35 protein-coding genes, 8 tRNA genes and 3 rRNA genes are annotated in these 42,497 nt (G+C 43.2%); 36 read left to right on the forward strand and 10 right to left on the reverse strand.

The window, feature by feature from the left end; translation table 11 throughout:
* The 12 genes from BSG1_RS10315 to rocF all read left to right on the forward strand — a co-directional run.
* Positions 1 to 671: ribosomal RNA gene (locus BSG1_RS10315) — 16S ribosomal RNA — on the forward strand; the annotation flags it as partial.
* 295 nt (positions 672 to 966) lie between these two features.
* Positions 967 to 3,902 (forward strand): 23S ribosomal RNA (locus BSG1_RS10325).
* Positions 3,903 to 4,044: 142 nt separating this feature from the next.
* A 5S ribosomal RNA gene (gene rrf, locus BSG1_RS10330) occupies positions 4,045 to 4,161 on the forward strand.
* A gap of 7 nt (positions 4,162 to 4,168) precedes the next feature.
* Positions 4,169 to 4,243 (forward strand) — tRNA-Asn (locus BSG1_RS10335).
* A gap of 2 nt (positions 4,244 to 4,245) precedes the next feature.
* Positions 4,246 to 4,319: transfer RNA gene (locus BSG1_RS10340), tRNA-Thr, on the forward strand.
* A 17-nt stretch (positions 4,320 to 4,336) separates the two neighbouring features.
* Positions 4,337 to 4,411, forward strand: a tRNA-Glu gene (locus tag BSG1_RS10345).
* Between the two features lie 64 nt (positions 4,412 to 4,475).
* Positions 4,476 to 4,551, forward strand: a tRNA-Val gene (locus BSG1_RS10350).
* Positions 4,552 to 4,595: 44 nt separating this feature from the next.
* Positions 4,596 to 4,671 (forward strand) — tRNA-Thr (locus BSG1_RS10355).
* An 8-nt stretch (positions 4,672 to 4,679) separates the two neighbouring features.
* A tRNA-Tyr gene (locus BSG1_RS10360) sits at positions 4,680 to 4,763 on the forward strand.
* Positions 4,764 to 4,827: 64 nt separating this feature from the next.
* A tRNA-Gln gene (locus BSG1_RS10365) sits at positions 4,828 to 4,902 on the forward strand.
* A 4-nt stretch (positions 4,903 to 4,906) separates the two neighbouring features.
* Positions 4,907 to 4,979, forward strand: a tRNA-Lys gene (locus tag BSG1_RS10370).
* A 1,082-nt stretch (positions 4,980 to 6,061) separates the two neighbouring features.
* Positions 6,062 to 6,961 (forward strand): arginase, encoded by a 900-nt coding sequence (gene rocF / locus BSG1_RS10375; RefSeq protein WP_006836969.1) that lies wholly within the window; start codon positions 6,062 to 6,064, stop codon positions 6,959 to 6,961.
* A gap of 33 nt (positions 6,962 to 6,994) precedes the next feature.
* Here the strand turns inward: rocF and BSG1_RS10380 are convergent, their stop codons facing one another.
* Positions 6,995 to 7,153: an aspartyl-phosphate phosphatase Spo0E family protein gene (locus BSG1_RS10380; protein WP_006836970.1), complete on the reverse strand. Its 159-nt coding sequence runs from the start codon at positions 7,151 to 7,153 to the stop codon at positions 6,995 to 6,997.
* Positions 7,154 to 7,318: 165 nt separating this feature from the next.
* On the opposite strand from BSG1_RS10380, the gene sigW reads away from it, so the two are divergent.
* The 6 genes from sigW (at position 7,319) to glmS (ending at position 14,634) form a co-directional block, all read left to right on the forward strand.
* Entirely contained in the window at positions 7,319 to 7,882 is a 564-nt protein-coding gene (gene sigW, locus BSG1_RS10385; protein WP_006836971.1) for an RNA polymerase sigma factor SigW, read from the forward strand.
* Between the two features lie 7 nt (positions 7,883 to 7,889).
* Positions 7,890 to 8,534, forward strand: coding sequence for an anti-sigma factor family protein (locus BSG1_RS10390; protein ID WP_006836972.1), 645 nt, complete (start codon positions 7,890 to 7,892; stop codon positions 8,532 to 8,534).
* Between the two features lie 214 nt (positions 8,535 to 8,748).
* Entirely contained in the window at positions 8,749 to 9,585 is an 837-nt protein-coding gene (cdaA, locus tag BSG1_RS10395) for a diadenylate cyclase CdaA (RefSeq protein ID WP_006836973.1), read from the forward strand.
* Positions 9,578 to 10,813, forward strand: coding sequence for a CdaR family protein (locus tag BSG1_RS10400; protein WP_006836974.1), 1,236 nt, complete (start codon positions 9,578 to 9,580; stop codon positions 10,811 to 10,813). Before cdaA ends, BSG1_RS10400 begins: the two co-directional genes overlap by 8 nt.
* A gap of 39 nt (positions 10,814 to 10,852) precedes the next feature.
* The gene (gene glmM / locus BSG1_RS10405; protein WP_006836975.1) at positions 10,853 to 12,199 is read left to right on the forward strand and encodes a phosphoglucosamine mutase; all 1,347 of its coding nucleotides are present in this window, start codon (positions 10,853 to 10,855) and stop codon (positions 12,197 to 12,199) included.
* Positions 12,200 to 12,831: 632 nt separating this feature from the next.
* A complete protein-coding gene (gene glmS, locus BSG1_RS10410) occupies positions 12,832 to 14,634 on the forward strand; it encodes a glutamine--fructose-6-phosphate transaminase (isomerizing) (protein ID WP_006836976.1) in 1,803 nt (600 codons plus the stop codon).
* A 126-nt stretch (positions 14,635 to 14,760) separates the two neighbouring features.
* On the opposite strand, the gene BSG1_RS19835 is transcribed toward glmS, so the two are convergent.
* Positions 14,761 to 15,204 (reverse strand): GNAT family N-acetyltransferase, encoded by a 444-nt coding sequence (locus BSG1_RS19835; protein ID WP_052302383.1) that lies wholly within the window; start codon positions 15,202 to 15,204, stop codon positions 14,761 to 14,763.
* 204 nt (positions 15,205 to 15,408) lie between these two features.
* On the opposite strand from BSG1_RS19835, the gene BSG1_RS10420 reads away from it, so the two are divergent.
* The 7 genes from BSG1_RS10420 (at position 15,409) to BSG1_RS10450 (ending at position 26,053) form a co-directional block, all read left to right on the forward strand.
* Positions 15,409 to 16,254 (forward strand): alpha/beta fold hydrolase, encoded by an 846-nt coding sequence (locus BSG1_RS10420; RefSeq protein WP_006836978.1) that lies wholly within the window; start codon positions 15,409 to 15,411, stop codon positions 16,252 to 16,254.
* Positions 16,254 to 17,462 (forward strand): SpoIIE family protein phosphatase, encoded by a 1,209-nt coding sequence (locus BSG1_RS10425; RefSeq protein WP_006836979.1) that lies wholly within the window; start codon positions 16,254 to 16,256, stop codon positions 17,460 to 17,462. Before BSG1_RS10420 ends, BSG1_RS10425 begins: the two co-directional genes overlap by 1 nt.
* Before the next feature lie 732 nt (positions 17,463 to 18,194).
* Positions 18,195 to 20,108, forward strand: coding sequence for a PTS mannitol transporter subunit IICBA (locus tag BSG1_RS10430; RefSeq protein ID WP_044022726.1), 1,914 nt, complete (start codon positions 18,195 to 18,197; stop codon positions 20,106 to 20,108).
* 234 nt (positions 20,109 to 20,342) lie between these two features.
* Positions 20,343 to 22,430, forward strand: coding sequence for a BglG family transcription antiterminator (locus BSG1_RS10435; RefSeq protein WP_006836981.1), 2,088 nt, complete (start codon positions 20,343 to 20,345; stop codon positions 22,428 to 22,430).
* Between the two features lie 5 nt (positions 22,431 to 22,435).
* A complete protein-coding gene (locus BSG1_RS10440; RefSeq protein WP_044022727.1) occupies positions 22,436 to 23,575 on the forward strand; it encodes a mannitol-1-phosphate 5-dehydrogenase in 1,140 nt (379 codons plus the stop codon).
* Between the two features lie 437 nt (positions 23,576 to 24,012).
* Complete coding sequence (locus BSG1_RS10445) at positions 24,013 to 25,752, forward strand: aromatic amino acid hydroxylase (RefSeq protein WP_044022728.1); 1,740 nt, start codon at positions 24,013 to 24,015, stop codon at positions 25,750 to 25,752.
* A 10-nt stretch (positions 25,753 to 25,762) separates the two neighbouring features.
* On the forward strand, positions 25,763 to 26,053 hold the full coding sequence (locus tag BSG1_RS10450; protein WP_006836984.1) for a 4a-hydroxytetrahydrobiopterin dehydratase: 291 nt from the start codon (positions 25,763 to 25,765) through the stop codon (positions 26,051 to 26,053).
* 51 nt (positions 26,054 to 26,104) lie between these two features.
* Here BSG1_RS10450 and BSG1_RS10455 read toward each other — a convergent pair whose 3' ends face one another.
* The gene (locus BSG1_RS10455) at positions 26,105 to 27,061 is read right to left on the reverse strand and encodes a D-2-hydroxyacid dehydrogenase (protein WP_006836985.1); all 957 of its coding nucleotides are present in this window, start codon (positions 27,059 to 27,061) and stop codon (positions 26,105 to 26,107) included.
* A gap of 123 nt (positions 27,062 to 27,184) precedes the next feature.
* Between BSG1_RS10455 and BSG1_RS10460 the strand changes: the two genes are divergently transcribed.
* From BSG1_RS10460 to BSG1_RS10475, 3 genes are all read left to right on the forward strand, one after another.
* Positions 27,185 to 27,811, forward strand: a complete 627-nt coding sequence (locus BSG1_RS10460) for a metal-dependent hydrolase (protein ID WP_006836986.1) — start codon at positions 27,185 to 27,187, stop codon at positions 27,809 to 27,811.
* A gap of 117 nt (positions 27,812 to 27,928) precedes the next feature.
* Positions 27,929 to 29,298, forward strand: a protein-coding gene (locus BSG1_RS20325) for an IS3-like element ISBsp2 family transposase (protein WP_156791420.1) whose coding sequence is annotated in 2 segments (ribosomal slippage) — positions 27,929 to 28,340 and positions 28,340 to 29,298 — 1,371 coding nt in all. Because the reading frame shifts where the segments join, the coding sequence is not laid out codon by codon here.
* Positions 29,299 to 29,496: 198 nt separating this feature from the next.
* Positions 29,497 to 30,639: a cation:proton antiporter gene (locus BSG1_RS10475; RefSeq protein WP_006836987.1), complete on the forward strand. Its 1,143-nt coding sequence runs from the start codon at positions 29,497 to 29,499 to the stop codon at positions 30,637 to 30,639.
* A gap of 320 nt (positions 30,640 to 30,959) precedes the next feature.
* Here the strand turns inward: BSG1_RS10475 and guaC are convergent, their stop codons facing one another.
* Positions 30,960 to 31,943, reverse strand: a complete 984-nt coding sequence (guaC, locus tag BSG1_RS10480) for a GMP reductase (RefSeq protein WP_006836988.1) — start codon at positions 31,941 to 31,943, stop codon at positions 30,960 to 30,962.
* A 307-nt stretch (positions 31,944 to 32,250) separates the two neighbouring features.
* Here guaC and BSG1_RS10485 point away from each other — a divergent pair, with 307 nt between their 5' ends.
* Complete coding sequence (locus tag BSG1_RS10485; protein WP_006836989.1) at positions 32,251 to 32,661, forward strand: peroxiredoxin-like family protein; 411 nt, start codon at positions 32,251 to 32,253, stop codon at positions 32,659 to 32,661.
* A 41-nt stretch (positions 32,662 to 32,702) separates the two neighbouring features.
* Here the strand turns inward: BSG1_RS10485 and BSG1_RS10490 are convergent, their stop codons facing one another.
* The 4 genes from BSG1_RS10490 to BSG1_RS10505 form a co-directional block, all read right to left on the reverse strand.
* Positions 32,703 to 32,990 (reverse strand): hypothetical protein, encoded by a 288-nt coding sequence (locus tag BSG1_RS10490; RefSeq protein ID WP_044022729.1) that lies wholly within the window; start codon positions 32,988 to 32,990, stop codon positions 32,703 to 32,705.
* Positions 32,991 to 33,175: 185 nt separating this feature from the next.
* A complete protein-coding gene (locus BSG1_RS10495) occupies positions 33,176 to 33,886 on the reverse strand; it encodes a Na-translocating system protein MpsC family protein (RefSeq protein ID WP_006836991.1) in 711 nt (236 codons plus the stop codon).
* Positions 33,887 to 34,064: 178 nt separating this feature from the next.
* Positions 34,065 to 34,916: an IS3 family transposase gene (locus tag BSG1_RS10500; protein ID WP_006836612.1), complete on the reverse strand. Its 852-nt coding sequence runs from the start codon at positions 34,914 to 34,916 to the stop codon at positions 34,065 to 34,067.
* A 26-nt stretch (positions 34,917 to 34,942) separates the two neighbouring features.
* Positions 34,943 to 35,254 (reverse strand): helix-turn-helix domain-containing protein, encoded by a 312-nt coding sequence (locus BSG1_RS10505; protein ID WP_198008218.1) that lies wholly within the window; start codon positions 35,252 to 35,254, stop codon positions 34,943 to 34,945.
* A gap of 533 nt (positions 35,255 to 35,787) precedes the next feature.
* On the opposite strand from BSG1_RS10505, the gene BSG1_RS10510 reads away from it, so the two are divergent.
* The 7 genes from BSG1_RS10510 to BSG1_RS10540 all read left to right on the forward strand — a co-directional run bounded on the left by BSG1_RS10510 (position 35,788) and on the right by BSG1_RS10540 (position 41,304).
* Entirely contained in the window at positions 35,788 to 36,099 is a 312-nt protein-coding gene (locus tag BSG1_RS10510; protein WP_198008225.1) for a helix-turn-helix domain-containing protein, read from the forward strand.
* 26 nt (positions 36,100 to 36,125) lie between these two features.
* Complete coding sequence (locus BSG1_RS10515; RefSeq protein WP_052302385.1) at positions 36,126 to 36,977, forward strand: IS3 family transposase; 852 nt, start codon at positions 36,126 to 36,128, stop codon at positions 36,975 to 36,977.
* Positions 36,978 to 37,108: 131 nt separating this feature from the next.
* A complete protein-coding gene (locus BSG1_RS10520; protein WP_006836995.1) occupies positions 37,109 to 37,984 on the forward strand; it encodes an alpha/beta hydrolase in 876 nt (291 codons plus the stop codon).
* Between the two features lie 53 nt (positions 37,985 to 38,037).
* The gene (locus BSG1_RS10525; RefSeq protein WP_006836996.1) at positions 38,038 to 38,250 is read left to right on the forward strand and encodes a hypothetical protein; all 213 of its coding nucleotides are present in this window, start codon (positions 38,038 to 38,040) and stop codon (positions 38,248 to 38,250) included.
* A 119-nt stretch (positions 38,251 to 38,369) separates the two neighbouring features.
* Positions 38,370 to 39,569 carry a quaternary amine ABC transporter ATP-binding protein gene (locus tag BSG1_RS10530; RefSeq protein ID WP_044022731.1) on the forward strand — a complete coding sequence of 400 codons (1,200 nt, stop codon included), beginning with the start codon at positions 38,370 to 38,372 and terminating at the stop codon, positions 39,567 to 39,569.
* Positions 39,566 to 40,396, forward strand: a complete 831-nt coding sequence (locus BSG1_RS10535) for an ABC transporter permease (RefSeq protein ID WP_006836998.1) — start codon at positions 39,566 to 39,568, stop codon at positions 40,394 to 40,396. Before BSG1_RS10530 ends, BSG1_RS10535 begins: the two co-directional genes overlap by 4 nt.
* Positions 40,397 to 40,413: 17 nt before the next feature.
* A complete protein-coding gene (locus tag BSG1_RS10540) occupies positions 40,414 to 41,304 on the forward strand; it encodes a glycine betaine ABC transporter substrate-binding protein (protein WP_006836999.1) in 891 nt (296 codons plus the stop codon).
* Between the two features lie 263 nt (positions 41,305 to 41,567).
* Here the strand turns inward: BSG1_RS10540 and BSG1_RS10545 are convergent, their stop codons facing one another.
* Together BSG1_RS10545 and BSG1_RS21355 are read right to left on the reverse strand one after the other, a co-directional pair.
* Positions 41,568 to 42,281: a DUF6130 family protein gene (locus BSG1_RS10545; RefSeq protein WP_044022732.1), complete on the reverse strand. Its 714-nt coding sequence runs from the start codon at positions 42,279 to 42,281 to the stop codon at positions 41,568 to 41,570.
* A gap of 16 nt (positions 42,282 to 42,297) precedes the next feature.
* On the reverse strand, positions 42,298 to 42,497 hold a 200-nt coding region (locus BSG1_RS21355), incomplete at its 5' end, for a c-type cytochrome (protein ID WP_006837001.1).

A 42,497-nucleotide genomic window follows, 5' to 3' on the forward strand; every position in this document is an offset into this window, starting at 1 on the left:
AGCACTCCGCCTGGGGAGTACGGTCGCAAGACTGAAACTCAAAGGAATTGACGGGGGCCCGCACAAGCGGTGGAGCATGTGGTTTAATTCGAAGCAACGCGAAGAACCTTACCAGGTCTTGACATCCTCTGACAACCCTAGAGATAGGGCTTTCCCCTTCGGGGGACAGAGTGACAGGTGGTGCATGGTTGTCGTCAGCTCGTGTCGTGAGATGTTGGGTTAAGTCCCGCAACGAGCGCAACCCTTGATCTTAGTTGCCAGCATTCAGTTGGGCACTCTAAGATGACTGCCGGTGACAAACCGGAGGAAGGTGGGGATGACGTCAAATCATCATGCCCCTTATGACCTGGGCTACACACGTGCTACAATGGACGGTACAAAGGGCAGCAAGACCGCGAGGTTTAGCAAATCCCATAAAACCGTTCTCAGTTCGGATTGCAGGCTGCAACTCGCCTGCATGAAGCTGGAATCGCTAGTAATCGCGGATCAGCATGCCGCGGTGAATACGTTCCCGGGCCTTGTACACACCGCCCGTCACACCACGAGAGTTTGTAACACCCGAAGTCGGTGAGGTAACCTTTTGGAGCCAGCCGCCTAAGGTGGGACAGATGATTGGGGTGAAGTCGTAACAAGGTAGCCGTATCGGAAGGTGCGGCTGGATCACCTCCTTTCTAAGGATATATGAGACGTGACGATTTGATCTTGTTTTGTTCAGTTTTGATGGTTCAACCATCAAAACATTGTTCTTTGAAAACTAGATAAAGATATATGAAGAAAGTCAAGAAAGAACCGAGAATTCGCCATTTTAGGATATCTCTTATGAGATATTTTTTCAAAAAACTAAGGCGGATGAGAAGCGAGGAGTGCAAGGCGCCGAGTTTCTGAGCAGCGGAGTGTACTTTAACGTACATGAGCAGTGGAAGAAACAAAGGCAACGCAGCAATTCGAAGCTTATCATTCGACGACGGTTAAGTTAGAAAGGGCGCACGGTGGATGCCTTGGCACTAGGAGCCGATGAAGGACGGGACTAACACCGATATGCTTCGGGGAGCTGTAAGTAAGCTTTGATCCGGAGATTTCCGAATGGGGGAACCCGCTGCACGTAATGGTGCAGTATCCATACTTGAATACATAGAGTATGGAAGGCAGACCCGGGGAACTGAAACATCTAAGTACCCGGAGGAAGAGAAAGCAAACGCGATTCCCTGAGTAGCGGCGAGCGAAACGGGATTAGCCCAAACCAAGAGGCTTGCCTCTTGGGGTTGTAGGACACTCTATACGGAGTTACAAAGGAACGAAGTAGACGAAGAAGTCTGGAAAGGCTCGTCACAGAAGGTAATAACCCTGTAGTCGAAACTTCGTTCCCTCTTGAGTGGATCCTGAGTACGGCGGGACACGAGAAATCCCGTCGGAAGCTGGGAGGACCATCTCCCAAGGCTAAATACTCCCTAGTGACCGATAGTGAACCAGTACCGTGAGGGAAAGGTGAAAAGCACCCCGGAAGGGGAGTGAAATAGAACCTGAAACCGTGTGCCTACAAGTAGTCAGAGCCCGTTAACGGGTGATGGCGTGCCTTTTGTAGAATGAACCGGCGAGTTACGATCCCATGCAAGGTTAAGTCGGAAAGACGGAGCCGCAGCGAAAGCGAGTCTGAATAGGGCGAATGAGTATGTGGTCGTAGACCCGAAACCAGGTGATCTACCCATGTCCAGGGTGAAGTTCAGGTAACACTGAATGGAGGCCCGAACCCACGCACGTTGAAAAGTGCGGGGATGAGGTGTGGGTAGCGGAGAAATTCCAATCGAACTTGGAGATAGCTGGTTCTCTCCGAAATAGCTTTAGGGCTAGCCTCATGTAGTAAGAGTCTTGGAGGTAGAGCACTGTTTGGACTAGGGGCCCTCATCGGGTTACCGAATTCAGACAAACTCCGAATGCCAAAGACTTATCCATGGGAGTCAGACTGCGAGTGATAAGATCCGTAGTCGAAAGGGAAACAGCCCAGACCACCAGCTAAGGTCCCAAAGTATACGTTAAGTGGAAAAGGATGTGGAGTTGCTTAGACAACCAGGATGTTGGCTTAGAAGCAGCCACCATTTAAAGAGTGCGTAATAGCTCACTGGTCGAGTGACTCTGCGCCGAAAATGTACCGGGGCTAAACGTATCACCGAAGCTGTGGATTGACACCGTTTGGTGTCAGTGGTAGGAGAGCGTTCTAAGGGCTGTGAAGCTGGACCGTAAGGACTGGTGGAGCGCTTAGAAGTGAGAATGCCGGTATGAGTAGCGAAAGACAGGTGAGAATCCTGTCCACCGAATGCCTAAGGTTTCCTGAGGAAGGCTCGTCCGCTCAGGGTTAGTCGGGACCTAAGCCGAGGCCGAAAGGCGTAGGCGATGGATAACAGGTTGATATTCCTGTACCACCTCTTTTCCGTTTGAGTGATGGGGGGACGCAGGAGGATAGGGTAAGCGCGCTGTTGGATATGCGCGTCTAAGCAGTTAGGCTGGTGATGAGGCAAATCCCGTCACCGTGAAGGCTGAGCTGTGATAGCGAGGGAAATATAGTACCGAAGTTCCTGATTCCACACTGCCAAGAAAAGCCTCTAGCGAGGAAAAAGGTGCCCGTACCGCAAACCGACACAGGTAGGCGAGGAGAGAATCCTAAGGTGAGCGAGAGAACTCTCGTTAAGGAACTCGGCAAAATGACCCCGTAACTTCGGGAGAAGGGGTGCTCTGGTAGGGTGCAAGCCCGAGAGAGCCGCAGTGAATAGGCCCAGGCGACTGTTTAGCAAAAACACAGGTCTCTGCGAAGCCGTAAGGCGAAGTATAGGGGCTGACGCCTGCCCGGTGCTGGAAGGTTAAGGGGAGTGCTTAGCGCAAGCGAAGGTGCGAACCGAAGCCCCAGTAAACGGCGGCCGTAACTATAACGGTCCTAAGGTAGCGAAATTCCTTGTCGGGTAAGTTCCGACCCGCACGAAAGGCGCAACGATCTGGGCACTGTCTCAACGAGAGACTCGGTGAAATTATAGTACCTGTGAAGATGCAGGTTACCCGCGACAGGACGGAAAGACCCCGTGGAGCTTTACTGTAGCCTGATATTGAATTTTGGCACAGCTTGTACAGGATAGGTAGGAGCCTAAGAAACCGGAGCGCCAGCTTCGGTGGAGGCGTCGGTGGGATACTACCCTGGCTGTGTTGAACTTCTAACCCGCGCCCCTTATCGGGGTGGGAGACAGTGTCAGGTGGGCAGTTTGACTGGGGCGGTCGCCTCCTAAAGAGTAACGGAGGCGCCCAAAGGTTCCCTCAGAATGGTTGGAAATCATTCGCAGAGTGTAAAGGCACAAGGGAGCTTGACTGCGAGACCTACAAGTCGAGCAGGGACGAAAGTCGGGCTTAGTGATCCGGTGGTTCCGCATGGAAGGGCCATCGCTCAACGGATAAAAGCTACCCCGGGGATAACAGGCTTATCTCCCCCAAGAGTCCACATCGACGGGGAGGTTTGGCACCTCGATGTCGGCTCATCGCATCCTGGGGCTGTAGTCGGTCCCAAGGGTTGGGCTGTTCGCCCATTAAAGCGGTACGCGAGCTGGGTTCAGAACGTCGTGAGACAGTTCGGTCCCTATCCGTCGTGGGCGCAGGAAATTTGAGAGGAGCTGTCCTTAGTACGAGAGGACCGGGATGGACGCACCGCTGGTGTACCAGTTGTCTTGCCAAAGGCATCGCTGGGTAGCTATGTGCGGAAGGGATAAGTGCTGAAAGCATCTAAGCATGAAGCCCCCCTCGAGATGAGATTTCCCATCACTTTATGTGAGTAAGATCCCTGAAAGATGATCAGGTAGATAGGTCTGAGGTGGAAGCGTGGCGACACGTGCAGCTGACAGATACTAATCGATCGAGGACTTAACCACAATTTTTAGCGAAACTCGGAATACTTTCTTTTCTTCATAACTTTATCTAGTTTTGAGAGAACAATTTTTTAAAATAACACTTGATTTTTTATGAAAAGTTGTTATAATAAAATCTGTCCTTTCAAGATAAAAGCAATAATTGTCTGGTGATTAAGGCGAAGAGGTCACACCCGTTCCCATGCCGAACACGGAAGTTAAGCTCTTCAGCGCCGATGGTAGTTGGGGGATCTCCCCCTGTGAGAGTAGGACGTCGCCAGGCTTTACGTTCCGCAGTAGCTCAGTGGTAGAGCTATCGGCTGTTAACCGATCGGTCGCAGGTTCGAATCCTGCCTGCGGAGCCATTGCTTCCATAGCTCAGTCAGGTAGAGCACTTCCATGGTAAGGAAGAGGTCACCGGTTCGAGCCCGGTTGGAAGCTTACTAGTTTATAAGAATGGCCCCTTGGTCAAGCGGTTAAGACACCGCCCTTTCACGGCGGTAACACGGGTTCGAATCCCGTAGGGGTCACCAAGCTTTTTTACGAAGCGAAGCGGAGTAAAAGAAGCATCATTAAAAGTGATATTGAAACACATTTGGAGGATTAGCTCAGCTGGGAGAGCATCTGCCTTACAAGCAGAGGGTCGGCGGTTCGATCCCGTCATCCTCCACCATTTTTTTGTAACAATTTAATAAAATATTCACGTTCCAATAAAATGCCGGTGTAGCTCAACTGGTAGAGCAACTGACTTGTAATCAGTAGGTTGGGGGTTCAAGTCCTCTTGCCGGCACCATTTTACTTGGAGGGGTAGCGAAGTGGCTAAACGCGGCGGACTGTAAATCCGCTCCTTCGGGTTCGGCAGTTCGAATCTGCCCCCCTCCACCATTTTTGAATAATAACAGTAGGAAATGGACATGTTAATGAATGTCCTTTTTATTTTCACTGACTTTGGGCTATAGCCAAGCGGTAAGGCATCGCACTTTGACTGCGACATGCGTTGGTTCGAATCCAGCTAGCCCAGCCATTTAGAGCCATTAGCTCAGTTGGTAGAGCATCTGACTTTTAATCAGAGGGTCGAAGGTTCGAATCCTTCATGGCTCATCAAAGAAGAAAAGCTTCCAGGTTTTTATCTGGGAGCTTTTTTGTGTTTGATTATTGTTGTCTTTGTACCCTTTTACAACATTAAAAGTATACATTGCATAGTAATTAATGAAGAAACAATAGTAGATGACCACTGGATTTATAACATATGTAACCTTACACCAATAATGCGATCCCTCAAGGGGTACGAAAAGTAAGGAAACGTGCCCCTACCTCGACTAAATCAGGTCCCAAGGGATACGAATAGGAAAGAAATGTGCCCCTACTTCAACTAAACCAGGTCTCAAGGTGTACGAATAGGAAAGAAACGTGCCCTTAGCTCGACTAAATCAGGTCTAAAGGGATACGAAAAGCAAGGAAACGTGCTCTCACCTCACCTAGATTAGGTCTCAAGGGGTACGAATAGCAAGGAGACATGCCCTTCCCCCACCTAAACCAGTTTTAAAATTGGTATGTCTAGCCTGGACCATGCCATACCTTATTCAAAACTGCACTCGAATGGCAGCGTGTATAAGTAATTTGGCTCTGCAGCAGAGTCAAAGTCCGTACGGCGCTAAACGCCCGCTTCCGCTTTTGATCCGTCCAGCTCCAGGGCCTAGAGGCTAGCAAAATGCCAGTCCCCTCCTTGCGATAAGTCAACAGGTTCATTTCCTTCCATCGTTAAATGTAGTTCCAAGAAAAAGTCGCTCCTGGACTTTTTCTATTATCAAATATCCTTGAGTCAAGAAGCCTATTCCCTTTTTTCAGGGAAATGAACATCGAATCGCTTTGCTCTTCGTGTTTCCTTTATCTCATGCGAGGCCTGTTCATTTTGTACGCCTCTGAACAGTCCCCTCCGCTTTTGATCCGTCCAGCTTCAGCGGGCAGCGCCTAGCGTATTTGTCCCTGCCTCCTCTGCGATAAGTCAACATCAACTCCCTTCGCTCGTTGTGTTTCCTTTATCTCAATACGGCAGTGCTCAAATTCGTACGGCGCTATACGCCCGCTTCCGCTTTTGAATATATATACACCACTTTGTCCAGTTGAGTCATTTAGGTTTTGTTCGATACAATGGAGGTAGAATGGGTTGAGGAGGAACTAGTATGAAAAAGAATATATCGATAATTGGCGTACCGATGGATTTGGGACAAATGCGCCGTGGGGTAGATATGGGACCGAGTGCTATCCGCTATGCAGGGGTGGCAGAAAGATTAGAAAACCTTGGCCATACGATAAATGACCTGGGTAATATTGAAATAGCCCAGCCTGAAAGAGTTCACACATCTAATTCACATTTGAGAAATTTGAGAGCGGTTGCAGAAGGAAATCATAAGCTGGCTGATAAAGTGGATGAGGTTATTAAAGGTGATGACTTCCCGCTGGTATTGGGCGGTGATCACAGCATTGCAATTGGTACGCTTGCAGGGGTTTCAAAGCATTATGAGAATCTGGGGGTCATCTGGTATGATGCCCATGGTGATTTGAATACAAGTGAAACTTCCCCATCAGGGAACATACATGGCATGCCTTTGGCGGTAAGCTTAGGCATAGGCGATGAGAGCCTGACCAGCATCGGTGGTTATTCTCCTAAGGTGAAGCCTGAGAACATTGTAATCATCGGGGCACGCTCTCTGGATGAGGGTGAAAGAGAATTAATCAAAGAGCGCGGTATCAAAGTATTTACAATGCATGAAGTGGATCGTATGGGTATGACGAAAGTGATGGAAGAAGCCATTAACTATCTGAAGGATAAAACGGATGGAGTTCATCTGTCTCTTGACCTTGATGGCTTGGATCCAGCTGATGCACCAGGCGTTGGTACACCTGTATTAGGCGGGATCAGCTACCGTGAAAGCCACTTGGCGATGGAGATGCTGGCGGAATCCCATCTCATTACATCTGCTGAATTTGTAGAAGTTAACCCGATTTTAGATGATAAAAACAGAACAGCATCCGTTGCAGTTGCTCTTATGGGATCTCTTTTTGGCGAAAAATTACTATAATAATAAAAGCAGCTTCTCAGGGGGAAGCTGCTTTTATTGTTTCTGCGTTCTTTGGTGAAACGTATTGAGCAAGTGATCAAGCTTAGAACTGATTTCAACGACCTTTTCATTCGCAAATGATGACTGAAGTGCCAACTCTACCATTTGGTTTCTGTGCTCTTCTATTTGTTCCAGTAATTCAGTTCTCCCCACACTAATTACCTCGTTTCCGCCATTATTTAGTTCCGTTATACCCCAAATTTAAAAAATATAAACATTTCTTGTTAAAATTTGTTAGGATAGAATAGATGAAAAAAATTGAAACCTTTTTGCTATACGTTCGTATATATGTATAGCCGCATAGAGCGGAGGTATAAAATGGATGCGCTAGTCAATAAAAGAATAAAGCAGGTGCTGAAAGGTGACCAGGATGCATTTGCTGAGGTAATAGAACTTTATAAAGATAAAGTCTTCCAGATTTGTTTTCGTATGTTAGGGAACCGTCATGAAGCGGAGGATGTAGCACAGGAGGCTTTTATAAGGGCCTATGTCAACATACACACGTTTAATCAAAAGAGGAAGTTCTCCACATGGCTCTACCGGATTGCAACGAATCTTTGCATCGACAGAATCAGAAAAAAGAAGCCCGATTATTATCTTGATGCCGAAGTAAAGGGAACAGAAGGTTTAACGATGTATTCTCATGTAGCCGCAGAGGGGCAGCTGCCGGAAGAAGAAGTAGAAGAAATGGAACTTCAAGCAGAAATCCAAAGGCAGATCCTGAAGCTTCCGGATAAATACAGATCAGTCATTGTCCTGAAATATATAGAGGAATTATCGCTTCAGGAAATCAGTGAAATTCTTGATCTACCCCTAGGCACGGTGAAAACGAGAATACATAGAGGGCGGGAAGCTCTCAGAAAACAATTAAGAAACATGTAGGAAGGGTGTGAAGCCTTTGAAATCTTGTTGTTCTAAAGAGTATGAAGAATATATCCACGAATACTTGGATGAGGAAATATCTCAAGATCACGAAAGTAAGCTGAAAGAACATCTTCAAAGGTGTGAAGAATGTCAGCAATTTTTCCATGAAATGAAAAAATCAATTGCACTTGTGCAAAGCACATCACATATACAGGCACCAGAGGATTTCACAAGCAAAGTCATGGCGAACCTGCCGAGGGAAAAGAAGAAAGTGGGAGTTCAGAGATGGCTGCGGCACCATCCTCTCATGACGGCAGCTTCTTTGTTTATCGTCTTGATGATGGGCAGCCTGTTTTCCTCCTGGAATGAAAGTGATGAATTTTCCTTTACCAAACAGCCTGACCTGGTTGTCCAAGGTCATACTGTAATTATTCCTGAAGGGAAAGTGATCGATGGAAATATCACGGTAAAAAACGGTGATGTTAAGGTAGAAGGAACGGTAAATGGAGATATTACGGTCATTAACGGCAATCAGTATCTGGCTTCCGCCGGAAGTGTGACCGGGGAAATCAAGGAAATCGATGCGGCATTTGAATGGCTTTGGTATCAGATTAAAAAGGGATTCAAAGAGACGATAAGCTGGTTTGAAGAACAGCCAGAGGGTATATAATATTGGAAGGTGACTGTTCCAGCTACAGGTTGGAACAGTCCTTCCCTTTAGACACTATTGCTGAACGACTGCAAGAATAGTGTCTTCTTTGATATATTCAGTTCTTCTTATTATTCAGTGTGCCAAGGCTCTTTGTGATATAATAAGGAAGTTACTAATTACATAGCCATTTTCACGGCTATCCCTTTAGATTACTTCTATTGGAGGATACTATATGCCGTTTATTGATGTTTACTCGAACTATTCCGTACTGGATTATGCCTCAGATATTGTTGACATACTCCTGGTATGGTTTGTCATCTACAAATTAATAATGCTAATTAAAGGGACAAAAGCCGTTCAGCTTTTGAAAGGTATTTTTGTCATCATTATCGTCAGAGGGTTGAGCGGGCTGCTCGGTCTCGATACTTTAAGGTCGTTGGTCGACCAGGCGATTGACTGGGGGATTTTGGCGATCATCATCATCTTCCAGCCTGAACTCCGAAGAGCGCTTGAACAGTTGGGAAGAGGAAGGCTGTTTTCAAGAAGCGGCAATCAGGAGGAAGAAGAGCAGGGCAATATGATTGAAGCGATTGGCAAGGCTGTCAGTTATATGGCTAAGAGAAGGATCGGGGCACTACTCTCCATTGAAAGGGAAACGGGCCTGAGCGAATACATAGAAACCGGGATACCGATTCATTCGAAGATTTCTTCAGAGCTGCTGATTAATATTTTCATTCCTAATACGCCGCTTCACGATGGAGCGGTTATTCTACAGAAGCAGCGTATTGCAGCCGCGGCCTGTTATCTGCCGCTGTCGGAAAGTCCTTTCATTTCAAAAGAATTAGGAACAAGGCACAGGGCTGCTTTGGGAATCAGTGAAGTGACTGACAGTATAACGATTATCGTCTCAGAAGAAACCGGAAGTATTTCTGTTACTATGAATGGTGATTTGAAGCGTAATGTTTCGGTGGATGACTTAAAACTGATCCTCGAACATGAGCTGATTGGCGAAAAAGCAAATGCTTCCTCTACAAAATGGAGCTGGAGGGGGAAGAGAGACAATGGATAAATTTATTGAGAACCGCTGGTTTATGCGTATAGTTGGTTTGCTTTTAGCCTTTGTACTCTATGCTTCTGTGAATTTTGACGAGATTGCTGTGCAAAGAAGTGAAAGCAGCAATCCACAGGAAAACATAGAAACTATCCAGAACGTTCCCGTCGAAATTTTTTATGACCGGGAGAATCTATTTGTAAGCGGAGTACCTGAAACCGTAAACATTGAGGTGGAAGGCCCAAAAAATCTTGTGACATCTGCGAAGACTTTAAGGGACTTTCACGTCTATGCGGATCTTAATGATCTCGGTATCGGTGACCACCAGGTACAGTTGAAGATTGATGGGATTTCTGACAAGCTGCAAGTAAAGCTGAATCCTTCCTTTGCGAACGTCTCCATCCAGGAAAAAGTGACCGAAGAATTCGCGGTGGAGCCTGAATTCAATGAAGCTCTGCTTGCGGAAGGATTCCAGACGGAGCTTATCACAGCCGAGCCCAGAAAAGTCGAAATTACAGGAGCAAAGGATGTCATAGGCCAGATCGCTTATGTCGTCGCCACTCCTGATGTCAACAGCGGCATCGACAGGACCGTTACGAGAGAAGCAAGAGTCCAGGTGCTCGACAGGGATTACAATAAGTTGGATGTCGCGATTGATCCGGAGACCGTAGAGGTTACAATCGAGGTAATCAACCCAAGTAAGGAAGTTTCGGTGACTGTAAATCAGACAGGTGAACTTCCTGAAGGATATGAACTGGAATCAATGACCATCAATCCGAAAAAAGTGACGGTCTTTGGCAGAGAGGCCCTTCTTCGGTCAATCAATGAGTTGACAGCGGACTTGGACTTAAGCGATGTTAAGAAAGATATAACTATAGAAGTACCGCTTAACCTTCCGCAAGGCGTCAACAAGACGACACCTGAGTCAGTGGAAGTAAAGATAGATTTAAAGGAAGTAGAGAAGAAAACAGTTATGGGAAATACCATAACCCTTGAAGGTGCTGAAGAGGACATGGAATACGAGTTCATCAATCCGGTATCAGGTGCGGTGGATATAACCGTTTCCGGATTTAGGGAAAAGCTCGATGCCGTAGACTCTGAGTCATTCTCGCTGTTTGCAAATGTAACAGGATTGGCCCCGGGCGAGCATGAAATAGAAATAGAAGCTGAGGGTCCTGAAGACATCGAATGGGAATTGACGAAAAATAAAGTTACAATCCAAATACAAGAGAAAATACCGGCTTAATAATATTTATTCTTTAAGCCCACTTAAGGAGCGATATCAATGGGAAAGTATTTCGGGACAGATGGTGTAAGAGGAATTGCTAATACAGAGTTGACTCCAGAGTTAGCTTTTAAATTGGGAAGGTTCGGCGGATATGTCCTGACAAAGGATGCAGACCGCCCCAAAATTCTTATTGGCCGCGATACTAGAATTTCAGGCCACATGCTGGAAGGTGCCCTTGTGGCAGGCTTGCTGTCAATCGGAGCGGAAGTTATGCGCCTTGGGGTCATTTCCACACCTGGTGTAGCCTATTTGACGAAAGCACTTGATGCCCAGGCAGGGGTCATGATCTCTGCATCGCATAACCCTGTGGGAGATAACGGGATCAAGTTCTTCGGTTCAGATGGATTCAAGCTGTCCGATGACCAGGAAAAAGAAATTGAGGATCTTCTTGATCAAGTAGAGGATACACTTCCTCGTCCTATCGGTGCCGATCTGGGACAAGTCAGCGACTACTTTGAAGGTGGACAGAAGTACCTACAGTACTTGAAGCAGTCGGTTGATGAAGAGTTCGATGGCCTTACGATTGCCCTTGATTGTGCTCATGGAGCTACGTCTTCACTCGCACCGCACCTATTTGCGGACTTGGATGCGGATCTTATCACAATGGGAGCATCCCCTAACGGCTTAAACATCAATGACGGTGTAGGTTCCACTCACCCTGAATCCTTGGCTGAGCTTGTAAAAGAAAAAGGAGCGGATGTCGGCCTTGCATTTGATGGTGATGGAGACCGCTTGATTGCAATTGATGAGAATGGTGAAATTGTAGACGGCGACCAAATTATGTTCATCTGTGCTAAGCATTTGAAATCTGAGGCACGTTTAAAGCAGTCCACTGTTGTTTCAACTGTCATGAGCAACCTTGGATTCCACAAAGGAATGGAATCAAATGATATTAAGAGCATCCAAACCGCAGTAGGAGACCGTTATGTAGTTGAAGAGATGAGAAAGAATAATTACACACTGGGCGGAGAGCAGTCCGGACATATCATCTTCCTTGACTACAATACAACAGGAGATGGTTTGTTAACGGGTATTCAGTTAGTTAATATTATGAAATTGACAGGTAAATCATTGTCAGAACTTGCAGGCGAAATGAAAAAATTCCCGCAGAAATTGGTTAATATTAAAGTGACGGATAAATATCACGTAACAGATAATGCCAAGGTCAAAGAGATAATCGAGAAGGTTGAAGCAGAAATGAACGGCAATGGAAGAATCCTTGTTCGTCCTTCAGGTACGGAACCTCTTGTAAGGGTGATGGCTGAAGCACCTACAGAAGAACTGTGTGAAAAATATGTAGACGATATTGCCCAGGTTGTGCAAGAAGAAATGGGATTAAAATAAGAAAAAAAGAAATGGGTATGCATAAGGGGGACCATCAGGACCTCTTATGCATACTTTTTTAATATGGCCTTTTCATCAGCGAAGAGGGTTTAATCCCCTGTAATTCGGGAAAATTAAGTAAGCACTTAATGTAAAAGTAATGTGTTTTTTGGTCATGTTCGAGCCTTTCAGCTGCTGAGAGGTAATCGTGTGAACGCAAGACGGAAAAACTTTTATAGACCGTTTGCCCTGCATACGGACGAAATAAGCCAAAAATATACATGTTTCATTTCACTGTGCTGAAAGATTTTTATTGACGGATTCATTCGGGGTATTGTATGATTATCCTGTTTTTGAATCTCTTTTGAGTATTCGGAAACCATTCAAAGATACTTAGGAGGATAGAGGTTAATAAAGATTGAAAAGCGCCAGGACTAAACTGCGAGCGAAGTTAGTTTAGTTGACGAGGTGGAGGTTCATCGATTATTCGGCGGATGCCTCCCGGCTTAAAGCAGAGCCGTCAATTTCTTTCTCAAATCACCGAGGCAACTCTGTGGACAAAAGAAAGGAAATGCAAAATCATAATCAGAGATAAGGGGGCAAGAGGCCCCCGTGCTTCCTGCCCCCTTGTATAATAGGGAGGAAAAGAATTTATGTGTGGTATCGTAGGATATATCGGAAATAAAGATGCAAAAGAAATTTTATTAAAAGGACTTGAGAAGCTGGAGTACCGCGGTTATGATTCTGCGGGAATCGCCGTAAAAAATGCTGACGGTGTCCATGTTTTTAAGGAAAAAGGCCGTATTGCGGATCTTCGTGAAAATGTAGATGAAACAGTTTTATCCAATACAGGTATTGGGCATACTCGCTGGGCGACTCATGGTCCTCCAAGCAAAGTCAATGCTCACCCTCACCAATCAACTTCAGAGCGTTTCACACTTGTGCATAACGGAGTAATCGAAAATTACTCTGCTTTAAAGCGTGAATACCTTGAAGGAGTCACTTTGAAAAGTGATACTGACACTGAGATCATCGTAATGCTGATTGAAAAATTGGTGAACGAAGGAAACACAGTGGAAGAAGCGTTCCGTACAACGCTTAAACTTCTTAAAGGATCTTATGCGATTGCGCTTTTAGATAATCAAAATGATGAAACAATCTTTGTTGCGAAGAACAAGAGCCCGCTGCTTGTCGGACTGGGTGATGACTTCAATGTGGTTGCAAGTGATGCTATGGCAATGCTTCAGGTGACTGACCAGTATGTGGAACTGATGGATAAGGAAACGGTTATCGTAACGAAGGAAAAAGTAACGATCCAGGATCTTGAAGGCAAAGAAGTTTCCCGTGAGCCATACACAGCTGAACTGGATGCAAGTGACATCGAAAAAGGCACATATCCGCACTACATGCTTAAAGAGATTGACGAGCAGCCTGCGGTTATGCGTAAAATCATCGGTGCATACCGTAATGATGATCAAGAATTGGTCATCGATAAAGATATCATTTCAGCGATGAATTCATCAGACCGCATCTATATCATTGCAGCAGGTACGAGCTACCATGCCGGATTGGTTGGAAAACAGTTCATTGAGAATATAGCAAAAATTCCTGTAGAAGTTCATGTAGCAAGTGAATTCAGCTATAACATGCCTTTGCTGTCTGAAAAACCATTATTCATCTTCATTTCACAAAGCGGTGAAACAGCCGACAGCCGTGCTGTGCTTGTACAGGTGAAAGAGTTTGGACACAAAGCACTGACGATCACGAATGTACCAGGTTCCACTCTTTCCCGTGAAGCAGACTACACATTGCTTCTTCATGCGGGTCCAGAAATTGCGGTTGCTTCTACAAAAGCATACACAGCTCAAATCGCGGTTCTTTCCATCCTTGCTGATGTTACAGCTAAAGCACGTGGAATCAAGCCAGGATTTGATTTGATCCATGAGCTTGGAATTGTCGGAACAGCTATGGAAGCTCTAATTGACGAAAAAGAAGAATTCGAAACGATTGCCCGTGACTACCTGGCAACTACACGCAATGCGTTCTTCATCGGCCGCCACCTTGATTACTATGTAGGTTTGGAAGGAGCTCTTAAATTGAAAGAGATCTCTTACATCCAGGCTGAAGGATTTGCCGGCGGAGAATTGAAGCACGGAACAATTGCCCTGATTGAAGAAGGTACACCGGTTATCGCTCTTGCAACACAAGAAGCAGTTAACCTTGGTATCCGCGGAAACGTGAAAGAAGTAGCAGCGCGCGGAGCTAACCCTTGCATCATCTCCATGAAGGGTCTTCAAGAGGAAGACGACCGTTTCGTCATCCCTGAAGTGAATGAATTATTAACACCTCTTATCTCTGTAATACCATTGCAATTGATTTCTTACTACGCAGCGCTTCATCGTGACTGTGACGTAGATAAGCCGCGTAACCTGGCGAAATCAGTTACTGTTGAATAATTGACTGGTTGAGCTGGCGAAATTTGCAGCTGAAACAGGAAAGAGGCATTGCACGATATGTGCAATGCCTCTTTTTTTAAGCAGTTAACTCCTCAATATTGACCCTTTCTCAAGCCTCAAGCTATTTTACAAAATCCTTCTCATTGTAATTTCGTTCTCAGTCCTTTCAACCTCTTCAAAACCTGCTTTTTCATAGACCCGAATGGCTGCCTTGTTTTTCTGGTCCACCGATAATTTTACATAGTTAAAGTTGAGTTGGTAATGTTGAATGCCAAATTCTATTCCTTGATTGACAAAAGGGACGCCTAACCCTCTTCCTATTAAATCAGGTTTCAGCGCCAATCCTATTTCCATGGTGCTGCCTTGTATGATGAACTCAAATAATCCGGCAGTCTCATTGTCCACAAATGCTGCAAATCCTTCACATCCGCCAGGACCTGCCAAGGTGCCAGTTTTATTTACTGACTCGAAATAGGGTGTCATCAAGACTTGTTCAACGAAGCCATCATTATTCCAAGAGTCGATTTCTTTAATATACTCCATCGTTAAAGGTCTAAACGTAAAATTCAACAGTCAATCTCTCCTTATATATATTAGTTACAGCTGAAAAAGTTATTAACCTTCTAACGAATAATAGAGATTCCCAAAAGACTAAGTTCATTCCCCTACTACAGCTTAGCTTTCTTCCAGAAATAACTATATTTTAAGATCACGAAAATGTTATCATAAATATATTATAGTAATTTTTATATAAATTACATAAGGAGGTTTACTATGAACCAGAATATCTTAACTCGAAACAATGTAAAGGTTAAAGGCAACGGGAAACAGCCCATGATATTTGCACCTGGTTTTGGCTGTGATCAAACTGTTTGGACATTAGTTTCCGAATCATTCGAAAATGATTATCAGGTCATTTTATTTGATTATGTAGGTTTAGGGGATTCAGATGTAAAGGCTTTTGATCCAGATAAATACAGTAAACTTTCTGGTTATGCACAAGATGTATTAGATGTTTGTTCAGCCTTAGATTTAAGGGGTGCTATATTTGTTGGTCATTCCGTTGGAAGTATGATTGGTATGCTGGCTTCTTTACGCAAGCCTGAGTACTTTTCCCACCTTATTATGGTAGGCCCATCCCCTTGTTATCTTAATGACCCTCCTGAGTATTTTGGTGGTTTCAGTAAAGAGGATCTAATAGGTTTAATTGATATGATGGCTAAAAATTACATCGGTTGGGCAAATGTTTTCTCGACAACCATTACAAACAATCCAGACCGACCGGAAGTCGCAAAAGAGCTTGAGGATCGCTTTTGTTCTACCGATCCTATCATCGCTCGTCAGTTTGCTGAGGCATGTTTCTTCGCAGATAACCGGCAGGACTTACCAAGGGTTACCGTACCCTCCCTTATATTGCAATGCTCTGAGGATGTAATTGCCCCAACCGCAGTGGGCCAGTACATGAAAGAACACCTGCCTTATAGTATGATTAAATATATGAATGCCACAGGGCACTGCCCACATATGAGTCATCCCGAAGAAACAATAGAATTAATTCGTGATTATCTGGAAGAAAACTCAATAAAAGCGGTTACAGTTGATACAGGTGAGCTTCTCTAATGGATGAACAATTAAATCAGGCACCTTGTGGATTTCTCACACTTTCAAAAGAAGGTATAATATTAACCATAAATCAAACATTACTTCAAGTACTTGGCTATAACTCAGATCAACTTGTTGGCCGGCATATCAATTCAATCCTTTCCGGGTCTGCCCGTGTTTTTTTTCAGCTATATTTCATCCCACTCGTAACAGTAAAACATCGAGTTGAGGAAATGTATCTTTCGTTAGCGCATTATAGTGGAGATGATATGCCTGTCCTGATTAACGCTTCTCTTAAAAAAAATCAAGAAAATCAGGTTATCATGTGCGTAATTGTTCCTATCCATAGAAGAAGTGAATACGAAAATCAATTGCTCATAGCCAAAAAAGTGGCGGAAGATGCTCTAAAGGAAAAAAATAAAGCTAATTTTGAATTAGAAAGGGCCCTTAAAACGTTAGAGGCTAAACAACAGGAGCTTCTAGAAGTTAATAAACAAAATGAAAAGTATAGAATAGATACGCAAAGGGAATTACAACTTGCTAAAAAAATACAAGAGACATCACTAACTGAAGCCCTTTCGAATGACCATCTTCACGTTGAGTCGTACTACAAGGCATCAAGTGAACTGTCTGGTGATATTTATGGCATCTATCAAATTAATGAACATCAATATGGAGTAATTGTTTTGGATGTTATGGGTCATGGTATTTCTTCTGCACTCATAACGATGTCCCTTCAATCGTTGTTCCAAAGGTTGATCTCAACAGGGGCTGCAGCTAATATAGTCATGAAAGAGTTAGATAACCATTTACATCGTTTATTCCACAGTAATGAGAATGCCTGGCACTATTGCACAGCTATATATCTCTTCATTGATACTGATAAACAGATAATCGAATATATCAATGCTGGTCATCCACCGGCTATCTACCAAGGTCCGAAGGGAAAGCAGCAAGAGCTGCATTCAAGCACCCCTCCAATTGGAACATTTGAGGGAATTGATTTTAAGACAAACACGATTACATATACAAAGGGAGGCAGGGTACTCCTTTACACTGATGGTGTCTCAGAACCTCTTGAGCCAAACCATTTATGTTCCTTGTTATCGGAACATTCATCTCTTTCTTCAACTCAACTCAAAGACAAGATTTTAGAATCACTCAAAAAGGAAAAGGATGATCACTATAAAGATGACCAGTGTTTTATTGTGATTGATCTAAAATAAAATTTATTCCTGTCCATATTATATATGCTAAACTATTCAGATCCTTCACAGGGTATACCCCCTTCTTTGATGGAATGAAGCGGTTGAGAAACCACATTATCTTATTATGAAGTGAGGGTTTTTAATTACCGTTATAAGCTCTCTGTAACCCCTGGTATATCCGAGGCCACTGAAAAAGTCTAACAAAAATTAAAAAGGCAGAGTCGTTCACTACAAAGAGCGATTCTGCCTTTTTTACTTTCGGTATAAAGTGAATATTAGCGGATAGTATTTCTTATTTCTCCACGTTGATTGGAGTGGAAGGTGCACGACCTCCTGCGGGATTAGCGGGACAGGGCGATTCCACTTTTATACAGGCGCATCCGAGGAGGCTCACCGCCCGCCCCGCGGAGTCGTGCACCTGGAACGGAAATCAACACTTTTTCGTTAAATAGAATCATCAATATGCGTGGGTGGTTTCAGTGCCCTCGCATAGCCAGGGGTTTTTCTTACTTACTTTTGAAAAACAAATCTTGCCGGGCACTTTCCCGTTTTAATTCCTTTTTATTTGAAAACCTGTTGTTTAGAAAGCATTCATTAAGAGAATAAGAATGAATGTTAGAGAAACAATAGGTTTGTCGTGACAGGCGCGACAAAGTTAGTTTTCAATATCATTGAAGCGCTGCCACCCAACACTTATGATGGAATCAGGCATTATTGCAAATAATATCTTTAATGAAAGGAAGACATTATATGTCCCAATCTACTATAAAAGTAAGAGTACAGAAGTTTGGTAACTTTCTCAGCTCTATGGTCTTGCCCAATATCGGTGCGTTCATTGCTTGGGGTTTGATTACAGCGCTATTTATTCCAACTGGCTTCTTTCCAAATGAAAGCCTTTCCAATTTAGTCGGTCCAATGGTTACGTACCTCCTGCCTCTTTTAATTGGTTACACAGGAGGTAAGCTGATTCACGATCAGCGTGGTGGAGTCGTCGGTGCGATTGCGACAATGGGTGTCATTGTCGGAGCTCCTGACACGCCGATGTTCTTAGGTGCGATGGTGGCAGGTCCGTTAGGCGGATATGTCATCAAGAAATTTGATGAAATGATCGAAGGGAAGATACGCTCCGGGTTTGAAATGCTCGTGAACAACTTCTCTGCCGGTATTCTCGGCGGTATTCTTGCCGTTCTTGCATACCTTGGTATCGGTCCTGCTGTAGATGCATTTACAGAAGTTCTGGTAGCGGGTGTTGACTGGCTGATTGCCGCAGGGTTATTGCCATTAACAAGTATCCTGATCGAGCCTGCCAAAATTCTTTTCTTGAACAACGCGATCAACCACGGTGTTCTTTCACCTATCGGGTTGGATCAAGCATCAGAAACAGGGAAATCAATTCTGTTCCTATTGGAAGCAAACCCTGGACCAGGTCTTGGTGTCCTGCTGGCATTCATGCTGTTTGGGCGCGGTACTGCCAAGCAGTCTGCATCTGGAGCAGGTATCATCCACTTCTTCGGGGGTATCCATGAAATTTACTTCCCGTATGTGTTAATGAAGCCAATGCTTTTCCTTTCTGTCATCCTTGGCGGAATGAGCGGTGTCTTCACACTTACATTATTAGGCGGAGGTCTTCAGGCCCCTGCATCTCCGGGAAGCATTATCGCTATCACGGCTGTTACACCGAATGATGGCATGGTTTATCTGGCGAACTTCGCGGCTGTACTTGTGGCTGCAGTAGTATCGTTTTTAGTCTCTGCGGTTGTACTGAAAACAAGCAAGACTAATGATGAAGATATTAATGAAGCAACTAAGAAAATGGAACAAATGAAAGGCAAGAAGAGTTCTGTAGCCGGTCATGTTTCCGGGAGTCAAGGAACACTTCCTCAAGAAGTGAACAAAATCGTTTTTGCCTGTGATGCCGGTATGGGATCCAGTGCAATGGGAGCTTCCCTTCTCCGCAAAAAAGTGAAGGAAGCCGGATTGGATGTTTTTGTTACAAATACAGCAATCAGCAACATTCCAGCTGATGCACAGGTAGTCATCACTCAGGAAGAGCTGACTCCTCGGGCGCAGAATAAACAGCCTGGTGCTTACCATATTTCTGTTGATAACTTCTTATCAAGTCCAGAATACGATAAGTTGATTGCTAGCTTGCAGGATGGCATTACAGGAGAACAGGCAGAATTGGTGGAAGAATCGGAGCAGGAAGCTGTCGATACAGAACCTAATATGGATAAAGACGATGATCTGCTATTGGAAGAGAATATCTTCGTCGGCAAGGAATTTGCCAATAAAGAAGAAGCTATCCGATTCGCCGGTGAAGCATTGGTAAAAGCAGGTTATGTAAAAGACAGTTATGTGGATGCGATGATTGAACGCGAAGGCATCACAACCACCTATATGGGTAATAATGTAGCAATTCCTCATGGAACAGAGGAAGCGAAGAAAGCAGTATTGAAATCAGGATTTACTGTCATCCAGGTGCCGAACGGCGTCGACTTCAATGGTGAACAGGCTAAACTGATTTTCGGAATCGCTGGAAAAGACGGTACCCACCTGGAAATCCTATCAGGTATAGCGGTCATCTGTTCTGAACAGGAAAATGTTGATCAAATGGTTCAAGCAAAAACGGCTAAAGAATTGAAGGACCTTATCAACAGCAAATAAGCAAGGAATGAGAAAGGCGGGTATAACCTGCCTTTCTGTTCTGCTTTATAGAGACGCTTCCTATTGTACATAGAGTGATTTGGGTATGAGAGATTCTGAGTCGAAGAACCGTGTTCGGCACTATGGCTGCTGTTTTCGGCTGTTGAGAGTCTCTGCCTAATATTGCCTAAGAGAAAGCAGCAAGGTTTACGATAGAGCTTAAAGGAAAACTTATAAAAGAAATGAGTGGATAGAATGATTATCACCTCAAGGGAAAAATCCATCATTGATTTAATCATAAGAACATCCGGAAAGCATACAGTTTCAACTTTGGCTGATTATTTGAATGTCAGTGGAAGGACCATTCAGCGGAACTTGAAATCAGTGGAAAAAATCCTTGAAGAATATCAATTGAAGTTAAAGCGGACTACAAACGAAGGCCTCTTCATCGATGGAAGGAATGATCAGATATATAAGCTGATCCAGAAGTTGACCGATGCTGTGCCCACAGATGAAACCCCGGAGGAAAGAAAGCTGAGCCTGCTGGTTACTTTGCTTCATGAAGGTCCATATTTTAAAAAACAAGTTCTTGCCAATCATTTGGGCATCAGTCCGGCCACCCTGACAGTTTACCTCGATGAATTAACAGACTGGCTGAGTAAGTTTTCGGTTCTCCTCACAAGGAAACGAGGAGTCGGTGTAGAGGTTTCTGCTGATGAAGCAAGCAAACGGCACGCATTGGCTAACTTCTTCCTCGTGTACTTTTATGAAGAGATTATAGAAAGTCTTTATCTCCTTCAAAAAGGCACCCATCTGAATGAGCCGGTGCTGGGATATTTCTCCCCTGAAAATATGCTGGCAGTTGATCAAACAGTCAACCGGATTTTCCATCAAGAGCAGACGAAATTAACCGACAGTGATTATATCGGCCTTGTGGTATATATATGCCTATCCATTCAGAGAACAGGTAGTAACCTTCTCTTAGAGGAGCCGGCTGTGTCTCCAAGTGACTATTCGGCTGAGTATAGATTGGTGGAACGGATAGGAGCGGAACTGGATCATAGAATTTCCACTTCACTGATGAAAAGTGATATTCACTATTTGAGCGTGATTTTAAAAGGGTCAAAGGTTCAAGCGGCGGACTCTATCGATTATGACAGTATCATACTGGGGCAGCTTATTAAAAAAGTGATAGAGGATGTATCAACGAAACTTCACGTTGATCTGTCTGATGATTTTTCTTTATACCAAGGCTTGCTGGCTCACATGGAACCCTCTATCTTTCGCTTGAAACAGAAGATGGAATTGTTCAATCCGTTGACCGACGACATCAAAAAAAAGTATCCTGTTTTATTTATGGCTGTGAGGGATAGTCTGGAAAATGAATTCAAGGATATTCATTTTCCAGAGGATGAAGTGGCGTTTGTTGTGCTTCACTTTGGATCTGCGCTGCTCATGCACGAGGAAAAGGTGAAAATTAATGCTGTGGTTGTCTGCCCGACGGGAATCGGTACTTCCAAGATGCTCGCCAGCCGTATTCAGAAAGAAATTACAGAGATTAATTCTGTGGAAATCCTTTCTCTTAAGGATTTTCAATCAGCAAGTCTTAAGGAATACGATATTGTCATCTCCACTGTAAGGCTTCCATTTACGGATATCGACTATACACTTGTGAGTCCGCTTTTGAGTGATAAAGATATAGGATCGATCCGGAATTATTTGCAAAATAATTTGGAGAAACTGACGAGGGATGAGCGGTATTTAAGGACTGCTGTAAAAGCAAGTGAACCGGGAAAAGAAAAGCGGCCTAAAGTGAGAGACCTTTTACAAGAGATGAAAGATGTTCATACGAGCATTGAGTCGATTCTTGATAATTTCCGCGTCTATCGAAGCCAACATGCCGGAAGTCATTTTACCGTATTGAATGAAATGGTGGAGCAGGCCGAAAAAGATGGACTCCTCACTGATTCCAAAGATGTCTTGCATGAGTTGGGGGAGAGGGAGAAAAAGGGCGGACTGGGAATCCCCAATACAAATATGGGGCTGTACCATTGCCGCAGTGAATGCATCGGAGAGTTGATCTTTCAGGTTTCCCATCTGAGTCAGCCTCTTGTAATCAAGGGGATGGATGGCCGTGAAATGCCAATGAAAAGCCTGCTCTTGATGCTGGCTCCCGCAAACATGAGTAAGAGAGAACAGGAAATACTAAGCATAATCAGTACAAGCTTGATTGAGGACAACATATCGATGATGATTTTCTCATCTTCTAACGAACTGATGATCCGAAAAAAGCTGGAAGATCTATTTTTTGATTATCTACAAAATAATTTATTAAAGGAATGATAATGATGAAACAAGCTGTACATTTTGGTGCTGGAAATATCGGAAGAGGCTTTATCGGAGCCCTTTTTTCTCAATCTGGTTATCATGTAACTTTCGTAGATATAGCAGAACAAATCATTAACAAACTGAATGAAGAAAAACAATACAATGTCGTTCTGGCAACTGAGCAGAAAGAGTCGGTGACGATTGATAATGTGTCTGGTTTGAACAACCTTCACCAAGCGGATGAAGTCATTGATACCATCGTAAACAGCACATACCTGACGACTGCAATCGGACCCAATATTCTACCGAGAATCGCTCCGTTAATTGCCCAGGGTATTGCTAAGCGTGTTGCCTCTACAGATGAGAATCTTTTTGTCATCGCATGTGAAAACCAAATCGGCGCTACAGATATTCTAAAAGAACATATCATGGAAAACCTTGATGAAGAAACAAAGGCAAAGCTTGAAGGCCGTGTCTACTTCTTCAATTCGGCGGTTGACCGTATTGTGCCGATCCAAAGTCAGGATTCTTTAGATGTCCTTGTTGAGCCTTATTATGAGTGGGTAGTGGAAACGAAAGAAAGCATTCCTCCAGTGAATGGAATGACCATTGTGGAGGACCTGGCGCCATTTATCGAAAGAAAACTATTCACGGTGAACACAGGTCATGCGGTCATTGCTTACTTCGGTTACCTGCAAGGAAAAGAGACCATCGATAAGACATTGGCGGACGAACAGATCGCAAAACAGGTCAAGGAGACCCTTAAGGAAACGGGTGCTTACTTAGTTAAGCAATACGGTCTGGATGAAGAAGAGCATATGGCTTATATCAATAAGAATATTGAACGTTTCAAAAATCCTTTCCTAAATGATGGAGTGACACGCGTCGGCCGTGCTCCGATCCGTAAATTAGGACCGGAAGACCGACTCGTTCGCCCGACGACAGAGGCGCAGAAAGCAGGCTTGCCTTATTCCAATCTGGCAAAAGCAATTGCCGCAGCATTGCTGTTCGACTTTGCAGAAGATGAGCAGGCAATGGAAATCCAGAATATGATTAAAGAAGATGGAGTAGCGGCTGTCCTTAAAAAAGTAAGTGGTTTGGATGAAGACAGTGCAATTACTGAAGAAGTCATTCAACAATATGAAATGTTAAAGAAATAAAACCAAAAGGCTGTCGATCTTCGACAGCTTTTGATTTTTTAAGTAATAAGCCTTGACATTATAAGGAGATCGCTTGTATAGTTACTTTAACGCATAAAAGCACAAAAGCATAAAAGCGTTGAAGCATTAAAGTGAAAATTTCATATTAATCAGTTTGCGGAAGCAGTAACGAATAAGTGGGCAGCGATCAGAGACTGGACGGAGGGTGTGAGTCCAGGCAGCTTATTTCGCGAATTACACCGCAGTGAATGGCTGATGATCATAACGAGTGGATGAAGCCTTTGGGCTTTATCAACAAGGGTGGTACCGCGGAGCTTCTTCGTCCCTTATTTGGGAGAAGGGGCTTTTTTTATTGCCTGAAAAAGGTTTCCAGCTCCCTGCTGTATAACAGCTTTGGTATTTTAATATCAAAAACAATCAGGAGAGGATGTAATTATATGAATGATACGTTAGTAAGAGAGATTCCCGTTCATCTTAGAGAATTTGTTTCTACTCAGGATTACGAGGCTTATACCCCTGTAAATCATGCGGTATGGCGCTATGTGATGAGACAAAATCATGCCTTTTTAGAAGACAGGGCCCATCCTGCTTTTTTAAAAGGATTGAAAGGATCCGGCATAGCGATTGAGAAGATTCCAAGAGTTAGTGAAATGAATGAGGCACTGGGACGGATAGGCTGGGGAGCCGTAATCGTCGATGGGCTTATTCCCGGGACGGCATTCTTTGATTTACAGGCACACGGATTGCTGCCGATTGCTACTGACATTCGGAAGGTTTCTAACATTGAATATACGCCTGCGCCGGATATTCTCCATGAGGCAGCGGGCCATGCACCGATTCTTTTTGATTCAACTTACTCCGAGTTTGTGAAAAAAATTGGGGCTGTGGGAGCGAAAGCATTTGCTACTAAAGAGGAACATGAAGCTTTTGAAGCTGTAAGGAACCTGACGATTGTGAAGGAGAGTTCCGATTCCACAAGTGAAGAAATACAAGCGGCAGAAAGACTCGTGAAAGAAAAACAGGCTGCAGTGGAGGAAAACTCAGAAGCAGAACAGATTTCCCGCCTGTTTTGGTGGACGGTTGAATTCGGTTTAATCGGCAAAGTAGAGAAGCCAATGGTTTATGGAGCGGGATTACTTTCCTCCGTTGGGGAGAGCAAGGCGTGCCTTTCTGATCAAGTGAAGAAAATTCCATTCAGCATCGAGGAATGTATAAAGACGTCTTACGATGTGACAACAATGCAAAAACAATTGTTTGTATGTGAAAGTTTTGAAGAATTAATAGAGGCTGTGGAAGAGTTTTCCGCATCTATGGCTTTTCGGACAGGAGGAGCCTCCTCAGTACGAAAGGCAATCCGGTCGGAAAAACTGGCAACCATAGAATTTAACTCCGGACTGCAGGTTTCAGGTGTATTCAAAGAAATGATAACAGATCAAGAGGGAGATCCGATTTTCATCAAAACCATTGGAAATACAGCGTTAGCATTTAATAATCGTGAATTGCAAGGCCACTCCACTGATATGCATAGTGAAGGTTTTAGTACACCGGTCGGACCCCTTGACGGAGAGTTATTCCTGGAAACATTAAGCCTGGACGAACTGAAGCAATTGGGAATAGAAATCGGCAACACGGTTCATCTGAATTTTAAAAGTGGAATAACTCTTGATGGTATGGTTTCGGATATCATCATGGAAGGAGGCAGGGCGATCCTCCTGTCCTTTACCAACTGTACGGTGAAGCACCAGGACAACCTGCTCTTCGACCCTTCGTGGGGGACCTTTGATATGCCGGTCGGCAGCAAGATTGTCTCAGCTTACCCGGGTGCAGCTGACCATGCCTCATTTATTACAGAAGAAATCCAGGGTAGTGGAACAGCTGCGGATACAGCTCCGCTTGGGGAGTTGGACCTTATGTACCAGACAGTCAGAGACATAAGGGAAGGTTCACGCTGGACGGATGCTGAATTCAACAGCCTTCAAGAATTAGCAAGCAGATTAAGGGAGGATTATGAGGACGAATGGTTGTTAAGGTTGGAAATCCTTGAGCTTTTCACATTGAAGGGTGTTCATGAACAAGAGACCAGCATTTTACGGGAGGAACTTGAACAACTTGCTAAACGATCTGAATTCACGAGATTAATAGAAAATGGGCTGGCTTTAGTCTCGAGTAAGGTATAGGAGGGTTATCATGAAAGTAAGTGAAGATGAGGCCATATCTGCACTGCAGGATATCGCAGGCTGGAAATTGAAGGATGAAAAATGGATAGAATGCCGTTTTAGGTTTCAAGAGTTCATGAGTGGGGTTCAATTTGTGAACAAAATAGCGGACGTAGCAGAAAGCATGGACCACCATCCCTTCATTTCCATCCAATACAAGGTCGTGACTCTAAGCCTGACCTCGTGGAATGAAAGAGGGTTAACACCCCTTGATTTTGAGGCTGCAATGAAATATAACGAAATTTATAATGATATGAACTAATAGGCAAAAAAGGGGCATACCATATTCGGTGTGCCCCTTTTAGTGAATGTCTTAATATCCCTTTTGATAATCTACAAGATTAACGGATGGTTTCCTACCGGCGATATATTCTTTCAAGTTTGGAATGAAAATGTCATCGATCACCCGCTTATTATAAAATTCGGTTGACCCGGCGGTATGAGGAGTAATGATGACATTCTCCATCTCCCAAAGAGGGTTGTCTTTTTCGAGCGGTTCCTGGACAAAAACATCAAGTCCGGCTCCCGCGATTTTTTTGGTTTGCAGAGCATTGATGAGCTGTGCTTCATTGACCGTTTCCCCGCGGCCGATATTAATAAGAAAAGCTGTATCCTTCATTAATTGAAATTCTTTTTGCCCGAACATCCCACGGGTTTCCGGTGTAAGCGGCACGGTGATAACAATGTAATCACAGCGTGGCAGCACGTCATGCAGCTGGTCAGTCTTGAACATTTCGTCAACATATTCATTTTCTTTACCTGAGTGGCGGACACCCAGCACATTCATACCAAAGGCCTTGGCAATCTTGGCTGTTTCCTCTCCGATGGCCCCGACACCGATGATGCCGATGTTCTTTCCGTGAATCTCAAGCTTGAGTCCGGAATGAGCCCATTCTTTTTGTGCCTGATTTCTTACGTATGTATGGATTTTTCTTGTCAGGCCGAGCATCATGGCGAAAATGGTTTCTGAAATAGGATAGGCATGAACACCGTTCGCACTGGTAACAAGGACATCTTTAGACTCCATTTGCATTAGAGGCAGACTGTCGACACCGGCACTCCATGTTTGGATCCAGCGAAGAGCGGCAGGATTCTGAAGTGTTTTTGTTTCCATACTTTTTTTCCATCCTGCAATAATTTCTGCTTCCCCAAGATGATTCTCCCAGTGTTCAGGTTCTTTTCCTGTTATGACTTCCCAATGAGGCACAATCTTCTGGATGTGTTCGGTCTGTTCCTTTTCAATATTCTGAGCGATGATCAGCTTTTTCATCTTCCGTCCCTCCAATTCTTCTCCTGATCTAATAGTACCAAAATTCTATCTCAAGCAGTAAAGATAGGCTTTACACTATATAATGAAGGGATCACCATGAAAAGACAGAAAGAGGGATAGTTCATGAACGGAACAGCACATATGATCATTGGGGCAGGTGCAGGGTTTCTATCAGCCCATTACATACAGGCAGCTCCTGCTGAAACAGTTTTATTGATAGGGGCCGGGGGGATATCTGGATTGATTCCGGATTTGGATGTAGACGGCAAACTTAGTAATACATTTACTTCTTCATACAAATTTTTGATGACCTTGGTGCAATTCATAGGGGTTGCTGTCATTGTCTACAGCTGGTGGGCAGGAACGGATCAGGAGATGTGGAAGGGGATAGCGGCAGGACTGGGGATCATGCTCGTTTCTTCGTTTATCAAGAAGCGGCACTTGCTCACGGTTGCAGGTGGAGGAGCACTTGCAGGAGGGATGTTCCTTGCTGAGACCTGGCTCCAGCTTTTAGGAATTTATATCGTTATCGCTTCCTTGGTTTCGCACCGAAGTTATACCCATTCCCTGATAGGGCTGGCTTTTTTTGCCGTCATTGCGTATTATCTTCAGGCCAGCATAAAGACGGAAGGTATTCTCTTGGCATGTACCGGGGGATATGTCAGCCATTTGATTGCAGATATGAAATGGCTTCCGTTTAATAAAAGAGGCATTAAGTTGTTTTTGCCTGTTTCCAGAAAAGAAATCTAATTTTAATTATCTTTTTTGAGGAATTCTTTGAAATCAAGAAGCTTAAAGGACGAAATAAAATGTACCCTATAGAGTAGACACTTAAAAAAGTCTACCTATAGGGTATTTTTTTGTATAATGACAAATAGACAACTAGTAGAAATCGGGGAAAACACCATGAGTAAAAAAACATTCACAGAGAAAGAAATCAAACAATTATCCATTAATCCTTTTGTGAAAGCTGTAAGTGCTAAGGGAATTACCTACACAGATGAATTTAAACGCCAATTTATCGCTGAGAAAGAGAAAGGCAAATTCTCTAGACAGATCTTTGAAGAGGCTGGATTTGATACAGATATAATTGGTATGGCACGTATTCATGCCGCTAGTAAGAGATGGAGTGCTGCTTATAAAAGAAACGGAGTTTTAGGGCTCAATGACACAAGGAAAGGCAATTCCGGGAGACCTAGAGAACGGGAGTTATCCCTTGAGGATAAGAATGCTCGACTAGAAGCTCAAATTAACCTCCTTAAGGCGGAAAATGAACTTCTAAAAAAGATTCGATTCGCGGAAAGGGGGCTAAAGAAGTAGTCCTCTCCCCAAGTCAAAAGTTCATTCTCATCCGTTCCGTAATAGAGAAATATAAGCTCAAAAAAATGGTGAGATTCCTTTGTGGGGTCGCAGGAGTTTCCAGAAGTGCTTATTATAAATACTACTCTCCCGAGTCCCAAGAGCGTAGAAAACAACGGGAAGCAAGGGATGAGGAACTGAAAGAAATCATCTTAAAAGCATTCCGTCATAAGAATCGCAAGAAAGGGGCGCGTCAAATCAAAATGACTTTGGCGGGTCAATTTAAGATTGTCTTTAACTTGAAAAGAATTCGAAGAATCATGAAGAAGTATAACATCGTTTGTCCCTTCCGGAGGGCGAATCCATATAGGCGTCTAATGAAGGCCACCCAGGAACATTCAGTGGTCCCTAACCTACTGGAGCGCCAATTCAATCAGGGTAAACCCGGGAAAGTGCTATTAACAGACATCACCTACTTGAGCTATGGAAAAAGTTCAAGAGCTTATTTATCTATGATATTGGATGGTTCCAGTGGTGAAGCTCTTGCTTACCATGTGTCTGACAGAATGACTATGGAATTAGCCACAGATACCATCAAAAAACTAAAGAAAAACAAAAGGTTTAAAAAACATAAAGACTCACTCATCCATTCAGATCAAGGGGTTCACTATACCCATCCCCAATTTCAGAAAATGGTTAAAAAACTTGGAATCCGCCAATCAATGTCCCGAAGGGGAAACTGTTGGGACAACGCTCCCATTGAATCGTTCTTTGGCCACCTGAAAGATGAAACCTCTATTAAAACCTGTCTGACATTAGAGGATGTACAAAAGGAAATCAAGCAATACATGAATTACTATAACCACCATAGATACCAATGGAATCGAAAAAAGATGACCCCTGTACAATACAGAGATCATCTTTTAAAAGTAGCTTAGGCTTTTTTAAAATGTCCTTTACAAAGGGTACACTTTAAAAAGCCTTTAAGCTTTTTATTTTTTGCCATGTCCAGTTACATTTTATTCTGGATGCTAGCTGAAAAACTATTGGAGTGCCAGTTTCTGCTAAGCTTAGATTGATGGAAAAGCGGGTAAGGAAAGTATTAAATTGTTTTGAAATGAGAGGGTGTGCGAAACGTGAATCTGCCGTTATTTCTTGGTTTGTTTCTGCTGGTATTATTTATCACAGCTTACTTTGGGAACAAGGTACTGCGCATCCCTGATATTGTCATCTATATACTTTTGGGTGCTGGCATCTCGCTTGCCGGACTGCTTAATGAAGCCAAAACGATTGAAGTGGCAGGTGAGATTGGATTAATTCTGCTCTTCTTTCTTTTAGGAATGAAATACCCGCTGAAGGAAATAGTGTCAAAAGGAAAGAAGGTCTGGAAGCCCGGCCTCCTGGATCTGGTTTTGGGAGTGGGCGTAACAGCCGGTATCAGTGCTTTGTTCGGACAGGGTCTATTCAATTCGCTGTTGATCGGGGGACTCGTTTATGCGACCAGTTCCTCGATCACCATTAAATTGCTTGAACACAATAAAAAGCTGGACAGAAAAGAATCGGGGTATGTTCTGACCCTGTTAATATTCGAGGATATGGTTGCTCCCATTCTGATAACTGTCTTAATCGGACTGAGTGGGGATGGCTTCAGTGTGATGGACTTTCTGTTAATCTTTTTAAAAGTAGCATTGCTTGTAGGGATTGCCGTAACCATCAGCCGCTTTATACAAAAAAAGGGTTATACCCTTATAGAAAAGTTCCTGCATGAAGATTATCTACTTGTCTATATTATTGGACTGGCCTTGGCGTATGGAGGATTTGCGGTCCTTCTTGGCTTATCGGAAGTCATCGGTGCGTTCCTCGCAGGACTGATGTTCGCTGGAACGAATTTTAAAGATAAAATTCAGGAAGTTGCGCTGCCGGTGAGAAACCTGTTTCTCCCATTCTTCTTTCTGAACTTTGGCATATCGCTTGAATTCACAAGTGAAATCCCGGCATTCAGCCTCCTCTTCACGATTATCCTCTGGTCCATCTTCCATAAATTGATCGTCGGCTTTATCGGCGGTCAGTGGTATGGATTGAATAAGCAAGAGTCCTTGGAGACCGGGTTTACTCTGGCCCCGAGAGGTGAGTTTTCAGTGATCATTGCCGGTCTTGCATCCGGGACCCTCCAAATCTTTGCCGGTGTATACATTCTGATTGCCGCCCTGATTGGGATGCTGATGTGTCAGTTGTCTTCTAAAATAGCCGGAAGGATATACAGGCGGAAGGGTTCTTGATGTTTGGCTCGGGAAGCGGGGACATAAAACATCAGATACGAACACACTAACAAGACCAAAAGTCATTACCCAATAAAAAAACGGGCAAAGGTAGCAAAACCTTGCCCGTTTTCTTTCTATTAGGCTCTTTTCGTAAACTTTGTTGCTATTTAATATAAACTTTAAAAACTATCTACTTAATTAACTAGAAATAGCCTGATAAACAAGGAAGAAAAGAGCTAATTCACCTTGTTCAGAGAAAAAGGCCTTTGCCTCCAAGGGAAAAATCCGGCTCTTTGGATTTTTCCGAGAGCAACAATATATACGAAAACAGCGTTCTATCAATAAACTTTATCACCATTAAAGATTGAGTTTTTCACCACTACATAATCCACGTGACGAATGGCGTCGAGAGTGCTGCCGCCTGCATAGGAGATGGAAGATTGCAGATCCTGCTCCATTTCAGTCAGGGTATCAATCAATGAGCCCTTATGTTCAACAAACATTTTTTTACCTTCGACGTTTTTCTTTTCACCTTTTTGAAATTCAGAAGCGGAACCGAAATATTCTTTGAAGAACTTCCCGTCTCTTTCCACTGTTTCTCCTGGTGATTCCTCATGACCGGCGAACAAAGAACCGACCATGACCATGGAAGCTCCGAATCGAATGGACTTAGCGATATCTCCGTGTGTACGGATCCCGCCATCAGCGATGATAGGCTTGCTGGCTGCTTTGGCACACCAGCGAAGAGCGGCGAGTTGCCATCCTCCTGTACCAAATCCTGTTTTGATTTTCGTAATACACACTTTTCCTGGTCCGATACCGACTTTCGTTGCATCCGCCCCGGCATTTTCCAATTCCCTTACGGCTTCAGGCGTACCGACATTTCCGGCAATGACAAAGCTGGCAGGGAGGTGGCTCTTGATGTGTTTGATCATATTGATGACAGCATTTGAATGTCCGTGAGCGATATCAATTGTAATGAATTCAGGTATTACACCCTCGGAAGCCAATTGCTCAACAAATTTATATTCCTCTTCTTTCACCCCGACACTGATTGAGGCGATAAGCTCTTTTGCATGCATATCTCTGATAAAATCTAATCGTTTTTCCGGCTGAAAACGATGCATGATATAAAAATATCCATTTTCCGCTAAGTACACCGCAATCTTCTCATCTATTATTGTCTGCATATTCGCAGGAACCACTGGCAATTTAAAAGTATGGCCGCCTAAAGTAATAGTAGTATCACACTCAGAACGGCTTTCAACGATACATTTTGCAGGAATTAATTGAATATCTTCATAATCAAACACATTTTCCATCAGTAACACTCCTAAAAACGAATATTAATTTTAGTATTAATAATAAATGTTCGTACATTAGGTAATTTACATTATATCTAGGGAGTTGTCAAAGAGAATTTGCAAAAATTCCGCATTTTAGCTTCGAGAGTAATGTATCATAGAATTAAGAAAATATTTTTTTGGAAAAGGTGAGGAAATGAAGGAGATACTTCAAAAGCCTTTTGGTGTAGACCGCAGTTTTGAAGAGATTATACAAAATCAGAAAAGCCTTGTTATTTTCCTGAGGCACCCCGGCTGACCGGCCTGTAGGGCATTTCTCGCGCAGTTGCGTGAGCATTATGATCAATTGACGGCGGGCGGAGTGCAGCTGATTGCAATTATTCCATCGAATCGTTCGTTAGTTGAACGATTTATAAAGGAATTCGGACCTTATCCGTTTGATATTTATGGAGATCCCGAACGTTCTTTGTATAAAAAGATGGGACATAAATCCATGGCTAAATGGAAACTTCTTGCGAAAGCCGGCAAAGCTTTCTTAAAAGGCGGAAAGAAATCATTTCTCCCTGAAAATGAGGCAAGGAGACAGGTTGTGAAGGAATCCCTAAATACTCAGGATATATATATCCAGGGTGGTTCATGGATCTCCGATGAAACGGGGAAAGTGGTATGGAAACACATCGATGAATCGCCAGAGAAACATGCTAAAATCGGTGAGCTTCTTAAGCAGGTGAAATAAAAATAGAGAAAGGCCCTTTTCGGTTAGAAAAGGGCCTTCTTTTATGTGAGGGGATTAATACTGTGTCTCGTATAGAAGCTCTGATATCGGTAAAATAGTTCTACCTGAACGTTCTGCTGTTTCAGATAGAAAGTATAATAGGTTTGAATAGAAGTAGAGTTTTTTTCATATGGGACAGACAGTCTTGCAGCCTCAGATTCAATATGTTCTTCCAACTCGGCCTTCTTGATTGTAGCGGGCTGTGCACTTTGTTGATGTACTTTATCAATATAGTTATCTATGCATGACAAGAGTTCTTGTTCATTCTGCGGTAGTCGATTGATGTTCATCCCGATATATATCATCCTTTATAAAATAATTTTTACAATATATGGATATAAAAAAAGTCAGAAAAGAAGGCGCGTCCTCCTCTTCTGACTTATGTCCGGTTCTGTGCCCATTCATTGCTATCAGAATAAGAATTTTTTGTTGAGAAACGAAATTCTTTTCTATGATAACATGGATGAGATTATTATCAAAGGGATTTTTCGATAGGTTTGAGGTTGAACAGGATGAGGCTTTTATCCCTGTCAAAGTTCCAGTCTACAAAGAAGTCAACCAGTTTCGCATCCAGGTACTCTTCAAAACTGTTTTTATGGTGGAGTAAACGGCCTTTTTCTAAATTCCTTTTTGCCAATCTTAGTGTTTCCTGGGAGCCGAGCTGAATCAGCTCTTTTTCGATACTGATGAAGATTCCTTCCCTGATGATCAGCAATGTGCGGGGATTGAGCATGATGGAATACGTTTTCTCCGGGGGCTTCTGGACCTCTGCGCTGATTTTGATGATATCTTTATTGACCATGTCACTATTTTTGAAGTCATTTTTGGGTGGAAGTGGATGTTCCTCATCGGGAGAAGATAAGACAGCAATCATCATTCCCGTTTTTGCTTCAAGCTGCCAGTCATAGTAGAATTCTTCCACATGATGACCTTGAGTCAATTCAATGTAGGCTTTAATTTCCTTGGTTAAAGTCTCCATCATCAAGTCTCTTGTTTTCTGGACATAAACAGTCTGGTCGCTGTCCATAAGGGATTTCTCCATTGGTGATAAAAAGCTGGAAATATGCACCACCACATAGGGTCCTGACACTGTGCAAATCACATTGCCGGGTCCGCGGCCAAAATGTTCACGAAGCAAGCGGCCGATATAGCTTGAGATATTTTTCTCCAAATTAGTTTTTGCCATATACTACCTCTCTGATTAAATTATTCCTTACACTTTTCCCTTTGCTAAAAAAATGAAACCTTTCAACTTTTCTACGTATTTAATAGGGTGGACAGAAAGAGATGTTTCATACTTGAATTCATATAGTTGGTGCCAGTGAATCAACCCCCAATAAGTGGACATTTAAAAATACGACACATCAAGCCGTTTTTAGATAGTCTTTAAGGAACTGTTTTGGAGAAACGAATCCAATTTTACTGTGGATTCGTTTCTCGTTGTATCGCTTAATATACTTTAATAAATTTATTTGAAGTATATTTGAATCTTTATTTACAGGATAGAAACAAGGGAATTCAGTCTTCAGCTGAGAGAAAAAGCTTTCTATAACGGCATTATCCCAACAGTTACCCTTCCGGGACATACTAGGGGTGAATTTAAACTCTTTCTTCAAGCTTCGGTACATAAGAGAACGGTATACACTTCCTTGATCACTGTGAATAAGAACGCCTTCAAGGTTCTTTAGCTTTCTTTTCTTTTTGGCAGCTTTGATAGTATCTTCAATCAATTGTTTGTTTGGACTTAACCCTATTTTAAAGGCGATAATTTCTCGGTTAAACAAATCCATAAGGGCTGAAATATATAGCTTTTCACCTCTGTGGATGACTTCAGTCATATCAGTTACCCACTTTTGGTTTGGATGTTGAGCCTCAAAGTCTCTTTCAAGAAGGTTCGGATATACCGTACCAGTTGACTTCCCCTTCGATTCTTCATTTGTCTTTGGCAGTCTCACCACTGCCTTTAAATTGGCTTCCTTCATTAGCCTAGCTACTCTTTTATGGTTAACAATTTGCCCCTTGGCCTTCAAAACTTTTGAAATTCGTTTAGATCCATAAGTCCCTTTCTCGGCTCGATATACTTTCTTAATTGCTTTTAATGTCTCTTTTTCTTCTGAGGATGCAGAACGCTTTGGTCGCTTAAGGTAGGCATAATAACCACTAGGTGACACCTTAAGTACGCGGCATAAAAGTATAACTGGGTATTCCTTTCTCAATGCAGAAATAGCTTCAAATTTCTTGCTTATTCGTTCTCTTTGAGAAAGGCCTGGAACTTTTTTAGGATTTCATTCTCTTGTTCCTTTTCCTTAAGTTTCTTCTCCAATTCGCGAATTCTTTTTAAATCCTTGGAAGACGCTGAGTTAGTAATAGAACGGGAGTTCATCAAACCCTCTTTCCCATTTTCTTTGAACTTGTTCACCCATCTATTTACTGTGTCTCTGTGCAATCCCATCTCCTCTGCCACTACAGCTACAGGTTGATGATTCTCCAAGACATTTTTTACAGCTTCTAGTTTAACTTCGACACTTGTATGTGAACTTGGTTTTTTAGGCATTATTATTTCCCCCATAAATGCATATTTGTCGTATCTTCATGATAACTTATATGTCCATTATAAGGGGGGAGACTACAGGCACGCCCCGGTTTTTGTCGAATGAATGATGGACAAAAAGCATGCTGCGGGCTTTGTTTTTGCTGGGCCTAAAAAGTACTTGCCAAACTCTGATACCTTGACCACCTTCAGCCTTTTGTTCAATCATTGTGTTCGGATAAATCTCGGCAGAATAGAGACATCGCAATGTCGATATCGACAGACTTTGGTTGAAATACGACACAATTCTATTCGACACGCTTCGGTCGATAAACGACACCGCTCAGTCGAGACAAGCCGCGGGCAGATAAAAACTCCCAGCTGATATTCTGCCCAAGAAGTGAAAACCAATGGTGTCATCTTTATGTAATCTATATAAAGGGTGTTCAGCCGCCAATTCGTCATTTTTCGGGTCGTGCCTGTAGTCTCCCCCCTTATAATGGACATATAAGTTATCATGAAGATACGACAAATATGCATTTATGGGGGAAATAATAATGCCTAAAAAACCAATTTCACATACAAGTGTCGAAGTTAAACTAGAAGCTGTAAAAAATGTCTTGGAGAATCATCAACCTGTAGCTGTAGTGGCAGAGGAGATGGGATTGCACAGAGACACAGTAAATAGATGGGTGAACAAGTTCAAAGAAAATGGGAAAGAGGGTTTGATGAACTCCCGTTCTATTACTAACTCAGCGTCTTCCAAGGATTTAAAAAGAATTCGGGAATTGGAGAAGAAACTTAAGGAAAAGGAACAAGAGAATGAAATCCTAAAAAAGTTCCAGGCCTTTCTCAAAGAGAACGAATAAGCAAGAAATTTGAAGCTATTTCTGCATTGAGAAAGGAATACCCAGTTATACTTTTATGCCGCGTACTTAAGGTGTCACCTAGTGGTTATTATGCCTACCTTAAGCGACCAAAGCGTTCTGCATCCTCAGAAGAAAAAGAGACATTAAAAGCAATTAAGAAAGTATATCGAGCCGAGAAAGGGACTTATGGATCTAAACGAATTTCAAAAGTTTTGAAGGCCAAGGGGCAAATTGTTAACCATAAAAGAGTAGCTAGGCTAATGAAGGAAGCCAATTTAAAGGCAGTGGTGAGACTGCCAAAGACAAATGAAGAATCAAAGGGGAAGTCAACTGGTACGGTATATCCGAACCTTCTTGAAAGAGACTTTGAGGCTCAACATCCAAACCAAAAGTGGGTAACTGATATGACTGAAGTCATCCACAGAGGTGAAAAGCTATATATTTCAGCCCTTATGGATTTGTTTAACCGAGAAATTATCGCCTTTAAAATAGGGTTAAGTCCAAACAAACAATTGATTGAAGATACTATCAAAGCTGCCAAAAAGAAAAGAAAGCTAAAGAACCTTGAAGGCGTTCTTATTCACAGTGATCAAGGAAGTGTATACCGTTCTCTTATGTACCGAAGCTTGAAGAAAGAGTTAAAATTCACCCCTAGTATGTCCCGGAAGGGTAACTGTTGGGATAATGCCGTTATAGAAAGCTTTTTCTCTCAGCTGAAGACTGAATTCCCTTGTTTCTATCCTGTAAATAAAGATTCAAATATACTTCAAATAAATTTATTAAAGTATATTAAGCGATACAACGAGAAACGAATCCACAGTAAAATTGGATTCGTTTCTCCAAAACAGTTCCTTAAAGACTATCTAAAAACGGCTTGATGTGTCGTATTTTTAAATGTCCACTTATTGGGGGTTGATTCACTGGCACGAAGCCTGCACTACCTCCGTTTGCAGGAGATACAAGCAGGGAAAATAAATGAGTAAGTTGATAGGAAAGGACGATAGTCATTATGCATGGGATAGAACGGCGTGTGCTCAAACATCCATCTGGAAGAAAAATTACATATGAGACGCTTGGAGAAAGGACCGGCACGCCTGTTCTTTATTTTCATGGATGGGGGTCTATTGCCTCTTCCATTTTCTGCGATGAAAAGTTTTTACAGCAAAACCGGTTGTATATCCTGATGGTTAACCGGCCGGGGTATGGCGGTTCTGATTTGATTAAAGACTATTCAATGGAAGATCATGCGGATGATGTGAAAGCTGTAATGGACCATTTAGATATAGATCAGGCTCATGGCATTGCCTGGTCAAATGGGGGATTATTCTCCCAAGTGTTTGCTTACCGGTATCCACAATCTCTCTCCTCCCTCTCACTGGCAGCGAGTGCTGTTCCCCTTCAGAACAAAGTCAGCAGCAAAGTGCTTCCTTTTCGCTGGAAACTGATATCTAAGCTCTATAAAATGGGACCATTTTTTCTGCGAGGGCTTTTAAAACATATTAATAGGAGGTGGACGGGGAGTATAGGGCGGAAGCTTTCAGAATTACATGATAAAGAAAGGCACAGCGGGAACCAGAATGACTTGAAGGAACAATTAAAGAAACAGACATCAGAAGGTTTGTTGGAGGCTTACCGAACGAAAGGCTGGGTCCACTTTGCTGAGCTTCAAGCGATGATGAACCCTTTTCGCCTTCCGGAATGGAAATCGCCTTTTCCGGTGTATCTCTGGTATGCCAGTAAAGATCACCTTTGGCCGGAAAAAACAACACTCTACCTGCAGAGAAAGTATCATGACTCCAGAGTTCTTGAGGTAAAGGGGGAAGGGCATTTCTTTTTCCTCATCTCTTGGAAGCAGATACTGGTTGAAGCATTATCTTTGGAATAGGAAGGTCAGCTTAGGATAACCTATAACAACGATTCTAAAGGAAGGTGTTGTTAATGGTGAAACGCAAGTCCAGGAACATAGCGAAAGAGCAGCTGCAATCTGTTTTGAGGGAAACCGATAATCCGGCGATTTTAAATGATGTCATCGATACCGAACTGGGGGCAATGCCAGGCGTGACGGCAGAAGAGCTGACGACAGCGGAACGGTACTCGGTGCGTAATTCAACAGACGGGAAAACGTGGAACAGTGCGGATAACAGAGGGTAATGAAATGAGAGGGCCTGGAGGGGTCCTTTTTTTTGTGTGAAATATGCAGCACGCAAAGTATGAAATGGGGGAAATTACAAATAGTAATGTCAGAGAGTTTTATCAAAGGAGACATGCGTATGTACAAGATTGAAGTCAATAACCTTACAAAGATTTTTGGTTCCAATCCAAAAGAAGGGTTGAAAAGGTTAAATGAGGGGCAGGGGAAGGAGAAAATTCTAGAGGAAACCGGAATGACCGTCGGCGTAAACAATGCTTCATTTCAAGTGAAAGCCGGCGAATTTTTCGTCATTATGGGTCTGTCTGGAAGTGGTAAATCGACACTGATCCGGCTCGTGAACAGGTTGATTGAACCGACAGCGGGCGAGGTGTTGATCGATGGACATAATATCACTGAGATGTCCAAGACTGATTTGATGCTTACCCGCAGAAAAAAATTGGCGATGGTGTTCCAGAAGTTCGCACTGTTTCCCCATAGGACCGTTCAGGATAATGTAGAATACGGCCTTGAAATACAAGGGATGGCAAAAGAAGAACGTTCCAAAAAAGCTCTTAAATCCATCCATGATGTCGGATTGAAAGGCTATGAGGAAAGTTATCCGGATCAACTCAGCGGAGGGATGCAGCAGCGGGTCGGACTGGCACGCGCCCTAGCTAATGACTCGGACATCCTTCTGATGGATGAAGCCTTCAGTGCTCTTGATCCGCTTATCAGAAAAGAAATGCAGGATGAGCTGCTGAACCTGCAAAGCAAGCTGGGAAAAACAATTTTGTTCATTACTCATGACCTTGATGAGGCGCTTAAGCTTGGAGACAGGATTGCGATTATGAAAAATGGATCGATTGTTCAAGTTGGTACTGCAGAAGAAATACTTGAAAACCCGGCCAACGAATATGTATATAACTTCGTAGAGGATGTCGACCGTTCCAAGGTGCTTGTAGCCGGCAATGTTATGAAAAAACCGGATGTGGTCACAACGTGGAAAGACGGCCCGAGGATGGCAGTCAAAAAGATGGAAGATGCCGGACTGTCGAGCATCTTTGTGGTGGATAAAGATAAGAATTTAAAAGGGTTATTAACAATTGATTCTGCTATCCAAGCCTATAAAGAAAATAAATGGGTGGAAGATGTATTGGAACAGGATTATCATACAACCACTCCGGACACACCATTGAATGACCTGATCGGTGTAGCCGCAGAATCCAGATATCCGATTGCTGTGGTGGAGGACAATAAGCTGATGGGGATTATCGTCAGGGTTTCCATCCTTTCGGGACTTGTACTCGGTAAAGAGCAAAGTGAGGTGACGGCAGAATGAACTACTTTACATTGCCATTGGAAGAATGGACGAATGACTTTGTATATGATTGGCTGATCCCCGTTATGGGAGGTTTTTTCGAAGCGGTCAGCGGCATTATTTCTTTTTTTATCAATGGAGTGGCGGATATTTTCGTCTGGGTCCCAGCAGAAGTCATGGCGATTATCCTGATTCTACTTGCTTGGAAATTCGCCGGAAAAGGGGTTGCGATTTTCACTCTCATCGGCGTGTTCTATCTGGGTTCGGTCGATCTGTGGGAGGATGCCATGTTAACTTTGGCAGTCGTTATTGTGGCGACCTTGTTCTCCATTGTCTTAGGTGTTCCATTAGGCATCCTGTCTGCCAAATCTGAAGCACTGAATAAAGTAGTAAGACCTATTCTGGATTTCATGCAGACCTTACCAAGTTTCGTTTATCTGATTCCGGCTATCCTGCTGTTCGGATTAGGAGAAGTACCTGCGGTCATTTCCACCTTCGTCTTTGCGACCCCGCCGGCTGTCAGGATGACGAGCCTTGCCATCAGACAAGTTCCAGCGGATATGGTGGAAGCGGCGAGAGCTTTCGGTTCTACATCATGGCAGATGCTCACAAAAGTACAGCTTCCGGTGGCTGTCCCTACCATCATGGCGGGGATTAACCAAACGATCATGCTTGCGCTGTCGATGGCGGTTATCGCGTCGATGATCGGTGCACCTGGATTGGGATCAACCGTTTTGGCAGGTATCTCGAGTGTCAACGTTGGACTGGGACTGGTCGGGGGTCTTGGTATAGTTGTTTTGGCAATCATCCTTGACCGTATCACGCAAGGACTGGGTCAGAAAAAATAAGAAAAGAGGTAAATACAATGAAAAAATGGAAAATTGGCTTCATCATGATTCTTACTGCTTTCCTGCTGATAGGCTGTGGAACGGGGAATAACGATGAAGGCGAGGATAATGCAGAGCAAAATGGAGGCAATAATGAAGGAGTCACTGTTACATTTGGCGTGACGCCATGGACTAGTACAGTACCGCCGACCAAAGTGGCAAAGCTGATCCTGGAAGATATGGGATACACAGTCAATGAGACAAAAGCCGATGCCGGCGGAGTATATACAGGCCTGGCAAGGGGTGACCTGGATGTATTCATGGATGCGTGGCTTCCGGTCATGCATGCCAACTACATGGAAAAGTACGGCGATAAACTGGATGATACGGCTGTCAGTTATACAGAAGGAGAGTTGGGATGGGTCATCCCGACGTATGTAGAGGGGATTGAATCCGTCGAGGATATCAAAGGGAAAGAAGACCTCTTTGGCGGAAAAATCTATGGAATCGAAGAAGGAGCAGGAATGACAGTCACTTCTAAAGAAATGATTGAAGAATTGGGCCTTGATTTGGAGTATGTAGCATCCAGTGAAGGCGGAATGCTTGCGCAGGCACAGCGGATGATGGGAAATGAGGAACCTGTATTGTTCCTCGGCTGGCGCCCGCACCCGATGTTCGCCAACTATGATTTAAAAGTATTGACAAGTCCTGAAGAGTTCTTCCAAACGTCTGAAGTCCACGTGATCACCAATAAGGATCTCAAAGACGAAGCAGCAGAAGCATACGAATTCCTGAGCAAGTGGAAAATGCCAGTAAAGGATATTGAAGATATGATTGTTAAAATAGACGAAGGACAAGACGCAGAAGAAGTCGCACAAGAATGGATCGACAACCACCAAGACCAAGTAAAAGAAATGAAAGGCGAATAACACAGAGGACCAGCCTGCGAGGCTGGTCCTCTTCAATCCTTTAAAGCACGAAAAGGGACAGTCCCTCTTCGCGCTTTAAAGCGATGAAGTGTTTGTTTTTGTATTAAGAGTGCTTTGTAGATGAAATTAAGTTTGGGAGTCAAGTCACCTACAAATCAAGTGACTATTTGTATGTGTTTTTCCCATTTGAAAGGACTAATCGATAGGGAAACCCCTTCTAAAACACAAGAAGGATAGGCATTTGGTATGCCCATCCTTCATGATTAGTTAATTTCTACTTCAAATTCTTTTTTTATGTCTAATGGTTGGTGATCATTTTGTTGAAGTTCAATAGAGATTATGTGTTTACCTGCAGTTAGATTTTCTACAACATATGGATCAGTATTTTTTAGCCCAGCGATTTTTTCACCGTCTACATAAACATGTGCATGGCCTTCGCCGTCAACATGTTCACCGCCATAATGTTCAGCGGAAATGTTTAGATCAGTATTCCATTTAATAACTACATTGTTACCATCTTGGGAAAATTCTGCTTCTAGTGTTGGAGTAGTTGATGCAGAATTCTCTTCTACTGTTACTTCTGTTTCTTTACTTACACTATAAGATTCATGGTTATTTTGTTGAAGTTCAAGTTTTACAATGTGAGTTCCTGGCTCCAGCCCTTCAACAGTATATGGATCTGTATTTTTAAGACCAGCTACTTTTTCCCCATCTACGTATACATGTGCGTGGCCTTCTCCGTCAACGTGGTCACCACCATAATGATCTGCAGAAATCGTTAAGTCTGTTGACCACGTGATCGTTACGTTACTTCCATCTTGAGCAAATTCAGCCTCTAATGAAGGCTGAGATACTGCTGCGCTTGCCTCTTTTTCGGTTTCCTTAACTACTTCTTCACTGCTTCCACAACCTGCTAGGATTGTACCAGCTACTAAAAGTGACGCTGTCATACTCATTGCTTTCTGTTTTTTGAACATTTCTTTTCCCCCTAATTCATTTTTGTCCATTCCAAATATAATCTACCACTGCCTCGTATTCTTCGGCTGATAAAGATCCAGGTTCATCTTCTGGCATGTTTTTTTGAACAAAATTATGTAGTTTATCCTTGTTATCATAATCCTTTTGCAACTTGGACGATTGTAATTTAAAAGATCCTCCTATTACCACATCCGTACTATGACATGCTATACAGC

The sequence above is a fragment of the Bacillus sp. SG-1 genome (assembly GCF_000181495.1).
Classification (GTDB): domain Bacteria; phylum Bacillota; class Bacilli; order Bacillales; family Bacillaceae_B; genus Rossellomorea.

What these genes read in the sequence shown, in the direction of transcription:
- BSG1_RS10540 (WP_006836999.1), top strand. Translation starts at nt 40,414, where the DNA reads ATGAAAAAATGGAAAATTGGCTTCATCATGATTCTTACTGCTTTCCTG.
- BSG1_RS10445 (WP_044022728.1), top strand. Translation starts at nt 24,013, where the DNA reads ATGAATGATACGTTAGTAAGAGAGATTCCCGTTCATCTTAGAGAATTT.
- BSG1_RS10420 (WP_006836978.1), top strand. Translation starts at nt 15,409, where the DNA reads ATGAACCAGAATATCTTAACTCGAAACAATGTAAAGGTTAAAGGCAAC.
- guaC (WP_006836988.1), bottom strand. Translation starts at nt 31,943, where the DNA reads ATGGAAAATGTGTTTGATTATGAAGATATTCAATTAATTCCTGCAAAA.
- glmM (WP_006836975.1), top strand. Translation starts at nt 10,853, where the DNA reads ATGGGAAAGTATTTCGGGACAGATGGTGTAAGAGGAATTGCTAATACA.
- BSG1_RS10505 (WP_198008218.1), bottom strand. Translation starts at nt 35,254, where the DNA reads ATGCCTAAAAAACCAAGTTCACATACAAGTGTCGAAGTTAAACTAGAA.
- BSG1_RS10440 (WP_044022727.1), top strand. Translation starts at nt 22,436, where the DNA reads ATGAAACAAGCTGTACATTTTGGTGCTGGAAATATCGGAAGAGGCTTT.
- BSG1_RS10525 (WP_006836996.1), top strand. Translation starts at nt 38,038, where the DNA reads ATGGTGAAACGCAAGTCCAGGAACATAGCGAAAGAGCAGCTGCAATCT.
- BSG1_RS10435 (WP_006836981.1), top strand. Translation starts at nt 20,343, where the DNA reads ATGATTATCACCTCAAGGGAAAAATCCATCATTGATTTAATCATAAGA.
- BSG1_RS10430 (WP_044022726.1), top strand. Translation starts at nt 18,195, where the DNA reads ATGTCCCAATCTACTATAAAAGTAAGAGTACAGAAGTTTGGTAACTTT.
- BSG1_RS10495 (WP_006836991.1), bottom strand. Translation starts at nt 33,886, where the DNA reads ATGGCAAAAACTAATTTGGAGAAAAATATCTCAAGCTATATCGGCCGC.
- BSG1_RS10510 (WP_198008225.1), top strand. Translation starts at nt 35,788, where the DNA reads ATGCCTAAAAAACCAATTTCACATACAAGTGTCGAAGTTAAACTAGAA.
- BSG1_RS10545 (WP_044022732.1), bottom strand. Translation starts at nt 42,281, where the DNA reads ATGTTCAAAAAACAGAAAGCAATGAGTATGACAGCGTCACTTTTAGTA.
- BSG1_RS10490 (WP_044022729.1), bottom strand. Translation starts at nt 32,990, where the DNA reads ATGAACATCAATCGACTACCGCAGAATGAACAAGAACTCTTGTCATGC.
- BSG1_RS10425 (WP_006836979.1), top strand. Translation starts at nt 16,254, where the DNA reads ATGGATGAACAATTAAATCAGGCACCTTGTGGATTTCTCACACTTTCA.
- BSG1_RS10455 (WP_006836985.1), bottom strand. Translation starts at nt 27,061, where the DNA reads ATGAAAAAGCTGATCATCGCTCAGAATATTGAAAAGGAACAGACCGAA.
- sigW (WP_006836971.1), top strand. Translation starts at nt 7,319, where the DNA reads ATGGATGCGCTAGTCAATAAAAGAATAAAGCAGGTGCTGAAAGGTGAC.
- BSG1_RS10530 (WP_044022731.1), top strand. Translation starts at nt 38,370, where the DNA reads ATGTACAAGATTGAAGTCAATAACCTTACAAAGATTTTTGGTTCCAAT.
- cdaA (WP_006836973.1), top strand. Translation starts at nt 8,749, where the DNA reads ATGCCGTTTATTGATGTTTACTCGAACTATTCCGTACTGGATTATGCC.
- BSG1_RS10535 (WP_006836998.1), top strand. Translation starts at nt 39,566, where the DNA reads ATGAACTACTTTACATTGCCATTGGAAGAATGGACGAATGACTTTGTA.
- BSG1_RS10400 (WP_006836974.1), top strand. Translation starts at nt 9,578, where the DNA reads ATGGATAAATTTATTGAGAACCGCTGGTTTATGCGTATAGTTGGTTTG.
- BSG1_RS10450 (WP_006836984.1), top strand. Translation starts at nt 25,763, where the DNA reads ATGAAAGTAAGTGAAGATGAGGCCATATCTGCACTGCAGGATATCGCA.
- glmS (WP_006836976.1), top strand. Translation starts at nt 12,832, where the DNA reads ATGTGTGGTATCGTAGGATATATCGGAAATAAAGATGCAAAAGAAATT.
- BSG1_RS10520 (WP_006836995.1), top strand. Translation starts at nt 37,109, where the DNA reads ATGCATGGGATAGAACGGCGTGTGCTCAAACATCCATCTGGAAGAAAA.
- rocF (WP_006836969.1), top strand. Translation starts at nt 6,062, where the DNA reads ATGAAAAAGAATATATCGATAATTGGCGTACCGATGGATTTGGGACAA.
- BSG1_RS10460 (WP_006836986.1), top strand. Translation starts at nt 27,185, where the DNA reads ATGAACGGAACAGCACATATGATCATTGGGGCAGGTGCAGGGTTTCTA.